At 41.5% G+C, this 54,049-nt stretch carries 52 protein-coding genes and 1 tRNA gene; 24 read left to right on the forward strand and 29 right to left on the reverse strand.

What is annotated here, in order from left to right; genetic code table 11:
* Positions 1-118: 118 nt before the first annotated feature.
* The 10 genes from OQ279_RS14475 to OQ279_RS14520 all read right to left on the reverse strand — a co-directional run bounded on the left by OQ279_RS14475 (position 119) and on the right by OQ279_RS14520 (position 10,302).
* Positions 119-2,428, reverse strand: coding sequence for a M1 family metallopeptidase (locus OQ279_RS14475; protein ID WP_266070717.1), 2,310 nt, complete (start codon positions 2,426-2,428; stop codon positions 119-121).
* 56 nt (positions 2,429-2,484) lie between these two features.
* On the reverse strand, positions 2,485-2,988 hold the full coding sequence (locus tag OQ279_RS14480; RefSeq protein ID WP_266070718.1) for a DUF6702 family protein: 504 nt from the start codon (positions 2,986-2,988) through the stop codon (positions 2,485-2,487).
* A gap of 394 nt (positions 2,989-3,382) precedes the next feature.
* Positions 3,383-3,685, reverse strand: coding sequence for a type II toxin-antitoxin system RelE/ParE family toxin (locus OQ279_RS14485; RefSeq protein ID WP_266070719.1), 303 nt, complete (start codon positions 3,683-3,685; stop codon positions 3,383-3,385).
* Positions 3,685-3,906 (reverse strand): hypothetical protein, encoded by a 222-nt coding sequence (locus tag OQ279_RS14490; protein WP_266070721.1) that lies wholly within the window; start codon positions 3,904-3,906, stop codon positions 3,685-3,687. Before OQ279_RS14490 ends, OQ279_RS14485 begins: the two co-directional genes overlap by 1 nt.
* Before the next feature lie 104 nt (positions 3,907-4,010).
* A complete protein-coding gene (locus OQ279_RS14495) occupies positions 4,011-5,174 on the reverse strand; it encodes a sigma-54-dependent transcriptional regulator (RefSeq protein ID WP_266070722.1) in 1,164 nt (387 codons plus the stop codon).
* A gap of 4 nt (positions 5,175-5,178) precedes the next feature.
* A complete protein-coding gene (locus tag OQ279_RS14500) occupies positions 5,179-6,072 on the reverse strand; it encodes a DUF6268 family outer membrane beta-barrel protein (protein ID WP_266070723.1) in 894 nt (297 codons plus the stop codon).
* Between the two features lie 63 nt (positions 6,073-6,135).
* Positions 6,136-7,428, reverse strand: a complete 1,293-nt coding sequence (locus OQ279_RS14505) for an ABC transporter permease (RefSeq protein WP_266070724.1) — start codon at positions 7,426-7,428, stop codon at positions 6,136-6,138.
* Positions 7,421-8,350, reverse strand: coding sequence for an ABC transporter ATP-binding protein (locus OQ279_RS14510; protein WP_266070726.1), 930 nt, complete (start codon positions 8,348-8,350; stop codon positions 7,421-7,423). Before OQ279_RS14510 ends, OQ279_RS14505 begins: the two co-directional genes overlap by 8 nt.
* A 220-nt stretch (positions 8,351-8,570) precedes the next feature.
* Positions 8,571-9,695, reverse strand: coding sequence for a molecular chaperone DnaJ (dnaJ, locus tag OQ279_RS14515; RefSeq protein ID WP_266070727.1), 1,125 nt, complete (start codon positions 9,693-9,695; stop codon positions 8,571-8,573).
* A gap of 28 nt (positions 9,696-9,723) precedes the next feature.
* Positions 9,724-10,302, reverse strand: coding sequence for a nucleotide exchange factor GrpE (locus tag OQ279_RS14520; protein ID WP_266070728.1), 579 nt, complete (start codon positions 10,300-10,302; stop codon positions 9,724-9,726).
* A 150-nt stretch (positions 10,303-10,452) separates the two neighbouring features.
* On the opposite strand from OQ279_RS14520, the gene OQ279_RS14525 reads away from it, so the two are divergent.
* The gene (locus OQ279_RS14525) at positions 10,453-11,133 is read left to right on the forward strand and encodes a YceI family protein (RefSeq protein WP_266070729.1); all 681 of its coding nucleotides are present in this window, start codon (positions 10,453-10,455) and stop codon (positions 11,131-11,133) included.
* A 39-nt stretch (positions 11,134-11,172) separates the two neighbouring features.
* Here the strand turns inward: OQ279_RS14525 and OQ279_RS14530 are convergent, their stop codons facing one another.
* From OQ279_RS14530 to OQ279_RS14540, 3 genes are all read right to left on the reverse strand, one after another.
* Complete coding sequence (locus tag OQ279_RS14530) at positions 11,173-12,090, reverse strand: TIGR01777 family oxidoreductase (RefSeq protein ID WP_266070730.1); 918 nt, start codon at positions 12,088-12,090, stop codon at positions 11,173-11,175.
* A gap of 64 nt (positions 12,091-12,154) precedes the next feature.
* Positions 12,155-12,829: a tRNA (5-methylaminomethyl-2-thiouridine)(34)-methyltransferase MnmC2 gene (gene mnmC2, locus OQ279_RS14535; RefSeq protein ID WP_266070731.1), complete on the reverse strand. Its 675-nt coding sequence runs from the start codon at positions 12,827-12,829 to the stop codon at positions 12,155-12,157.
* Between the two features lie 3 nt (positions 12,830-12,832).
* Positions 12,833-13,324, reverse strand: a complete 492-nt coding sequence (locus OQ279_RS14540; protein ID WP_266070732.1) for a DUF4920 domain-containing protein — start codon at positions 13,322-13,324, stop codon at positions 12,833-12,835.
* 106 nt (positions 13,325-13,430) lie between these two features.
* Between OQ279_RS14540 and OQ279_RS14545 the strand changes: the two genes are divergently transcribed.
* The gene (locus OQ279_RS14545; RefSeq protein ID WP_266070733.1) at positions 13,431-14,504 is read left to right on the forward strand and encodes a branched-chain amino acid aminotransferase; all 1,074 of its coding nucleotides are present in this window, start codon (positions 13,431-13,433) and stop codon (positions 14,502-14,504) included.
* Here the strand turns inward: OQ279_RS14545 and OQ279_RS14550 are convergent.
* Together OQ279_RS14550 and OQ279_RS14555 are read right to left on the reverse strand one after the other, a co-directional pair.
* The gene (locus OQ279_RS14550) at positions 14,501-15,520 is read right to left on the reverse strand and encodes a Gmad2 immunoglobulin-like domain-containing protein (RefSeq protein ID WP_266070734.1); all 1,020 of its coding nucleotides are present in this window, start codon (positions 15,518-15,520) and stop codon (positions 14,501-14,503) included. The two genes, OQ279_RS14545 and OQ279_RS14550, sit on opposite strands and share 4 nt — an antisense overlap.
* Before the next feature lie 164 nt (positions 15,521-15,684).
* On the reverse strand, positions 15,685-16,068 hold the full coding sequence (locus OQ279_RS14555; protein ID WP_266070735.1) for a pyrophosphohydrolase domain-containing protein: 384 nt from the start codon (positions 16,066-16,068) through the stop codon (positions 15,685-15,687).
* 50 nt (positions 16,069-16,118) lie between these two features.
* Between OQ279_RS14555 and OQ279_RS14560 the strand changes: the two genes are divergently transcribed.
* Positions 16,119-16,307: a hypothetical protein gene (locus OQ279_RS14560; RefSeq protein ID WP_266070770.1), complete on the forward strand. Its 189-nt coding sequence runs from the start codon at positions 16,119-16,121 to the stop codon at positions 16,305-16,307.
* Between the two features lie 64 nt (positions 16,308-16,371).
* On the opposite strand, the gene OQ279_RS14565 is transcribed toward OQ279_RS14560, so the two are convergent.
* Positions 16,372-18,411 (reverse strand): dipeptidyl-peptidase 3 family protein, encoded by a 2,040-nt coding sequence (locus OQ279_RS14565; RefSeq protein ID WP_266070736.1) that lies wholly within the window; start codon positions 18,409-18,411, stop codon positions 16,372-16,374.
* A gap of 163 nt (positions 18,412-18,574) precedes the next feature.
* Here OQ279_RS14565 and OQ279_RS14570 point away from each other — a divergent pair, with 163 nt between their 5' ends.
* Positions 18,575-19,603 (forward strand): SRPBCC family protein, encoded by a 1,029-nt coding sequence (locus tag OQ279_RS14570; RefSeq protein ID WP_266070737.1) that lies wholly within the window; start codon positions 18,575-18,577, stop codon positions 19,601-19,603.
* On the forward strand, positions 19,603-19,971 hold the full coding sequence (crcB, locus tag OQ279_RS14575; RefSeq protein WP_266070738.1) for a fluoride efflux transporter CrcB: 369 nt from the start codon (positions 19,603-19,605) through the stop codon (positions 19,969-19,971). Before OQ279_RS14570 ends, crcB begins: the two co-directional genes overlap by 1 nt.
* Here the strand turns inward: crcB and OQ279_RS14580 are convergent.
* The 4 genes from OQ279_RS14580 to OQ279_RS14595 all read right to left on the reverse strand — a co-directional run bounded on the left by OQ279_RS14580 (position 19,968) and on the right by OQ279_RS14595 (position 22,965).
* Positions 19,968-20,564, reverse strand: a complete 597-nt coding sequence (locus OQ279_RS14580) for a DUF1684 domain-containing protein (RefSeq protein ID WP_266070739.1) — start codon at positions 20,562-20,564, stop codon at positions 19,968-19,970. The two genes, crcB and OQ279_RS14580, sit on opposite strands and share 4 nt — an antisense overlap.
* Positions 20,561-21,973, reverse strand: a complete 1,413-nt coding sequence (locus OQ279_RS14585; protein WP_266070740.1) for a hypothetical protein — start codon at positions 21,971-21,973, stop codon at positions 20,561-20,563. The genes OQ279_RS14580 and OQ279_RS14585 overlap by 4 nt, the downstream gene beginning before the upstream one ends.
* A 110-nt stretch (positions 21,974-22,083) precedes the next feature.
* Positions 22,084-22,275 (reverse strand): cold-shock protein, encoded by a 192-nt coding sequence (locus OQ279_RS14590; RefSeq protein ID WP_029035283.1) that lies wholly within the window; start codon positions 22,273-22,275, stop codon positions 22,084-22,086.
* Between the two features lie 75 nt (positions 22,276-22,350).
* Positions 22,351-22,965 (reverse strand): MarC family protein, encoded by a 615-nt coding sequence (locus tag OQ279_RS14595; protein WP_266070741.1) that lies wholly within the window; start codon positions 22,963-22,965, stop codon positions 22,351-22,353.
* 180 nt (positions 22,966-23,145) lie between these two features.
* Between OQ279_RS14595 and OQ279_RS14600 the strand changes: the two genes are divergently transcribed.
* From OQ279_RS14600 to OQ279_RS14615, 4 genes are read left to right on the forward strand one after another with little or no spacing between them, the layout of a single operon-like run.
* On the forward strand, positions 23,146-23,742 hold the full coding sequence (locus OQ279_RS14600; protein ID WP_266070742.1) for a DNA polymerase ligase N-terminal domain-containing protein: 597 nt from the start codon (positions 23,146-23,148) through the stop codon (positions 23,740-23,742).
* Positions 23,743-24,567, forward strand: coding sequence for a non-homologous end-joining DNA ligase (gene ligD / locus OQ279_RS14605; RefSeq protein ID WP_266070743.1), 825 nt, complete (start codon positions 23,743-23,745; stop codon positions 24,565-24,567).
* A 12-nt stretch (positions 24,568-24,579) separates the two neighbouring features.
* Complete coding sequence (locus OQ279_RS17965; RefSeq protein WP_370866533.1) at positions 24,580-25,008, forward strand: YkvA family protein; 429 nt, start codon at positions 24,580-24,582, stop codon at positions 25,006-25,008.
* An 11-nt stretch (positions 25,009-25,019) separates the two neighbouring features.
* Positions 25,020-25,496 carry a hypothetical protein gene (locus tag OQ279_RS14615; RefSeq protein ID WP_266070744.1) on the forward strand — a complete coding sequence of 159 codons (477 nt, stop codon included), beginning with the start codon at positions 25,020-25,022 and terminating at the stop codon, positions 25,494-25,496.
* A 384-nt stretch (positions 25,497-25,880) separates the two neighbouring features.
* Here the strand turns inward: OQ279_RS14615 and OQ279_RS14620 are convergent, their stop codons facing one another.
* The gene (locus OQ279_RS14620; RefSeq protein ID WP_266070745.1) at positions 25,881-29,312 is read right to left on the reverse strand and encodes a methylmalonyl-CoA mutase family protein; all 3,432 of its coding nucleotides are present in this window, start codon (positions 29,310-29,312) and stop codon (positions 25,881-25,883) included.
* A 141-nt stretch (positions 29,313-29,453) separates the two neighbouring features.
* On the opposite strand from OQ279_RS14620, the gene purU reads away from it, so the two are divergent.
* From purU to OQ279_RS14635, 3 genes are all read left to right on the forward strand, one after another.
* Positions 29,454-30,305: a formyltetrahydrofolate deformylase gene (gene purU, locus OQ279_RS14625; protein WP_266070747.1), complete on the forward strand. Its 852-nt coding sequence runs from the start codon at positions 29,454-29,456 to the stop codon at positions 30,303-30,305.
* 64 nt (positions 30,306-30,369) lie between these two features.
* The gene (locus OQ279_RS14630) at positions 30,370-31,074 is read left to right on the forward strand and encodes a DUF4197 domain-containing protein (RefSeq protein WP_266070748.1); all 705 of its coding nucleotides are present in this window, start codon (positions 30,370-30,372) and stop codon (positions 31,072-31,074) included.
* A gap of 408 nt (positions 31,075-31,482) precedes the next feature.
* Entirely contained in the window at positions 31,483-31,668 is a 186-nt protein-coding gene (locus tag OQ279_RS14635) for a Lacal_2735 family protein (RefSeq protein ID WP_266070749.1), read from the forward strand.
* Here the strand turns inward: OQ279_RS14635 and OQ279_RS14640 are convergent.
* Genes OQ279_RS14640 through prfA form a run of 3 tightly spaced genes read right to left on the reverse strand, consistent with a single transcriptional unit; the run spans position 31,650 to position 34,445 of the window.
* Positions 31,650-32,447 carry an ABC transporter substrate-binding protein gene (locus tag OQ279_RS14640; protein ID WP_266070750.1) on the reverse strand — a complete coding sequence of 266 codons (798 nt, stop codon included), beginning with the start codon at positions 32,445-32,447 and terminating at the stop codon, positions 31,650-31,652. The two genes, OQ279_RS14635 and OQ279_RS14640, sit on opposite strands and share 19 nt — an antisense overlap.
* Positions 32,448-32,506: 59 nt before the next feature.
* Entirely contained in the window at positions 32,507-33,316 is an 810-nt protein-coding gene (pyrF, locus tag OQ279_RS14645) for an orotidine-5'-phosphate decarboxylase (RefSeq protein ID WP_266070751.1), read from the reverse strand.
* Positions 33,317-33,368: 52 nt separating this feature from the next.
* On the reverse strand, positions 33,369-34,445 hold the full coding sequence (prfA, locus tag OQ279_RS14650; protein ID WP_266070752.1) for a peptide chain release factor 1: 1,077 nt from the start codon (positions 34,443-34,445) through the stop codon (positions 33,369-33,371).
* A 200-nt stretch (positions 34,446-34,645) separates the two neighbouring features.
* Between prfA and OQ279_RS14655 the strand changes: the two genes are divergently transcribed.
* Complete coding sequence (locus OQ279_RS14655) at positions 34,646-35,125, forward strand: peptide-methionine (S)-S-oxide reductase (protein WP_306419793.1); 480 nt, start codon at positions 34,646-34,648, stop codon at positions 35,123-35,125.
* Between the two features lie 84 nt (positions 35,126-35,209).
* Complete coding sequence (locus OQ279_RS14660) at positions 35,210-35,581, forward strand: GxxExxY protein (RefSeq protein ID WP_266070755.1); 372 nt, start codon at positions 35,210-35,212, stop codon at positions 35,579-35,581.
* A 76-nt stretch (positions 35,582-35,657) separates the two neighbouring features.
* Here OQ279_RS14660 and OQ279_RS14665 read toward each other — a convergent pair whose 3' ends face one another.
* From OQ279_RS14665 to OQ279_RS14675, 3 genes are all read right to left on the reverse strand, one after another.
* A complete protein-coding gene (locus OQ279_RS14665; protein ID WP_266070756.1) occupies positions 35,658-36,836 on the reverse strand; it encodes an AIR synthase related protein in 1,179 nt (392 codons plus the stop codon).
* Between the two features lie 109 nt (positions 36,837-36,945).
* Complete coding sequence (locus OQ279_RS14670; RefSeq protein WP_266070757.1) at positions 36,946-39,132, reverse strand: glutamine synthetase III family protein; 2,187 nt, start codon at positions 39,130-39,132, stop codon at positions 36,946-36,948.
* A gap of 123 nt (positions 39,133-39,255) precedes the next feature.
* On the reverse strand, positions 39,256-40,203 hold the full coding sequence (locus OQ279_RS14675) for a calcium/sodium antiporter (protein ID WP_266070758.1): 948 nt from the start codon (positions 40,201-40,203) through the stop codon (positions 39,256-39,258).
* Between the two features lie 258 nt (positions 40,204-40,461).
* Between OQ279_RS14675 and OQ279_RS14680 the strand changes: the two genes are divergently transcribed.
* Positions 40,462-40,611 carry an SsrA-binding protein gene (locus OQ279_RS14680; RefSeq protein ID WP_266070759.1) on the forward strand — a complete coding sequence of 50 codons (150 nt, stop codon included), beginning with the start codon at positions 40,462-40,464 and terminating at the stop codon, positions 40,609-40,611.
* A gap of 118 nt (positions 40,612-40,729) precedes the next feature.
* Here OQ279_RS14680 and OQ279_RS14685 read toward each other — a convergent pair whose 3' ends face one another.
* Entirely contained in the window at positions 40,730-41,245 is a 516-nt protein-coding gene (locus tag OQ279_RS14685) for an adenine phosphoribosyltransferase (RefSeq protein ID WP_266070760.1), read from the reverse strand.
* Between the two features lie 156 nt (positions 41,246-41,401).
* On the opposite strand from OQ279_RS14685, the gene OQ279_RS14690 reads away from it, so the two are divergent.
* The 7 genes from OQ279_RS14690 to OQ279_RS14720 all read left to right on the forward strand — a co-directional run bounded on the left by OQ279_RS14690 (position 41,402) and on the right by OQ279_RS14720 (position 50,295).
* A complete protein-coding gene (locus OQ279_RS14690; RefSeq protein ID WP_266070761.1) occupies positions 41,402-41,887 on the forward strand; it encodes a YciE/YciF ferroxidase family protein in 486 nt (161 codons plus the stop codon).
* Between the two features lie 231 nt (positions 41,888-42,118).
* On the forward strand, positions 42,119-42,628 hold the full coding sequence (locus OQ279_RS14695; protein ID WP_266070762.1) for a DUF2383 domain-containing protein: 510 nt from the start codon (positions 42,119-42,121) through the stop codon (positions 42,626-42,628).
* Between the two features lie 115 nt (positions 42,629-42,743).
* Positions 42,744-45,107, forward strand: a complete 2,364-nt coding sequence (locus tag OQ279_RS14700; protein WP_266070763.1) for a S9 family peptidase — start codon at positions 42,744-42,746, stop codon at positions 45,105-45,107.
* A 223-nt stretch (positions 45,108-45,330) separates the two neighbouring features.
* Complete coding sequence (locus OQ279_RS14705) at positions 45,331-45,777, forward strand: universal stress protein (RefSeq protein ID WP_266070764.1); 447 nt, start codon at positions 45,331-45,333, stop codon at positions 45,775-45,777.
* Positions 45,778-45,994: 217 nt separating this feature from the next.
* Entirely contained in the window at positions 45,995-48,748 is a 2,754-nt protein-coding gene (locus OQ279_RS14710) for a PAS domain-containing protein (protein WP_266070765.1), read from the forward strand.
* Complete coding sequence (locus OQ279_RS14715; RefSeq protein ID WP_266070766.1) at positions 48,732-49,181, forward strand: response regulator; 450 nt, start codon at positions 48,732-48,734, stop codon at positions 49,179-49,181. The genes OQ279_RS14710 and OQ279_RS14715 overlap by 17 nt, the downstream gene beginning before the upstream one ends.
* Before the next feature lie 67 nt (positions 49,182-49,248).
* Positions 49,249-50,295, forward strand: a complete 1,047-nt coding sequence (locus tag OQ279_RS14720; protein ID WP_266070767.1) for a Gfo/Idh/MocA family oxidoreductase — start codon at positions 49,249-49,251, stop codon at positions 50,293-50,295.
* On the opposite strand, the gene OQ279_RS14725 is transcribed toward OQ279_RS14720, so the two are convergent.
* Positions 50,282-51,676, reverse strand: coding sequence for an alanine/glycine:cation symporter family protein (locus OQ279_RS14725; protein ID WP_266070768.1), 1,395 nt, complete (start codon positions 51,674-51,676; stop codon positions 50,282-50,284). The two genes, OQ279_RS14720 and OQ279_RS14725, sit on opposite strands and share 14 nt — an antisense overlap.
* A 233-nt stretch (positions 51,677-51,909) precedes the next feature.
* Here OQ279_RS14725 and OQ279_RS14730 point away from each other — a divergent pair.
* Positions 51,910-51,983, forward strand: a tRNA-Arg gene (locus OQ279_RS14730).
* 233 nt (positions 51,984-52,216) lie between these two features.
* Positions 52,217-53,476, forward strand: a complete 1,260-nt coding sequence (locus OQ279_RS14735) for a site-specific integrase (RefSeq protein ID WP_266070769.1) — start codon at positions 52,217-52,219, stop codon at positions 53,474-53,476.
* Positions 53,477-54,049: the final 573 nt, after the last annotated feature.

Here is a 54,049-nt window from a genome sequence, read left to right on the forward strand (position 1 = left end):
TTTCTGCTCATAGCCTAAAAATAAGCAGCTATAACTTTTTATACAAAAAAGAGGCTGCCTTTTCAGACAGCCTCTTTCGCAATTGATTTTGGAACAGGATTTCTTCGGAAAGACCAGGTTAACCTTGTGTTCTCTCCTTAAATTCCTGAAATTTATCTACCTCTGCCTCCTGTGGCCATGAATTGTTATTCACATTTACATCGGCAGTTTCAAGATCGGGGTCAACTACAATTTTAGTAATCTCTTTATCGGTAGCCAGCGCCCTGCTGACTTCCTGATCGTTCTTTCTCCAGATTTGTGCCGGATAAGTCACTTTTTCGGAAGTACCATCAGCATAAGTATACTCAACTATAATAGGCATTACCAATCCGCCCGGTTTATTGAAAGTCACCTGATAAAAATATTTCGGCATTTTCATCTCTGCTCTTTGCTGCGGCGTAAAGTTGTCCATTAAATACTCATTCAAAGTTGTTGAATTTTCCGCAGGTGATTTTCCTTTTAAAGACGCCTCAAATTCTTCACTGTCTTCTTCAACCACATAAAGAATATCCATACTAGAAGGGTCTTCTACCCCATAACGTTGTAGCAAAGCTGTTCCCTCTTTGGTAGGTTGATCTGTAACATAATATTTCTTTACTTCTGAAACCCCTATGTCCACATTATCTGTAGTATAGAACCAGCCTCTCCAAAACCAGTCAAGATCTACAGCCGATGCATCTTCCATTGTTCTGAAAAAATCTTCGGGGGTTGGGTGCTTAAACATCCATCTTTGGGCATAGGTTTTAAAAGCATAATCAAAAAGCTCTTTCCCCATTACAGTCTCCCGCAGAATATTTAGTGCAGTTGCCGGTTTCCCATAGGCATTATTTCCTAACTGATAAACATTTTCGGGGTTCGACATAATAGGAGAGATGTATTTCTGATCTCCCTTCATATAATCTACAATCTTTGAAGGCTCTCCCCTTCTTGAAGGATATTTGGTATGCGGTTCAATATCACTCGGAAATTTTTCACCGTATTCCTGTTCGGCCACATACTGCATAAAGGTGTCAAGCCCTTCATCCATCCAGCCCCACTGGCGCTCATCAGAATTTACTATCATAGGGAAGAAGTTGTGACCTACTTCGTGGATAATCACACTCATCATTCCATATTTCACACGGTCACTGTACGTACCATCTTCGTTAGGCCTCCCATAGTTCCAGCAAATCATGGGATATTCCATTCCCTGGTTTTTGGCATGTACCGAGATAGCCTTTGGGTAAGGATAAGCAAAAGTGTGATCTGAATATGATTTTAAGGTATGTGCAACAACTTTGGTAGAATAATCTTCCCAAAGCGGGTTTCCTTCTTTTGGGTACAGAGATACGGCCATCACATCTTTCTCTCCAAGATCTACAGCCATCATGTCCCATATAAATTTTCGGGAGGTAGCAAAAGCAAAATCCCTTACCATCTCCGCTTTAAGCTTCCAGGTTTTCTTTTTGTCAGAAAAACCTTTTTCGGCTGCTTCAGCTTCTTCCTGAGTCACGATCATCACAGGCTTATCATAAGACTTCTTAGCCTGCTCATAGCGACGCATCATTTCTTTTGAAAAAACCTCTTTTCGGTTTACCAGCTCTCCGGTCCCGTCAAGAATATGATCTGCAGGTACAGTAATATTTACCTCGTAGTCTCCAAAAGGAAGCGCGAACTCACCATTTCCCCAAAACTGGTAATTCTGCCATCCTTCTACATCATTATAAACTGCCATACGGGGAAAAAACTGTGCTATCACATAACTGTTGTTCCCATCTTCCGGAAAATGTTCAAATCCAGAACGGCCCCTGTCTTCAAGATGATTGTTAATATTGTACCACCAGGCAATGTCAAAAGTGAATTTTTCTCCTGCCTTTAATGGCTGCGGAAGATCTACCCGCATCATAGTATTGTTGATAACTGTTTTTAAAGGCTTGCCATCTGCACTTACTTCAGTGATATTAAAACCTCCATCAAAAGGTTCCTGCATATATTCTGAAACAAAATTCCCCGGCTGCGCCACCGGTGCTATGCCATTCCCATCTTTTAATTTGGCTACAGATTCTTTAGATCGAATATTTTGATCAAGTTGTACCCAAAGGTATTCAAGTACATCGGGAGAATTATTGTGGTAAGTGATGGTCTCGTGCCCCGTTAACTTTTGATTTTTATCATCGAGCTCAATGTCCATTTTATAATCGGCTTCATTCTGATAATAAGCAGGACCGGGTGCACCACTACCGGTGCGATATTGGTTTGGCGTTGAAAATTCCTGGTACAACTGCCGGAATTTATTCTCATTGAGGTGGCCTCCCTCCTTTTGCTCTGCTTGTTGCTCTGCCTCCTGCGCATAAAGGCCGGCCGACATTAAAATAAAAAAAGCCACAAAGGCAGTTTTAATAGATTTCATATGTAGTTTCTGAGTTTAGATTGCTAAAAATAACTGAATTTATAAGTTTCACAATTTTAATTGCTGAATTTTAACGTGCCACCCGGCGAATCACGCATGAGTAAGAGACTTTTTATCTTCCCACCGTACTCTACTTTTATTACATTTTTTTGCTCCGGAAAAAGATCTGTCAAAATGCTATTTTCGACACCTATGCTTTTTATAGGTTCCACGTCTTCCACTTCCAGGTACACCAGTAGCTGGTCTTTATCATATTCTTTACCTATGTAGTTCACAGCACGTTGCCCGCCATTTACAGTGATACGGAATTTATCCCCAAAATATTTCTGAATAAATTCATCGGCCGCAGGGTGTTCATTTCCTTTGATAAGCGTTAAACTCTCGCTGTAACGGGTTTGCAGAAGATCTTCTAAATCATCAGCAAAAATGTGGGAGATAATCTGGAGGGAACGCTGTTTTTCGTTGTATTCTATGTTTGTCGCACTAACATAGAATTTATGCACAGTAGTAAAAGCCAGTAAAGGCAGGGCAACTAAAAAAAGTAAAATTGTTCTTTTCATGGATTCTTCTATACCTGAAGTTGTCTTCTGTGTAACAAAGACCATTCCACAGCAGGTGTGGTAAATGAGACTGAAGCAAACCGAAAAGGTTTAAAGCCAGTAAGAAATTGTGGTTTGGATATGGGAGATTTCTTAAAAATGCCTGGTCATTTGGCTAGAACGCAGCAGAACTCAGTATCTTTTCTGAAAAGAAAATCTTCTAAAGATGCTCTTTCCTTAGGAGAGGAGGAAAAAAAGGAAGAAAAAAATGACATTTTTGACACCCACTCCAGGTTGTAAGCCTCAAATCATTCAGCTCAAATTTATCCGTTAATAAGCTGATTTTAAAAGTAGTTCAAAATGCCATTTTTGAGAGGAATTCTGTAAATTGTGTTAGCTTGTTATGCTGAGTCTTTTAAAAATCTTTCTTTAGCTTTTCAGGATCCTGTCGCGTATCAAAAAAAGTCAACAGGTGAACTTCAATATCATTAAATTGATAATATAAAGTAGTTTGTTTAGTAATTACACACTTTCTCAAACCACTTTCCTCATCTGATTCCGGAAAAACATCTGGCTGATCTTTAATGATTTGAATGTTCTTATCCAGCTCTTTTATAAAGTCCGATTTTACTTTAAAAGACCATTCTTCCATTAAATATTCAAAAAGAGATTCTAATCTTTTTTCCGCTATTTCTGAAATTATAATCTTTCTACTCATTATCTATGTTTGCTCATAAATGACTCATAGTCTGACGATTTTTCTTCCTTTATCTGTTTTTTTGCAGCTTTAATTTCTTTCTTTTGATCAGAAGTGAGTTCTTCCCAAAAATCAGCAGTTTTTTCTTTTTTGAAGATCTGTTTGATAGATTGAATAATCTTTGGATTGTTAGTGTTTAATAACAATTTTGCCAATTCTATCTTCTCAGCTTGAATATCCATCTTTACGTCCTTTATTACAAATAATAATATTTTTTGTTTCAAATTAAATTCTTCTTCGGTTGGTCTTCAATGCAGCATAACTCCTCAATACTCACTACTAATTACTATTTGCTCGCAAACAACCTGACATCTTCTTCGCTGACTTCCTGCCCCCCTAGAATAATGAGCCGTTCTACCACATTTCGCAGTTCCCGGATGTTCCCTGTCCAATTATATTCTTTTAACAAATTAAGTGCGTCTTCAGTAAAGGTCTTTTTATTCACTCCCTGTTCTTCAGAAATTTTTTCTGAGAAAAAATTCACGAGTAACGGGATGTCATCCCTCCTTTCGTTGAGCCCGGGAACTTTGATGAGGATTACCGCCAACCTGTGATAAAGGTCTTCCCGAAAGTTGTTCTCTTCAATCTCTTTTTTGAGGTCTTTATTGGTAGCTGCAATTACGCGAACGTTTACCTTGATGTCTTTGTCGCTCCCTACTCTTGAAATCTTGCTCTCCTGCAGTGCACGTAAGACCTTAGCCTGCGCTGAGAGGCTCATATCCCCTACCTCATCAAGAAAAATAGTACCACCATTAGCGGCTTCAAATTTCCCGGCCCGGTCTTTATTTGCCGAAGTAAATGCCCCTTTCACGTGCCCAAAAAGTTCACTTTCAATCAATTCGGAAGGAATAGCAGCGCAATTCACTTCAATCATAGGTCCGGCTGAACGATCACTTTTTTGATGCAGCCAGTGGGCCACCAGTTCTTTACCCGTCCCGTTGGGACCGGTAACAAGCACTCTTGCATCTGTAGGAGCTACCTTCTCAATAATATCCTTGATCCTGGTAATGGCTTCAGATTCACCAATCATCTCGTAATTTTTCCCAACTTTTTTCTTAAGACGGGTATTTTCAACCATCAGCTCTTTCCTGTCGAGGGCGTTGCGTACCGTGTTGAGTAACCTGTTAAGATCGGGCGGCTTAGAGATATAATCAAAGGCCCCGAGCCGCATGGTGTTCACTGCAGTGTCTAGATCGCCATGACCAGAGATCATGACTATAGGAATTTCAGGTTTTAGTTTTTTAGCTGCTTCCAGTACCTCTACCCCATCCATTTTTGGCATCTTGATATCGCACAGGACAAGATCGTAGTCCTGGTCTTTTATTTTTTCAACCCCCTCAAGGCCATCGGCAGCCTCGTCGACCTCATAAGTAGCATTTTCTTCAGTAAGTATTTTTATCAAAACCCTTCTAATAGCGGCTTCGTCTTCAATCAATAGTATTTTTGGCATGCTTCTAAATTTTAAATTTTATTCCGCTTCGGCCATAAAAAGTGTTGGTTTTGTTGATCTCATAAACATCATCCTTATCCCCATCTCTAAGCCTTATATCGTTCATAATAGTATGACCGGCGTAGAGGTAATATACTAAATGTTTGATAAAGTTATACTCATAACCAATCCCTCCCAGCACTATGGTCATCGAAATATTCTCTGCAACCTGCCCGGTGGTTGACATCACCCTGTTGTTCTGGATATTAGCAAAAAAGCCATCTAAGGTAGCAAAGAGTTGCAGGTGATGTTTTTCATTAAAAGAGTACTTAAGATTTGACTTTGGAACCCCTGCCGAGTAAGACCAGTTGGGTGAAATTTCCCGATAATAGTTCACCACCGGTAACGGGAAAGGCATTCCTGAAGTTGTGGAATAATGCAGCCCCAGTATCAACCTCCAGGGCTTAAGGGTTTCTTCGCCGTTCTCATCTTTAATAAAGAATACTGAACCTGTATAAAGGAGGTCGTCATTTAGCGCCTCTCCTAATTCAAAGTTAGAGGCCAGCATTACTCCTGCTGTGGCCGCAAATCTCCAGTTCTTCTGCATTTTAAAGGTATAGCCCAGGCTGGCAGTAAAGGACTGGTACCTGTCTAAGTCCTCTCTTCCGGTAACCGGAGCCTTATCTTCATATTTGAAGTTTATGTTCTCGTACTCTATTCCCGGAAACAGGTAACTGCCTTCTTTCTTCAGTTTTATGGGAAAGTTGGCAAAGGTCCTGAACCTCCTGAAAGAGTTGTCTGAATCTGACTGTGGAAAGTATGTATATTCAATTCTGGCAAGATCTGTATTTTGCCCCTGCATGTTGTAAATTCCAGAAACGAGCAGGGCAATAATGAGATAAAAGGTTAAATTTTTCATTTTTTGTTTGGGTTGCTAGTGTAAAGTAACACAAGCTTCATGGGGAACCCTCTCAAAAAAATCTTAATATTTCAGCCATTTATATAAATCCTTATATCCGGGTTTTTTACCGTACATCAAAATCCCGACTCTGTAGATCTTTGCAGCTACCCATACCACACCTGCTATAGTAAGGAAAAGAATAGCTATAGAAATAGCTATTTCCCACCATGCTACCCCAAATGGTATGCGCATAAGCATCACGATTGGCGAAGTAAGCGGGATCATTGAAAATACTGTGGAAACCACCCCATGCGGATTTTCAATTACAGCAAAGAAGCCTACGTAGATCCCCAGCATTAAAGGCAGTATTACCGGAAGCATGAACTGCTGCGTATCGGTTTCATTATCTACAGCGGCACCAATCGCCGCATATATGGCGCTGTATAAAAAGTAACCTCCAATAAAATAGACCAAAAAACTCACGAGTAGCAATAACATAGGTAAATTTGCAATGTCTATAACCAGTTGCTGAAGTTCATTATCGCTAATCTGTTCCATTGCCTGCTGCTGCGGGCCGTGGAGTTCGGCCATGCTCATCCCAGAAATTGCAGTAATTACAGTAAGCATTACTCCTCCCAGGATCACCCAGATAAGAAACTGAGTAATTCCGGCAAGAGAAGTGCCCAGTATTTTACCCAGCATAAGATGTATAGGTTTTACAGAAGAAATTATGATCTCAATAATGCGGTTGGTCTTTTCTTCAATCACACTGCGCATTACCATGTTTCCGTAGATAATAATGAACATCATCAACAGGTAACCGGCTGCCCCGCCAAAGAACATCTTTACGTAAGTTGACATTTTTGAAGTCTTTTCACCCGAAAAATTCTGGATACCAATATCCACCTTTGCCCTCGAAGACGCAATAACTTCCAGGTCAATTCCGCGGGCCAGCAGCTGCCTGTTGGTAAGTTTTTCGGCAATGGTCTTCTCTATCTCGCTCAAAAACCCAAAGGCCGGGGCTTCTTTGGCAAAGAACTCAATCTCGGGAACCTTGTTCTCCTGCAGTTGCGGGATATGCAGCAATCCGTAATATTCTTTTTCTTTTACAATGGTCTTAGCTGCTTCAAGTTCAATATTTGATAGGTCAATAAACTTAACATCTTTAGAACTGTCAAAATCCTCTACAAAGATCCCGCTTTCATCATTGACTCCAATTACGTGCTGCTCTTCGGAATTTAGGTTTACCAGGTAAGCAATAAGCACGATCATCCCCACGAGGATAAGAGGGCTCAAAAATGTCATTACGATGAAGGCTTTATTTTTGACCCTTGCCAGGTATTCCCTCCTGATAATTAGTTTTAGGTTACGCATTGGTGGTAACGGTTTTTATGAATATATCATTTACTGAAGGAATCACTTCCACAAAATGGTTTACCTCTGCCCGGGAGGTGAGAAAAGTAAGGAGTTCGTTTGGTGAAGCATCGCCTTCAATCTGAATCTGCAGCTTAAGATCGTCATTGATGCTTTTAAACTCGGTGTCAGAAATGCGGAATTTCTCCTCCAGTTCCTTCCTTAGATTTTCGGGCCGGGCAGCCATTAGCCCCACTTCATAGGTATTCGATTTGTACTGCCTTTTTATCTCGTTCACTTCGCCGTCAAGCAATTTGTTTCCCCGATGTATCAACGCCATATAGTCACACATCTCTTCCACGCTTTCCATTCTATGGGTAGAGAACAGGATCGTGGCACCATCGCGCCGCAACTGCAAAATTTCGTCTTTGATCAAATTTGCATTCACAGGGTCAAAACCACTAAAGGGTTCATCAAAGATCAGCAATTTTGGGCGATGCAAAACCGTGACCACAAACTGCACTTTTTGGGCCATCCCTTTTGAAAGCTCCTGAATCTTTTTACCCCACCAGTCTTCAATATTCAGTCTCTTAAACCAATACTGAAGCCGCTCTTTGGCTTCAGCTTTTGAAAGGCCTTTGAGCTGTGCAAGGTACAGGGCCTGCTCTCCCACTTTCATAGATTTATAAAGCCCCCGCTCTTCCGGAAGGTAACCTATATGCTGAATATCGTTTGGTTGTAGCGCCCGCCCGTCAAGTAACATCCTGCCACTGTCGGGCAGGGTTATTTGATTGATGATCCTTATAAAAGTAGTCTTCCCTGCTCCATTAGGCCCCAAAAGGCCAAAGATGCTTCCTCTTGGAATTTCCAGAGAAATATTGTTGAGTGCTGTGAAGTTACCAAACTGTTTTGAAACATTTTCGGCTACCAAAAGGTTATTCATATACGGGCTTTGTGTAAAGATAGAGTTTTGAAAAAAGCTTTATCGCCATTAGGAAGAATTTAAGATTCTCGAAAATGCGAAAAACGTTATCCCATTAAATGCAAAACCCACCCTTAATAGACTTAAGGATGGGAAAAAAATTGCTATGAAAAAGAAAAATTTACCACTAACCTGAATTAGTGATGCTCAAATATATGCAAAAATTTTTAACAAATGCAAATTATGTAAACATATCTTTAACTTTTTCAAAAAATGATTTATCAGATTTTTCGGGCTTCGGCTGGAAGTGTTCATCATTTGCCATACGCTCAAAAAAGTCTTTTTGTTCCTTGTTAAGCGTTTTTGGAGTCCACACATTTACGTGCACTAAAAGATCGCCTTTTCCGTAGCCATTTATGTTCGGGATACCTTTGCCCCTAAGGCGCAAAATCTTTCCAGATTGTACACCTTCATCTATTTTAATACGCACCTTTCCCGATACTGTATCAATTTCTCTTGAGGTTCCCAACACGGCTTCAGAAAGGCTGATGTAAAGGTCATAATGGAGATTATCTCCTTCCCGTTGCAATACAGGATGCTCTTTTTCTTCAATGGCTACCAGGAGGTCTCCGGGAACACCATTGCCGGGTGCTTCGTTACCTTTCCCTGAAACTTTGAGCTGCATCCCTTCTACTACCCCTGCAGGAATTTTAATAGCAACGGTCTCTTCGTTTACTACAAGCCCCTGAGCATCGGCATCGGCAGGACGATTATTGATCATTTGCCCGCTTCCTCCACAAGTAGTACAGGGGGTAGCGGTTTGCATACGCCCTAAAATAGTATTTGTCACACGGGTCACCTGGCCTGTACCGTTACATGTTGAACATGTTTTATAGGTAGTACCCGGAGCCTGGACTTTTCTTTTAACCTTTATCTTTTTCTCGGTACCATTGGCAATTTCTTCGAGGGTGAGGGCTACGCGAATTCGCAGGTTACTACCTTTAGCCCTTCGCTGGCCGCCAAAGCCGCCACCAAAGCCCGAGAAACCTCCGCCGCCGCCAAAAGCACCGCCAAAAATATCTCCAAACTGGCTAAAAATATCATCCATATTCATTCCGCCACCACCGCCACCAAAGCCGCCATTCTCGAATGCCTGGTGACCAAAGCGATCATATCGTGCCCGCTTATCTTCATTGCTTAGAACTTCATATGCCTCGGCAGCTTTTTTAAACATTTCCTCTGCCTTAGAGTCTCCCGGATTTTTGTCGGGATGAAATTCTATAGCTTTCTTGCGGTACGCCTTTTTGATTTCGGCTGTGGTCGCGTTCTTGCTTAATCCTAATATTTCGTAATAGTCCTCTTTCATGATATTTTTAAAGTTCTCAGATTAAAAGTTACTTACCGGTCACCACTTTTGGATAACGAATAATGCGGTCGCCCAGTTTGTATCCTTTTTCAACCACGTCAACAATCTTGCCTTTTAATTTATCTTTGGGGGCAGGAATTTGAGTGATAGCTTCATGGATCTCAGAGTCAAAAGTATCTCCCTCTTTTACCTCCATTTGCTCAAGGCCCTTAGCTCGTAAGGTCTCCCTGAATTTATTGCTAATAAGCTCTACGCCTTTCAATAATTCCTTGTCTTTTGCTTTGTTGATCTCATTAATGGCTCGATCAAAATCGTCAAGCACGGGCAACATTGCCACAATGACGTCCTGGCTGGCAGTCTTGAACAGTTCTACCCGCTCTTTACTGGTACGTCGCTTGTAATTTTCAAATTCGGCAAAGAGCCTCAGGAATTTATCTTTTTCTTTCTCAAGTTCGTTTTTGAGGGTTTCTTTTTCTGAAACCTCCTCATCCTTACTGTCTTCCTGAGTATCGGCTTTTTCTATGGCCTCGTCAAGTATGTCCTCTACCTGATCTTTTATAACTTCTTCTTCTGAAATATTTTCCTCTTTATGTTCTTTCTCGCTCATGTGATACGTATTTTATTCCGTGACACAATTGGCAAAAGTTCTGCCAAGAAATTTGAAATGCCAAAATGTCACAGGAAAGTTTTAATATACTTTTAGGATAAAGGCCCGGTGAAAAAACTAATTTTGCCGGTCAAACAATTAAATATCCAGATGAAAAAAAGATTTTTAAATTTCGTACTTGTTGCAGGAGTTGCCATGGGAACCGTGGCCTGTAAAAACAATAATGAAAATAAAGTTGAACCGGGCGAAGCCCAGGAAGCAGCTGTTGCGACAGAAGAAGCGATGACTTACGAGATAGATACTACTGCATCTACTATAGAGTGGAGAGGTACAAAACCTACCGGTGAGCACGTGGGAACCATCAACATTGAAGACGGAACCCTCATGGCTACGACTGAAGAAATTACCAGCGGACGTGTTGTTATCGACATGAATTCTATCACCGTGACCGATGAAGGTATGGAAGAGAAAGACAAAAGAAGTCTTGAAGACCACCTTAAAGGAACTGTTGAAGGCAAAGAAACTGACTTTTTTAATGTGAATAAATACCCAACAGCTACTTTTGAAATTACCGGAGTGACCGAGGAAAACGGACAAAAAGTACTTCAGGGAAATCTTACCCTTAAAGAGGAAACTAAAAACATCCAGTTCCCCGTAAATACTGAAATTAATGGTGAAACAATTACTCTTAAGAGTGAGACTTTCATTATTGACAGAACTAATTGGGGAGTGAACTACGGTTCAAAATCTGTTTTTGATAACCTTGGAGACAAGTTTATTAGTGACGAAATGGAGCTAACAGTTAATGTTACCGCTCGCAAAACAAACTAAGATCCTCTTCAAATAGGAACTAAGAAAAGCCGGCTTCATTTAGCCGGCTTTTTTATTGATCAAATCTTTAATGGTAGGCCTTAAATTTACAAAGGAAAACTCAAAGCCTTTTTCCTGGATTTTTGAGCTGCTCACCAGCTGGCTCCCCAACACCACGCCAGACATTTCTCCCATCACTGCTTTTAATGCCAGCCCCGGAACTTTGGGAAGCCACAATTTCTTATCGAGAGCATTTGCTATTTCTTTTGTGAGCTCTTCATTGGTAGCAGGATTTGGCGCTACCCCATTATACACACCCTGTAAACCATTAGTGATTATAAAGAGGAAGATACTGGCGAGATCCTTTATGTGAATCCACGATTGCCACTGCTTCCCTGAACCCAAAGGTGCTCCCAGGTTCAACTTCACTGGCTTCATAATTTGAGGTAGTGCGCCGCCCTCGGCCGAGAGCACAATACCTATCCTCACTTTGGCAACCCGCAGGCTAAGATCCTGGAATTTATCAGCGGCTGCTTCCCACTGCTGCGTCACCTCTCCTAAAAAGTCATTGGCCACCACAGTATCCTTTTCCTCGTACATCTTGCTTCTTGAGCTGGGGTAGATACCAATAGCACTCGCAGAAACCAGCTGCCCTACCTGGTGAGAATTCTGTTCAAGGGTTTTATTCAGTAGATTTAAAGAATCCAGCCTGCTGTTAAGAATTTTCTCCTTGTTAGATTTCGTCCAGGGTTGGAAGACACTTGCCCCGGCAAGATTGATAATTGCACCCACGCCATCCAGGCATTTGGCATCTATCTCTTCGGTTGAGGGGTTCCAGTAGTAGCCACGGTAGGCCTCACTCTTTTCAATTTTCCCCTTGCTCGTGGTTAGAAAATTGACATTGATGCCCTTTTCACGACACAATCGGGTAATTTCGGAACCTACCAGGCCGGTGGCTCCGGTAATAAGAATTCGCATTTTTATTTTGAATTTACGGCATTATCCTCAAACAGCCCCGCTGTTTATTAAAGGTTTAACAGCGCTATTTTTTGACAGCACGTAGCATCTCCCGCTTTCCCGGTGGCCCAGGTAAACGTGACACTTCAAAACCTGCCGCCTGCATAGCCCGCCGCACATCACCTTTGGCAGAGTAGGTTACCAAAACACCGTTGGTTTTTAAGGCCGCATACATGTTCCTGAATACCTCTTCACTCCATAGATCAGGCTGCACCCGCGGACCAAAGGCATCAAAATAAATTAGATCAAATTCCTGCACTGCAGATATTTCGCTGAAGAATTTCTTTTCCTTCTGAAGTCTGAAAAATGGCGAAATTTCAACAGACTTTTCCCAGGGAGTTTCATGTACCTTTTGAAAAACTTCTGAAGCCACTTCTTCCCCTACAACTTCCGAATAATCTAATACCTGAAGTTCTTCTGCCTCCACGGGATATGCTTCAACGCCTGTATAATTTACGTGTATCCTATCTTTTTCAGCTTCAATTAAAGTGAGGAGCGCGTTAAGGCCTGTTCCAAATCCTATTTCAAGAATTGAAAGTTGTGTGGGCTCATGGCTTGAAAGGTAGAATTGATAACCACTTTTGATAAAGACATGCAATGCCTCCTGCAAGGCACCGTGTTTGGAGTGGTAATGCTCGTTCCAGTCGGGCAGAAAAATGGTGGAAGAACCATCACCGGTTTTTATAATCTCACGTTTCAAGACCTAGTTTTTAATTTTAACTCCATCGGCAACAAATGAGAGTGTAAGCTCGGGAGTGGTTATAGCTTTGACTTCAGCAGGGGTTTTTCCTGCGTCTTCGGCATAATGCTGCCGGTCTTCAACAGATATTTCAGTCACAAAAGCCTTTCCTTGGACTATTACTTCCTTATCCTCAATATCTTTAGGAACAAAAAAGGCATAATCTTTAAATTTTACCATAACTTCACGATCATCCTCGAGAGCTACTTTCATCCAGCAACCCTTGCTTTTACAAACCGAAGCCACATTTCCCCTGAAAGCTACATTGACGGTATCGCCGGGTTTGAGGGTATTATAGTGCTCCTGCATACGCTGTGCAGAAAGTGCCGAAACCAGCTCAAACTCCTCTCCTACAGAAACATAACCTCCCGCTTCACCCAATTTCTTATCCTGTGCAAAACAGGATATTGTCATCATTAAAGAAGATAACAGCAGCAATAAATTAATTTTCTTCATTGTGTTCCTGTTAAAGGTTTGTAAATTTCAAATTAAAATAAAATTAGTTAAAACACATCTTTAGAACCTGTATTTATTTCGGTAAATTTGCTTCAAATAGATATCCATGAAAAATACACCTCTCGCAATCGATGTAATTGAAACTAAAACTTCAAATATCGATTCGGTTGATTTTGATAACCTGGTCTTCGGAAATGTATTTGCAGATCATATGATGGAATGCGATTATCACGACGGTCAATGGCAAAATCCCACGATAAAACCTTATGGTCCCATTCAGCTGGATCCTTCAGCTAAAGTCTTCCATTACGGGCAGGCTATTTTTGAGGGAATGAAAGCCTTTAAAGATGATGACGACCAGGTGTGGCTATTTCGTCCTGTCGCCAATATTGAGCGTTTTAATAAATCTTCGCAAAGACTTGCGATCCCAGAATTTCCACAAGATGTCTTTCTTGAAGGTCTTGAAGCCCTTCTAAATTTAGATCGTGACTGGATCAAAAAAGGCTTCGGAAATTCCCTTTATATAAGGCCTTTCGTAATTGCTACTGAAAAAGGGGTTTCGGCCTCTCCTTCAAAATCTTATAAATTCATGATCATCTGTTCTCCTGCCAAGTCTTATTACAGCGGGGAAGTAAGGGTGTTCTTTGCAGATAAATTTAGCCGTGCTGCCGATGGTGGTGTGGGATATGCCAAAGCGGCCGGAAATTACGGAGCGCAATTTTATCCTACCAATCTTGCCAAAGAGGAAGGCTACCAGCAAATCGTATGGACCGATGCCAATTCTCACGAATATTTGGAAGAAGCCGGTACCATGAACATTTTCTTCAGGGTTGGAGACAAACTTATTACGGCTCCTACAAGTGATCGTATCCTTGACGGGGTAACCCGAAAAAGTGTGCTCACCCTTGCCGAAGAGTTAGGAATTGAAGCAGAAGTAAGACGTATTAAAGTTTCTGAAATTGTAGAAGCTGCCGAAAAAGGTGAACTCAAGGAGATCTTTGGATCGGGTACCGCCGCAACCATTAACCCCGTAAGAGGTTTTGGAAACAAAGGCAAAAAATATGAACTGCCACAATTGGAAGATTCTTATGCTTCACTTTTAAAACAGAAGTTAATGGAAATACAGTACAACAAAGCCGAAGATAAATTTGGCTGGAGATATGCTGTCAAAAAGAATTAATTAAATACTACCGGAATCCGAAGCATCCTGTCATGCTCCGGTTTTCCTGAAGCATTCGCGCGGCTAAAGATCAAATAGCCGCGCTTTTCTTTTGTCTTAAATTCAAACTGCCCGCTAAACGGCACCCAATCTTCGGTCATCCAGTCCCCTTTTGCTTCAAGATAACTTTCGGCCAGTACTTTCCCGCTTTCGGTCACCAGTTTTACCGGCGCATTCGCTTCAAAAAACCAGGTGCCTCTTGCCCTACCTTCTATTTGCAGCGGCGAAGTCACAGTAGCGTTTCTTTCGGGTACTTCAGGCTTAATTAAATTCCCAATCTCTTCGCGTTCCCGGTTGGGATCAATAAAATGTAAACTCTCTAAAATGGTATTTAAGGCTGCCCTTTTTTCTTCGGAAACCTTTCCGTAGAACTTCATGGCATCCCCTCCTAAAGGATCACATTGATCCATAGTTATTTTTTCACCGGTGTTACTGCTGAAGCATTCTGCTCTAAAATCATTTACCTCATAAAAAACATAGATGGTTCCATACTCATTCCAGCCCGGTGGTGGCGAATTAAAGCTGATACTTATTGCCCACGGCTCCCCACTTTCCAGCAAATAGGCGTAGGAATCGTTTTTATTGATGTTGAACGACAAAGGCAGGTTCCCTTCCCAAACTTTTAATGATTTACGCGGCCCACCAGGTGCATCGACACCAAAACCCTGCGGTAACAAGATTATATAGGCCATAGAGGCATCATTATGAATACCAAACGGCGGTTCCTTCTCAATTTCGCCATCGTAGAGATTAATTACAGGCGACTCCCCCGGAAGTTGCCCTTCAAAAACCTCAAATCCCTGCGGAATTTCTGCTGAAAAATGCCATTTTTGGGAGGTGTAGGTTTGCTGCTTCGGGTTTTGCTCCTCCTGTACAGTTTCCTCTCCTGACGTAGACGCCTGCACCTCTTCACCTCCCCCGGAATTACGACAGGACATAAAGACAAGGCTTATAAAAATGAAATATATTGCTCTCATTTTTATAAGATACTAAAATTTCAAAATATGAAAAAGGATGGCAAGTTACCTGTTGCCGGCTCTCGTTTTTCTTCTGCCTTTTTTAATATTACGATCTACCTGATCAACTGGGGAAATTACTGGTCGAAGCGAGGTGTCAAAAATGGCATATTAGACCTACAATTCTAACCCAGAATTTTCTCAAAGTTCGGCCTGAAATAATTTGGTCCTTTAAGCACCTTTCCGTCTTCTCTGTAAATCGGTTTCCCATCTTCGCCAAGTTTGCTCATATTGCTGCGCTGTATCTCATCAAAAACTTCAGAAATTTTGTGCTGCAGGCCGTGCTCTAAAATCGTACCGCACAAAATGTACAACATATCGCCCAGGGCATCTGCAATTTCTGGCAGGTCACCATTTTTTGCTGCTTCCAGGTATTCCTCGTTCTCCTCCTTCATCAATTCGTATCGCAACTGTGTTTTTCCGTCTTCGAGCCTGGCTATGGGCTGTTGTTTCACTCCCAAACCAAAAGCTTCATGAAACTCCTGTACTGCTTTTAAGCTTTTTTTCATCCTAATACTTTAAATTCGCATAAAATTAGAAAAATTAAGGCCCTATGGAAATGTTTAGCACAGGACAATGGATTTTTGCCGCATTGTTCTTTGTGGCCTTTGTGGGAGTGATCATCTTCAGCTATCGAAAAGACATCAAACTGCACCGCAAATACTATAAAGGCACAATCTTCATCTTACTTGGGTTTATTGCTTTTATCCTGCTCCTGTTTGTTCTTAAAAGCTTTTTAAAAGGATAAAATTCAGCATAAAAAAACCGCCACTCTTTGCAGAATGGCGGCTTATATTAATTTGGTGCTCTAACTAGTTTTCCAGAGGAAGTACATCAAATTCTTCTGAATACTTAAGCATTTGCTCTTCAAAAGAAGTTGGCTGTACCACTTTAATAGCTGTAATCTCACCATTATCATCTGTCTCAGGAACAAGAATAGGATTCACAAATCCGCTATAAGCAGCAGATTTGAACTGTGCATTTCTTTCAAGAACTTCGGTGTGAATATCCTGATCTACTTTTACACCGTAGTTCTCTACAAGGTCTTTTGCCGCCTGGTAATCTCCTTCAGATTTAATTCTTTGGGTCTCTTTTAGCAGTTGACCGAAAAGATCACGAAGTGCAGCGTAATCTGTAATGTTGAAATAGGTTTTTCCATCTCTGGTTACCTTCTCAATAATGCCTTTTTCCTGGCCTTTTTCAAACACCCATGCACTCACCCACTGGCGGTTTCTCATGTGTGCTTCTTCAATATCGGCTCCCGGCTCCAGGCGGATAAGCTGTGTCATTAATCCGTTTCTAATGTACCCGTCGTAAGCAGCTTTCCCTACTTTTTCATAATCATCAACCAAACCGAATTCTTCCAGTTTTGGATCCATAAGGTAGTAAAGACCTACAAGGTCGGCACGTCCTTCTTCCAAAGTAGAAGCATAGCTCTTTAAGGTTTCTTTGGTTTCTCCAACTCCAGGATTAAGTTGCCCTGAAGCATGACCTACCACTTCGTGAAGTGCGGTATGAAGCTTATCGGCAAGTTGCCCGTATTCTTTTTCAAGAGCGATCTCTTCCTCGTCGTGAGCAAATTCTTCAAGCCTGCCAGTGCTGCCGGCATTGTTGTAGGAGTTGATGATATTTCCAAGAGAGACAGATTTACTACCGTGCTCTTTTCTTATCCAGTTAGAGTTAGGAAGGTTTACACCAATAGGAGTAGCCGGCGAAGCATCTCCTGCCTCTCCTGCAACGATCACTGTTTTGTAAGTAACTCCTACCACAGAATCTTTCTTGTGCTCTTCCATCAAAGGTGCATTGTCTTCAAACCACTGCACGTTTTCTTCAAGCACCTGCATCTTCTTGCTCATATCAAAATCTTTGATCTGCACAATAGTTTCATAAGAACCTGTGTAACCAAGCGGGTCGTTATAAACTTCGATAAAACTGTTGATGTAGTCAATATTTCCTTCGGTAGCTTCAACCCAGGCGATATTGTAGTCATCCCAGGTTTGAAGATCTCCGGTTGTGTAATACTTTATTAACAGCCCAAGTGCATCTGCTTGCTGCTGATTTTCGGCAACTCCTTTTGCCTTTTCCAACCAGAAGATGATCTTGTCTATTGCAGGGCCATACATGCCGCCACTCTTGTAAACTTTTTCAACGATTTGCCCGTTTTCCTTTACAAGTTTTGAATTAAGACCAAACGCCAAAGGTCTGTTTGGGTTTGGGGATTTTTTGTTGGCATAGAACTGCTCAACATCTTTTGCAGTGATGCCTTCACCATAAAAGTTAACCGCAGAACCTTCAACCAAACCTTTAGATTCATCAAGGTTCACCTTTTTAGCGTCTTTATCATTAAAGATCACTTCATACGCCTCTCCTGTAAGCTGAGTGTTGGTCTCGCTAAGAAGGGTATCAAAATATTCTTTGCTGAATTCAGGTTTCAGCTTGTCCATTGAGTAATGGTGGTGAATCCCATTAGAGAACCACACCCTCTTAAGGTAGGTTTCAAAATTCTTCCAGTCATCGGTAGTTTTATCTCCTTCGTAACTGGCGTAGATATTTTCAAGGGCTTCCCTTATTTTAAGATTGTGTTTATAGTTCTGGTCCCAAATAATATCTCTTCCGCTAAGACCGGCCTGTACAAGGTAATACACCAGTTTTTGCTCCTTTAGGCTAAGATCTTCCCAGCCGGGAATCTGGTACCGCAAGATCTTGATATCTGCAAATTCATCTACCTGATAATCAAAATCATCGGTTTGATCAACTTCTCCCACAGCTGCAGGATTTTCCATCTTGGAATCTGCGCAGGAAAAAAGAATTGTTGCCGCAAAAAACAGCATCAAATAAGCTTTAATTTTCATTTTTAAGAGTTTAATTATTAAAAGTGTCGGAGAAACTTTCAGGAAGGAAAGCAGTATAAATTTCCAACCTGCAAGACTTTCACCATTAGTTAACAAATGTAAGAATTAACATTTTCAAATTATTTATATTAGCATAATAAATACTATAAACCCGCCTCACATCATGAAGATCTTAAAGTACCTTCTTTTCCTGCTGTTAATCCTCTTTATCGCAGGCTCCATATACATTGCCACTCAAGATGGCCAATACAAAGTTGAGACCAGCAAGCTCATTAATGCGCCTGCGCCAATGCTATTTCGCGAGGTAGCCGATTTTTCGAACTGGAAATCCTGGGAAGCCTGGACCCAAATTGAAGGAATGGATCTCAATGTTGCCGGAGCGACTTCTGAAAAAGACACAGTTATTTCATGGCAGGCAGAGGCCATAAGAGATGGACGTATAGTAACGACAGCAGCAATCCCCTATTCAAATATTGAACAAATACTGAAGACTCAAACCATAATTGGTGAAGCCGAAGGTAAAATCACCTGGACCTTCACTCCCGAAGATGAAGGCACACGGGTCACCTGGAAGCTGGAAGGCAATCAAAGCTTTAAGGAAAAACTGGCTTTTACCGTGCAGGATGAAGAACTCGCCGAAGTTTTTCTTCCCATCTTTGAACAGAGTATTGAGAACCTGGAACAGCACGTCACCAGAAAGATGGAGGCCTATTCCATTAATGTAGACGGGGTGACCGAACATGGTGGAGGATATTATATGTACACCACTACCGCCTCACGCATGGGTGAGGTTAATACCCGTGCAGCCAGTATGATTGAACAGGTGAAACTGTACATGAACCAGAACAACATTTCAATAAGCGGGCAGCCTCTTATTATTTATAATCAGCGGGATGACCGCAATGGAACTACGATATTTTCTGCCGGCGTTCCTACCCCAAGCCAGGTGATTACTCCTGCCGGAAGTGAGATCCTCAATGGCTATCTCGAGCCTCAAAAAGTGGTTAAAACCACTCTTAATGGGCATCACAAGAATGCTTCCGAAGCCTGGGAGCGCACTTACCGTTATATTGAAGAAAACGGTTTAATTGTAAATGCACAAGGCCAACCTTTTGAGATGCTGATTACCGACCCTACTAAAATTGACAATCCGGCGCTCTGGGTCACAGAAATTTATATTCCGGTAGAATAATGAAACAGGTGCTACTGGTTTTTCTTGGCGGGGGATTTGGCAGTGCCCTTCGATTTCTAATTTCAAAAAACCTCAACTCAGTTTCTTCCATCCCGCTGGGCACGCTGCTGGTTAATTTCTTCGGAAGTCTTTTGATAGGGTTCATATTAGGATTGGGAATGAAACAGGAGGCCATTTCCCCTAACACAACTTTGCTGCTCGCCACCGGATTCTGTGGCGGGTTCACCACCTTTTCGGCATTTAGCTTTGAAAACCAGGCTTTGCTGAAAGCAGGAGATTACATCAACTTTGGGATATATTCTGCCGGAAGTATCTTCCTGGGAATTGCTGCCGTTTTAATCGGAATCTGGTTATCTAAACTGAGCTAGTGCTCCTTGTACTTCTTCACCCCTGCGGTTACAGGTATTCCCAGCTTGTTTTCGGCTGGCGGAATGGGACAGGAATAGCCACCGCTATAAGCACAATACGGATTGTAAGCTTTATTGAAATCCAGCTGAACCACCTTGGTGGCAGGGATCGTTAAATCAAGATACCTTCCTCCTCCATAAGTAGTCACTCCGTTAGTAGGATCTGTAAAAGGCAAAAACAGGTAGTCTTTGTATTCTTCAGTTTGTGAGAGTGCCAGGCTCTGGTAAACATTCAGTTTAAATTCTTTTCCTTTAAGAGTAAAATACAATTCGCCATACTTCACATACATCTTCTTTTTTTCAGAAGTAGTGGGCATAGCAAAAGGAACTTCCTGAGAAGTTCTCAAAAATTCAGCTTCAACCCTGAAGTCGGGATCAAACGGAAAAAAATCCAGAGCTTCAAAACTTTCCCGATCCTTTTCTGACAAAGGAGAAGTAGCCGCATCTTTAAATTCTGAATTGATCTCTTCCTGAAATGCAATAAATGCAGAGTCCTGCTGCCCAATGGCCACACCCGGGAACAACAGAAACAGAAAAATGCCTAAAAACCTCATTTTTGAGACTCTTCTTTAGAATCATAAAATTTCGAGGCGCCCAGGTAATTTTCAATGATCTGATTGTATTCAGGGGTTAGGCGTAAGCCCAAAGTTCCTTCAATGTTGTATAATCCCTGCATGTCTTTATAACCGTGCTTCAGCATTTCTTCAAGGTAGAAGTAGGCTGTGGAGAAATCATTGTCCTGCGCGCTTAGAGAAATGATATTTTTATAGGCGCCAAAGGCTTTGGGATCAAAAATGGTCTGAATCATATTCGTTATGAGTTCACTCTCCAGAGGCACACGAGAATTATTCATGTCCTGGCGTTTAAGATGAATATATTCTTTTATAAAATCTTTTAACCGAAGTGCCATTTTTGCCTCCCCATCTTTTCTTTGGGCGAGGGAATCCAACTGATTTTTCTGATAATTCCACCAGCCAAGATTTTCAAAATTTGCGGTGCGAATATCATCTTCCAGGTAATAAACAAAATCATCCAGCAGTCTCGATTCTTTTTGAAGAATGCTTACTTGCTGGCGTTTTTGCTGGTCGTAATTCCGGGAACGCAACAACTGGTCCTGTTTTGACCTTATTTCGGCCATATTCACCAGCTTATCGTACTTTTCTTCCATCACCTCCAGAAGAACTTCGGCATTTATAAGTTGATTTTGGCTCATTAGCCTGTTTACGCGGGAAAGATCGTTACGGTACAACTGTTCAATGAGCTGATTATCTAAAGGGCGATTCCCTTCGCGCATAGCTTCAAGCGTAAGAGAGCCCACCGCACTGGAAATGATCTCTGGAACAGGCCAGTCTTCCCCTCCGGAATAAGTATAGATCTGTGTGGGAAACCTGAGTTGGGAAAGAGCAGCTGCAGTGCTATTCATTGCCCGACCCGAAAATTGTTCATCTCCTACTATTCCAATAAAGAGGAAATTCTTTTTATTATCAAGCAGGTTAAAATTCACCCAGTGGTCTCCAACTGCCACAACACCAAGAAAATTATCAAAAATAAGAGGCAGCGAACTTGCCACCTTACCGCCGGTCATAGAACCTGCAGCGGCTATTTGCCGGGAATCTAAAGGTAAAATATTCGCGGCTCGTTGTAACAACCTCGCGGCAATAACGGCATTTTCCTTTAATTCATTTTGTTCACTTATATTATTTGAAGAGACAAGGATGTACCCCTGCTCCTCGGCAGTAGACTGGAATAATTGTGCAGCAGCCTTCCCTCTGCCCTCTCCGTCAAACAAGAAAAGTACCGGCCATAATTTGTTATTTTGATACGTTGTGGGAAGATAAAGGGCATAACTTTCCTGGAGGGTGTCAGAGACCTTGAAGTCATCTACGACAATTCCTTTTTTTATCATCAATTCCTGGGCGGATACCTGCAGGCTCAGGAACAAAAAAAAGATAATTCTTTTCATGGAATTAAGGTAATAAAAATTCCAGCATCCACAGATGTATTTTCGGGTAAGGCATAAAAAAAGCCTTACTAAATAGCAAGGCTTAAGAATATAAATATCAAAAATTGAGACTAAGCTTGTCTCACGTTTACTGCATTTACACCTTTTCTACCTTCTTCAAGGTCGAAAGTTACTTCGTCATCCTGTCTAATCTCATCTACAAGACCATTAGCATGTACGAAATACTCATCATTTGACTCTTCGTCCTTAATAAATCCGTAACCTTTTGATTCGTTAAAGAACTTAACTGTACCTTTATTCATTATATAAATTTAAATTGGAGGCGAAGGTACAACTATAAAACCGATAACCTACTAAAAACCAATTTATTATTTATTTTATTCCATAAAGGCGATGTGAATCCCTTCTATCAGCATGTTAACGCCAATAATTGCAATGATAAGACCCATAATTTTCTCTACCACCACAATTTTATTGGCTCCAATATAGCGCACAAGGTATTCACTTGAGAGAAATGCCAGGTGATTTAGCCACATTACCAGCGCAAACATCACCAGGATTATGCCCAATTGCAGGTAGGTGGCGGTAGTAGTAAAGTTCATTGCTGTTACAATAGTACCGGGACCGGCAAGGATAGGAATCCCAAGCGGTGAAATAGATATTTCTTCGTTGAAGTTTATTTCTGTCTGGTTGTCAATACTTGATACCTGCGCGCGAATCATTTCAAAACCTACAAAAAATACCAGGATGCCCCCGGTAATCTTAAAGGCAGGAATGGTAAGCCCGAAAAAATCGAAGATATATTTACCCAGGATTATAAATCCAGAGACAATAACAAAGGCTGTAAAAGTGGCCTTTTTAGAAATTTTCTTTTTGGTAGGCCTATCGGCCTGGCGGGTAAGGCTAAGGAAAATAGGCACATTTCCTACAGGATTATTGATAGCAATAAACCCTGTAAACACCGCAATGGCAAATACCCAAATTCCTTCCATTTAATTAGTTTGGTGCTAAAGATTACACGCGACAAAAGTATCTAAAATAAACTTCATGCAAAAACAACCTTCCATCCATATTCATTTTATTTCAGAATAAGTTTTGAGACTTCTTTAACGAAGGTGCAGAAGCATTTTTTGTACATTTTCCAACCTGCGGGATGTGCAAAAATGAATAGCATGAAAAGTTATAATGAAAAAAGGGATTTCAGCAAGACCGGTGAGCCGCGGGATGTGCCATCTAAGAAGAAAAATGAGCAACCCATATTTGTAATTCAGAAGCACGATGCCACCAACCTTCATTACGACTTTAGGCTGGAAATTGACAACACCCTTAAATCATGGTCGGTACCCAAAGGCCCAAGCACAGATCCTTCAGTAAAGAGAATGGCGATCCCCACCGAAGATCATCCAATTGCCTATGCCGATTTTGAGGGAGTAATCCCAAAAGGAGAATATGGCGGGGGTACGGTAATGATTTGGGACACCGGCACCATTGAGAGCAATAAAAAAGATGAAGATGGTAAGCTTATTTCCCTGGAAGAAAGTTTTAATGCAGGCAGTATTGAGGTCACCCTTCACGGAAAAAAGCTTAAAGGCGGATATAATCTTGTAGAAATGAAAAGCGGAAAGATGAAGGGAAACTGGCTGCTTATGAAGCAGGATGATGCCGAAGCCGATGCCCGCCGCAACCCTGTAAGCACTCAGTCTAAAAGCGTCACTTCAGGAAGGACACTGAAGCAAATAGCACAAGAAGAATCTAAAAATCTGCAGTAAATGACAGTGGCCGGGGTAGAGATTTCAAATTATGACAAGATCATTTTTCCGAAGAAAAAGATCACCAAGGGAGACATGGTGACTTATTATAAAAAAGTGGCCCCTCTCATGCTTCCTTATCTAAAGGACAGGCCATTTACCCTGCACCGATTTCCAAACGGGATTGACAACAACGGATTCTATCAAAAAAGCATTTCAGATTATTTTCCTGGTTTTATAAAGACTATAGAAATTGAAACCGAAGAAGGATCAAACACACAAATTCTTTGCAATGACACCAAAACGCTTGTGTACCTCGCCAACCAGGGCACCGTGGCATTTCATATATGGTTGAGCAAAAAGGACAAATTGCGGCAGCCCGATAAAGTCATCTTTGACCTGGATCCTTCCGATGATGATTTTGAAAAAATAAAGAAAGGGGCTAAGGCACTGCGGGAATTATTAAATGTGAAAGACATAGACCCTTCCCTTATGACCAGCGGGAAAAGCGGCTTACATTTATACTACAAGATAAGAAGAGGAAAAGATTTTGACCAGGTAAAAGCAACTGCCCGCGAAATAGCAGAAGAAGCAGAAAAGCGCCATCCCGAATTATTCACTACGGAAATAAGAAAAGAAAAGCGCGGATCAAAAATTTTTGTAGATTATCTGCGGAATGCATATGCCCAAACCGCTGTATGCCCTTACTCTTTAAGAGCCACTGAAGATGCAGGTGTTGCGACACCAATTGAATGGCGGGAGCTCTCAAAGATTAAAAGTGCTGCGGAATATACCATTGACAATATATTAAGAAGAACCGGACAACTAAACCAAAATAAAAATTAAGATCAAACAATTATGAAAGACATTAGCCCCGAAGAGGCAAATCGCGCTCTTAATGAACAGGCAGAGAAGGTAGAACAAAAGGACCTTAAAAAGGTACTTGCAAAAGAGCAAAAAATTGAAGACAAATTCCGTAACAATGAATCGATGAGCGGATACCTGGCCAAGGCAAAAAGTATGTTTAGCCTTGTTCGGGATTACTGGAACGGCAATTACAGGGAAGTGCCCTGGAAAACTATTGCTGCAGTTGTGGGAGCTTTGCTCTACGTACTCATGCCCCTGGACCTCATCCCCGATTTTATTCCCGTCGCCGGTTTTCTTGATGACGCAGGAGTAATTGCGGCCTGCCTTGCACTGGTAAGTGATGATCTTGTAGACTACGAGAAGTGGAAACTTCACCAGGACAATTCCGCCAGTAACATTGAAGACGAGTCTCCAGCCTAACGCCCTGCGTTGTGAATAAAGACAAACTGGAGCGTATGCCATTGTACCGTAAGGCAATGGAAATTCTTGAAATTGTAGAGCGCATAATACAACTGGTGCCCGAAGAAGACGAATTCACTACTGCGGTAGCCCATAATATGTATACCGATGCTCTACAGCTCGCGCCTAAAATAGCCGGAGCAGAAGGTGTCGACCTCTATGACATAAAGATGGAGAATGCAGCGATCATTCGAAAATGCGCCCGCGAAATATACGTGGGTTGTAATGGGTTTGTCATGGAAGGTTTTAAGGAAGTTGAATATCTGGAAATGCTAAGAGGAGAGGTTGAAGAATTCCGGGTGCTTTTCGCAGAATGGGTAAAGAATTTTGACCAATGGAATTACATAATTGACCGCTGGGGATTATTTAATCCGCCGGGAGTGAATTATGATGATGTAGACCCAGATGACAATATTCCTTTCGATAACCCATTTGACGACGAAGAATAGCGCAAATTTTATTTCTGAAGATTTAAAGAATTATGGAAAGGGGTCTCAAAAATGCCATTTTTGAGACCCCTTTTCAAATCAATCATATCAGGTGAATAACTACTTCTCCTAAAGTTTATCTTGTTATATATCTGCCTACAGAAGTATGGTCTGGAGGACTGGAATTCCTATTATCTAAGGACCATATGAATCCTTCTCCTGTAAAACATACATGGTCCAAAAGAGACCTTGCAGGTTTGGCTGGAAAAAGGGAAGGCAGTTATTGTAGCCCTTTAAAAATAAAAAACTTCTCACAAAAAACCTCACAGGTTTTTAAAACCTGTGAGGTTTGAATATAAATTTTCAAGAGGTTCCCGACGTCGCTGTCGCACATCGGCTCTCTGCTTACATATTTCTCCTGTACTGCCCTCCTACTTCAAATAAAGCTGTAGTGATCTGTCCTAATGAACAAACCTTTGTAGCTTCCATAAGCACCTCAAAAATATTCTCATTCTGAATGGCAGCATTTTTCACCTTTTCAAGGGTTGCATGTTCCAGTTCCTTCTTCGCCTCATGCAGGTCCTGCAATGTTTGGATCTGACTCTGTTTTTCCTCCTCGGTGGCACGGATTACTTCTCCGGGAGTCACAGTTGGGGAACCTGTAGAGCTAAGGAAAGTATTTACTCCAATGATCGGGAAATCTCCATTGTGTTTTAGGGTTTCGTAGTAAAGACTCTCCTCCTGAATTTTACTCCGCTGGTACATGGTTTCCATTGCACCAAGAACGCCGCCTCTTTCGGTGATGCGGTCAAATTCCTGAAGTACTGCTTCTTCCACAAGATCGGTAAGCTCTTCTATTATAAATGCTCCCTGGATTGGATTCTCATTCTTTGTTAACCCCAATTCTTTATTGATGATCAACTGTATAGCCATCGCTCTTCTTACTGAAGCCTCTGTAGGCGTAGTAATAGCTTCATCGTAAGCATTGGTGTGCAAAGAATTACAGTTGTCATAAATAGCATAAAGCGCCTGAAGTGTGGTTCTTATGTCATTAAAATCAATTTCCTGTGCATGCAGTGATCTTCCGGAAGTCTGGATGTGGTACTTCAGCATCTGCGCCCGCGGATTCGCACCGTACTTATACTTCAGGGCTTTTGCCCAGATCTTTCTCGCTACCCTTCCAATCACCGCATATTCGGGATCAACCCCGTTAGAGAAAAAGAACGATAAATTCGGCCCGAATTTATTAATGTCCATTCCCCTGCTCAGGTAATATTCTACATAGGTGAATCCATTGGCAAGCGTTAGGGCGAGCTGCGTAATTGGGTTAGCCCCGGCTTCAGCGATGTGATAACCTGAAATAGAAACTGAATAGAAATTCCGTACATTTTCCTGAATGAAATATTCCTGTACGTCACCCATCAACCTCAAAGCGAATTCTGTTGAAAAGATACAGGTGTTCTGCGCCTGATCTTCCTTCAGGATATCTGCCTGTACAGTTCCCCGCACCTGGCTAAGGGTCCTTTTTTTAATATCTTCATAAACATCTGCCGGCAACACCTGATCTCCGGTAACACCCAATAATATGAGTCCGAGTCCGTCATTTCCTTCCGGGAGTTCGCCTCTGTATTTTGGCTGCCCCATTCCTTTTTCAGCATAGATCTTATCGATCTTTTCCTGCACCTCTTTCTCAAGACCGTTCTCTTTGATGTATTTCTCACACTGCTGATCTATAGCAGCGTTCATAAAGAACCCAAGCAACATTGGCGCAGGACCGTTAATGGTCATACTTACGGAAGTCATAGGGTCGGCAAGATCAAAACCAGAATATAACTTCTTCGCATCATCGAGACAGCAGATTGACACTCCGGCATTCCCTATCTTTCCATAGATATCAGGGCGATGATCAGGATCGTTTCCGTAAAGCGTGACCGAATCAAATGCCGTAGAAAGTCGCTTTGCCGGTAAGCCCATACTCACGTAATGGAAACGGCGGTTGGTACGTTCCGGCGAACCTTCTCCCGCAAACATCCTGGTAGGATCTTCCCCCTGTCTTTTAAAAGGATACAATCCGGCAGTATAAGGGAATTCTCCCGGCACATTTTCCTGCAGGCACCATCTTAAAATGTCACCCCAGGCCTGGTATTTTGGTAATGCAACCTTCGGGATCTGGGTATGGGAAAGGGATTCGGTATGGGTTTCAATTTTAATCTCCTTATCGCGCACCTTAAAGGAGTAGATAGGATCTTTATATTTATTCACTTTTTCATCCCACCCGGTAACGATCTCCCAGTTGTAAGGATCGAGGTCCATTTTAACTTTATCAAACTCTTTCTTCAGTAGGTTTACCAGCTCCTCATTTTCTGAAGTTGTGGCATCCTTCAGCTCATCTTCTTCGAATCCGTATTGATTTAGACCGACCTTAGTTCCGGTTACCGATTCAATGGTTTTATATATTCCGTAGAGCTTTTGAGCAACTTCAGCCTGTGAGGCCGTTTTTTCATCATAGCTGCGGTTATTTTCTGAAATTTCAGAAAGATATCGCGTCCTGTTTGGCGGGATCACAAAGATCTTTTCACTCATTTCCTTTGAGATGTTGAAAGTAGAACTAAACTTACTTCCAACTTTCTCATCGATCCTGTCCATGATCTGCTTGTAAAGCGTGTTCATACCGGGATCGTTGAATTGAGAAGCAATAGTTCCAAAAACAGGAAGACTATCAGGGTTTTCATGCCACAACCCGTGGTTGCGCTGATATTGTTTTTTCACATCGCGAAGGGCGTCTAGAGCACCACGTTTATCGAATTTGTTGATCGCTACAAGATCGGCAAAGTCGAGCATATCGATCTTTTCCAGCTGAGTAGCTGCCCCAAATTCGGGCGTCATCACATAAAGTGAAACATCAGAATGCTCCAGGATCTCTGTATCACTTTGCCCAATTCCCGAAGTTTCCAGAACAATAAGGTCATAACTCGCGGCTTTTAGCACCTCAATGGCTTCAGCAACATATTTTGACAGGGCAAGATTAGATTGACGGGTAGCCAAAGACCTCATATAAACCCGTGGATTGTTGATCGCATTCATCCTGATACGATCTCCTAAAAGGGCTCCGCCAGTCTTCCTTTTTGAAGGGTCTACAGAAATAATCCCAATAGTTTTTTCAGGAAAATCCATAAGGTAGCGCCGCACAAGCTCATCTACCAAAGAAGATTTTCCGGCACCTCCTGTTCCGGTAATTCCCAGCACGGGGATCTCTTTTTCTTTATTTTCAGAATGGATCCTATCAAGAGTTTCTTTGGCAACTTCAGGAAAATTCTCGGCAGCCGAAATCACCCTCGCAATAGCTCCCGGGGTTTTCTTCTCCAACTCTTCTACCTCCCCGTTGAGGCTGTCCCCCAGCGGGTAATCAGATTTTTTCACCAGGTCGTTGATCATTCCCTGCAGCCCAAGTTCGCGGCCATCATCGGGAGAATAGATCCTGGTAATTCCGTATTCTTCAAGCTCTTTGATCTCTTCAGGCAGAATTACACCGCCACCGCCGCCAAAGATCTTGATGTGCCCGGCCCCTTTTTCTTTAAGCAGATCGTGCATATATTTAAAGTATTCGGTATGCCCACCCTGGTAGGAGGTCATGGCAATGGCATTGGCATCTTCCTGGATTGCACAATTCACCACCTCCTCCACACTGCGGTCATGCCCCAGGTGAATTACCTCTACTCCCGTAGACTGGATGATACGGCGCATAATATTTATGGCGGCATCATGCCCGTCAAAGAGCGAAGCTGCGGTTACAATTCTTACTTTATTATTAGGTTTATAAGGAGCTTGTTGTTCCATGTTCAATTTTATGATCTATTTAAGCATGCAATTTACGAAAATTGAAATAGTTGGTAACTAGATTTACAAATAGCACAAAGTCTACCTCGTATTAGTGCAAATGCTATGATTTATCTACTTTTAAAGGCCCAAATATAAGCCATGTCAAGTTTCATACTCTTAATTCATTGCCCCGATAAAGCCGGAATTATTTCAAAGGTCACCTCCTTCATTTTTAATCGTAAAGGAAACATAGTATACATTGATCAATATGTAGATGTAGAAAATTCAATATTTGTAATGAGGCTGGAATGTGAATTTTTAGACGCTACAAATATTGACTCGCTTAAGCAAGCATTTTCTGAAGAACTGGCAGTGCCATATCAAATGTTTTGGCGAATATATTCAGCAGAAGCTAAATTGAGAATGGGCATTTTTGTATCAAAATATGACCATTGCCTTTATGACCTTTTGGGAAGACACAAAGCCGGGGAACTTCCCGTAGATATTCCTTTGATCATTAGCAACCACGAATACTTGCGTTCTACAGCCGAAAAATTTGATATTCCTTTTTATCATGTCCCCATTACCAAAAACAATAAACCCGAAGCTGAAAAAAGACATTTAGAATTGCTGCGACAGGAAAAAATAGACTTTTTTGTTCTGGCCAGATATATGCAAATTATTCCCGATGGGCTTATTGAAGCATATCCAAATCGCATTATCAATATCCACCACTCTTTCCTGCCGGCTTTTGCAGGGGCCAAACCTTATCATTCTGCTTATAAACGCGGAGTAAAAATCATTGGTGCTACTTCACATTACGTCACCGCCCAGTTAGATGAGGGGCCAATTATTGAACAGGATATTACCCGAATTTCTCACACCCATTCTATAAAAGATCTTATCCTCAAAGGCAGGGACCTGGAAAAAGTAGTTCTGGCAAGGGCGATAAAATTACATATTGACCGAAAAACGCTCGTGTACAATAACAAGACCATAGTATTTATATAATTAAGAGTAAAATTCGCCCGGCAAATAGCGGGAATTTTAATAACTATCTTTGAAAAAAATTATCATGAAAAAATTTGTAACCCTTATATTTCTCCCGCTTTTTTTCGGCTGTGCCGAATTACAACAAATAGCCGATTCGCTTCCGCAGGAAGGAACAGGGATTTCTAATGCCGAAGTAGCTGCAGGCCTGCGACAGGCGCTCAATTTTGGGATAGACAAGCAGGTGACCAAACTAACACAGGAAGATGGTTTCTTTAAGAATGAACTGGTGCGCATTGGGCTTCCTCCCGAATTACAAAAAGTAGATCAAACCCTACGCGACATTGGGTTGAGTTCTCTGGCCGATGAAGGTTTACGTGTGCTCAACCGGGCCGCTGAAGATGCGGTACAGGAAGCTACACCTATTTTTGTAGATGCCGTAAAGCAAATCACCTTTACCGATGCTAAAAATATTTTACTGGGAGACGACATTGCTGCAACAACTTACCTGGCCAATAAAACCACAGAGCCTCTCTATTCAAAATTCAACCCTGTGATCACCAATTCCCTTGAAAAAGTGGGAGCCACCCAGGTATGGACAAAAATTATTGAAAGATACAACGCCATTCCGCTTACCAATAACGTCAATCCCGATCTTGCCGATTATGTGACACAACAAGCTCTTCAAGGGGTTTACACCATGATCGCAGTTGAAGAAAAGGAAATAAGGAACGACTTTTCTGCCCGTACCACCAATCTGCTGAAGCGCGTTTTTGCTTTGCAGGACTAGAAAAGACTAAGGTTTAAGGATTAAAGTTTAATCCATTTTAGCTGTACAAAAAGTCTCGATTCTGTTGAAGCATTGCTGTTGCGAGTTGTGGGTTTTTCCTGTTGCAGGTTGCGCGCTGAAAATCTTTAATTACCTAAAGGTTAGAAAGAGGTTCCAAAAATGGCATTTTAAGGAGGAACAGTAATTTAAAATTTACTCCCTATACCTTAAGCATTACTCATTGAAAAATGGGGTTATGAACAGTGAATAATTCCTTTAAACCCTTGTAGAACCTCAACTCTATGAGTCTGCCTTATAACTTTTTAACAAGAGAGACCAGGGTTCAACACAGTTTTACCATTAAGTTAACTTTCAGTTATGAATTCTTCGAAAAACTGCAGGATATCTTTGCAGTATTAATATAAGTATATGTTTCGATTATTTGAACCCAGATCTACGTTGGAAAGGCTTCGTGAGAAGTACTGTTTTCTCATGCGCCGTTCTTTTGAGCTCGCTTTAGTGGATAAGCTGCGAAGTGACATGCTCAATGATAAGGCGTGCAAGATCTTAAAAGAGATCCGTCGTATGGAGCAGAGTCAGGATAAAACAGCCTGAACTTTCCTGAAGTAGGTAAAAGCAGCCTTAAGGCGCGACCCATACCAGCTAAAGTATTCCCCGTCCACAACCTGGATGCAGCCCAACTTCACTTCTTTTTTCAAAGCTTCTACATCTTTCTCTTTAAAAGGAAATGGTTCTGTAGAAAGCAGTACCACCTCCACCTCTCTTTCATCGAGCTGTGCCAGGGATATTTCGGGGTAACGGGAGTCCTCTTCTAAAAAGGCATTTTTGAAGCGGTTAAGTTCCAGCAGGTGATCTATAAAAGTATCTTTCCCTGCCACCATCCACGGATTTTTCCAGATAAAGTACGCCACTTTTCGCTCCGGAAAATCTTTGACGTATTCCTGAAAATCTGCTTTTTCTAGCTCTATCTTTTCAATTATTTCTGAAGCTTTGTCGATCACTTGAAAGATTTCGCCGTATTGCCTGATGAGTTCGAGGGAATCATCTATAGTGTAGATATCTGAAACATGAACGGGAGCGATCTTTTCAAGCTCCGTAACCATTTCTTGGGTGTTTTCTTCCTTATTACAGAGGATGATATCGGGTTGCAGTGCTGCTATGCGGTCAAAATGCACCTGTTTGGTACCCCCAACCACCTTTTTCTGCTTCCTGAGGTCTTCGGGATGCACACAGAATTTTGTTATTCCCAAAATTTGCTGCTCAAGCCCAAGATCAACCAGCAATTCCGTCTGGCTGGGCACCAGGCTCACAATTCGTTGCGGAGTTTCCTTCAGCTCAATTTTTCGGTTTAACTGGTCGTAGAAGGTGTTCATGATCAAAAAATATGAGGTGCCAAAAATGCCATTTTTGACAGGTCTTTCCGAAGAAATTCCTATAAAAATGTTGCCATTTCCTGCTGTAGCTTTTCTGCTTCTGCCGCAGCTGCTTCAGCAAAATCCATTCCTTCCGAAGCATAGATAATAGCACGGGACGCATTTACGAGCAGGCCTACATTACGGTTCATCCCGAATTTACATACTTCTTCCAAACTTCCGCCCTGGGCACCAACTCCCGGCACCAGGAGGAAACTTTCAGGAATAATTTTTCGAATATCCTTTAAAAATTCTGCTTTTGTAGCACCAACCACGTACATGAGATTTTGCCCATTATTCCATTTTTTAGAGGTTTTGATCACTTCTTTATAAAGTTCCTCTCCATTTATGGTTTGTGTCTGAAAATCATAAGCCCCGGCGTTAGAAGTCAGGGCCAGTAAAATGGTGTGTTTATCTTCATAGGCCAAAAATGGCTCTACGGAATCTTTTCCCATGTAAGGGGCCACGGTGACCGAATCAAACTGCAAATCTTCAAAAAAGGCCTTTGCATACATGCCCGAAGTATTGCCAATATCCCCCCTTTTTGCATCGGCAATGGTAAAGATATCGGGGTGATTTTCGTTCAGGTAATTAATGGTTTTTTCCAGTGCTTTCCAGCCCTTTATTCCATGTGCTTCGTAAAAAGCCAGGTTGGGCTTGTAAGCCACAGCCAGGTGATGGGTGGCATCAATAATGGCCTTGTTAAAAGCGAAAACAGGATCTTCTTCTTTTAAAAGATGTTGAGGAATCTTCTCAAGGTCTACATCAAGCCCCACGCATAAAAAGGACTTTTTGAGGCGTATTTGTTCGGTAAGCTGGGAAGTGGTCATTGGCTGGAAATAAAAAAAGCTGCCGGAGTGCGGCAGCTTTTGGAATTATGTTCTAAAAAACGTCGGAATTCTCTTTCAGTTTTTCTGTGTTTTCTACTAGTTGTAATTCGTCGAGGATCTTCTGGATATCTCCGTTGATGATGTTCCCAAGATCGTAAAGGGTAAGACCAATTCGGTGATCGGTTACACGGCCCTGTGCATAATTGTAAGTTCGGATCTTTGCACTCCTGTCTCCGCTGGAAACCATAGAGTTTCTCTTGGCTGCATCGGCTTCCATTTTCTTGGCCAGCTCCTGCTCATAAAGCCTTGACCTCAACACGCGGAATGCCTTTTCCTTGTTCTTATGCTGGGATTTTTGATCCTGGCACTGCGCCACCAATCCTGTAGGGATGTGAGTTAAACGCACCGCGGAATAAGTGGTGTTCACCGACTGCCCACCTGGTCCTGAAGAACAGAAATAGTCAATTCGCACCTCTTTTGGATCGATCTCCACATCAAATTCTTCGGCTTCTGGTAATACCATAACCGTAGCGGCAGAGGTATGTACCCGCCCCTGGGTTTCAGTTTGCGGTACCCGTTGCACACGGTGTACCCCGGCTTCAAATTTTAATGTTCCGTAGACATCTTCGCCGGTCACGTCAAAAATGATTTCTTTGAATCCGCCGCTGGTACCCTCGCTAAAATCAACAATCTGGTGTTTCCAGCCTTTGCTTTCAATATATTTGGTGTACATGCGATAAAGGTCTCCTGCAAAAATACTGGCCTCGTCCCCACCTGTACCGGCACGAATCTCCATCACCACGTTCTTGGCGTCTTCGGGATCTTTTGGCACAAGCATCATCCTTATCTTCTCCTCCATTCCGGGAATCTGCTCTTTGGCTTCTTCGAGTTGAAGTTTGGCCATATCTGTCATCTCGGGATCACTGCCATCGGCGATGATCTCTTCGGCCTCTTTTTTATTCTCGATAAGGCTCACGTACTCGGCGCGAACGTCCATCAATTTCTTTAACTCCTTGTACTCTTTATTTAGCTCTATATAGCGCTTTTGATCGGCAATCACGTCGGGCTGAATGATCAGGTCATTCACCTCGTCAAAACGCTGCTTCACAATATTCAATTTCTCGATCATAACATCTCCTTAAAGCAGCAAATTTACGATAAATCTGTCGGATTTCTGAAAAGGATTTGTGCTGGAGATAAAAATTATTCAGCAAGGACATGTTCGATATTGCGAAGATATTTCTCGCAGAGTCTGCAAAGGAAAAAGCGCATAGATCGCAAAGTAATTCTAAATGATGCTTCTTTTGTATCTTTAGAACAATGAGTAAAATGAACAAAATAGGCCTGGGCGGAGGTTGTCACTGGTGTACCGAAGCAGTTTTCCAGTCGGTGGAAGGCGTGCTGAAGGTGGAGCAGGGATATATTGCTTCTGAAGCTCCAGCCGATACATTCTCTGAAGCTGTCATTGTGCATTACCTTCCAAAAATGACAAATTTGGAGCGGCTTTTAGAGGTGCATCTTCATACGCACAATTCCACTTCAAATCATTCGTTTCGGGATAAATATCGTAGTGCTGTTTACTTTTTCTCTTCGGAAGATGAAGTGGAAATTAGAAAGATCCTGAAAAAACTTCAGCAGCAATTTAAGGAACTCCTGGTGACGCAGGTATTGGCGTTCAATGAATTTAAGGCTTCGAGGGAGCAGATACAGGATTACTACCGAAAAAATCCGGATGCTCCTTTTTGTAGGAGATATATTGAACCGAAGTTGGAGGTTCTGGACAAAATTTCTCGCAAAGGGCGCAATTAAAATTTTCACACGAAGAGCACGAAGCAAAATAAATGAAGATCACAAAGAAAGGCAGTTAAGAAGAAACTGTTGTACTTTAGAATAATGAAGGAACAGGATTTATCATACCGGATCATTGGAATTGCACTTGAGCTTCACAAAATTTTGGGGCCGGGCCTGTTAGAATCGACTTATGAAAATGCTTTAGCTTATGACTTACGTGCTGCCGGTTTGGAAGTGAAACAACAACATCCCATGCCATTTTTCTATAAAGAAATTAAAATGGATGTAGGCTACAGAATTGACCTACTGGTTGAGAGTAAAATAATCATTGAAGTAAAATCTCTAGAAAATCTTGCTCCTGTACATTTTGCACAATTACTCACTTATTTAAAATTTTCGGAATTAAAAGTGGGTCTACTAATAAATTTCAATACAAAAATGCTCAAAGATGGCATTCACCGAATAGTTAATTGAAAAAATCAATTTTTCCTTCAATTTCTCTGTGCCCTTATTTAATCTTATTTTGCTTCGTGTGAAAATTGAAAACCTATTAGTATTCAAACTCCCCAAACTCACTTCTAATTGTCAATTTTTTCTCTTCTGAAGCTTCTACCCTACCCACTATTTTGGCATCTACGTTGAATGATTTTGAAATTTCAATAATATCTTCAGCTACTTTTTCATCAACATATAATTCCATTCTATGTCCCATATTGAACACCTGGTACATCTCCTTCCACTCGGTTTTGCTTTCCTGCTGAATGAGTTTGAATAAAGGCGGAACTTCAAATAGATTGTCTTTGACTACATGAACGTTATCTACAAAATGCAGGACTTTGGTTTGTGCGCCCCCGCTGCAATGAACTATGCCAAAAATGTCATTTTTAGAGTACTTTTCCAGGATCTTCTTAATTACCGGAGCATATGTTCTTGTAGGAGAAAGCACAAGTTTACCAGCATCCAGCGGACTGCCCTCAACTGCATCGGTGAGGTCTTTTGAGCCGCTGTAGATCAATTCAGCGGGAATTGAAGCATCAAAACTTTCAGGATATTTTTGAGCTAAACTCTTTCCGAAGACATCGTGACGTGCAGAGGTGAGTCCGTTACTGCCCATGCCACCGTTGTACTCTTTTTCGTAAGTTGCCTGTCCAAAAGAAGCCAGTCCAACGATCACATTTCCCGGTTTAATGTTTGCATTGTCTATCACATCACTCCGCTTCATGCGTGCAGTCACGGTAGAATCTACAATAATGGTGCGTACAAGATCACCAACATCGGCAGTTTCGCCGCCGGTAGAATGGATTTTTATTCCGAAGCCTTTGAGATCATGGAGCAATTCTTCGGTACCATTGATAATGGCAGAGATCACTTCACCCGGCACCAGGTTCTTGTTACGACCAATTGTAGAAGAAAGCATGATGTTATCTACCGCACCAACGCACAGCAGGTCATCAATATTCATGATCAATGCATCTTGGGCTATTCCTTTCCACACCTCAAGATCCCCTGTTTCTTTCCAGTACATATAGGCCAGGGAAGACTTTGTACCAGCGCCATCGGCGTGCATGATGAGGCAATAATCTTCATCACCTGTGAGATGATCGGGCACAATTTTGCAAAATGCTTTTGGAAAAAGCCCTTTATTGACATTCTTAATGGCATTGTGCACGTCTTCTTTCCCGGCAGAAACTCCGCGGCCGGCATATCTTTTACTTATTTCCTGGCTCATGTAGATAGATTTACGGTCAAAGATAATTAGTTTAGTTTTTTTGATCGTAGATTTATATAATAAAAAAGGCACTCCCATTGGAAGTGCCTATAAGTCTATTGAATACAAATTATCGGGTAAACAATAATTCCCTGTACTTGGTTAAGGTCCAGATCTCATCGTCTATTACCAGCTCGAGCTTATCGCAATGGTAGCGAATGGTCTCAAAGAATGGCTTCACATCATTACAGTATGCAAAGGCTTTTTCTTCGGCATCCTCCAGTTTGTTAGCTTTCTTACGGGCTTCGATCATTTCGGTAATGCCAGAATTGATCTTCTCGATACGTTCGGAGATTTCTTTAATGATCTCGAGTTGCTCTTTGGAGTGTTCTTTGAAATCATCAGCAAAGATCTCTTTAAGTCCGCGTACGTTTTTGATCAAAATGTTTTGGTACCTAATCGCGGTTGGGATCACGTGGTTGCGGGCAATATCACCAAGGATACGGCTCTCAATTTGCACTTTCATGATGTATTCCTCTAACTGAATTTCATGACGGGCTTCAATTTCCACATTATTCATGATCTCCAGCTCCTTATACATATCCATCGTCTTCTTGCTAACAAGAGCTTTAAGAGCTTCAGGAGTATTTCGATTGTTACTTAGACCTCTTTTTGCGGCTTCTTTTTCCCATTCTTCGGAATAACCATCACCTTCAAAACGAATATTCTTAGAGTCTTTGATGTATTCTCTCAGAACATTGAAGATGGCGTCATCCTTCTTCATCTTCTTATTCTTGATAAGACCATCAACCTTTTTCTTGAAATCTATCAGCTGCTTGGCAACAATTGCATTTAGAGCGGTCATGGGCTCTGCACAGTTTGCAGTGGAGCCTACTGCACGGAATTCAAATTTATTCCCGGTAAAAGCGAAGGATGAAGTTCTGTTCCTGTCGGTATTATCCAGAAGGATCTCAGGGATCTTTCCAACCACATTAAGTTTAAGTTCGGTCTTTTCTGCCGGAGAAAGTTTCCCATCGGTAACTTTTTCGAGTTCGTCAAGCACCTGGGTCAATTGAGAACCAATAAAAGTAGAGATGATAGCCGGCGGAGCCTCATTAGCACCTAACCTGAAGTCATTTGAAGCGCTGGCAATTGTAGCCCTTAACAGCTCCTCATTTTCATTTACAGCTTTTATGGTATTGATGAAAAAAGTCAAAAACTGAAGATTTTTCATCGGTGTAGAACCGGGTCCTAAAAGATTTACACCTGTATCTGTACTTAAAGACCAGTTGTTATGCTTCCCACTTCCGTTAATGCCTGCAAATGGCTTTTCATGGAACAACACGGTGAAGTTATGGCGCTCTGCTACTTTATGCATTACATCCATCAAAAGGGAGTTGTGATCTACTGCCAGGTTGGCTTCTTCAAAGATTGGAGCAAGTTCAAACTGGTTTGGTGCCACCTCGTTGTGCCTGGTTTTAACAGGTACTCCAAGAAGCATACATTCTTTTTCAAGATCGCGCATATAAGAAAGTACCCGCGAAGGAATAGAACCAAAATAATGATCGTCTAACTGCTGACCTTTAGCCGGAGAGTGCCCCAGCAAAGTTCTTCCAGCCAGCTGAATATCGGGCCTTGATGCTGCCAAAGCCGAATCTATAAGAAAATATTCCTGCTCCCATCCAAGAGTAGCCTGAACTTTACTTACATTTTTGTCGAAATATTTTGCCACATCGGTAGCAGCCTGGTCAACAGCCTGCAACGCTCTTAAAAGTGGCGTTTTATAATCCAGTGCATCTCCTGTGTAAGAAACGAATACACTGGGAATACACAAAGTAGTTCCATATATAAATGCGGGAGAAGTAGGATCCCATGCGGTATAGCCACGGGCTTCAAACGTATTTCTTATCCCCCCGTTCGGGAAACTTGAAGCATCGGGTTCTTGTTGTACAAGTTGCCCGCCTCCAAATTTTTCAATTGCAAGGCCATCACCAATAGTTTCAAAGAAAGCATCATGTTTTTCGGCAGTGCTTCCGGTAAGGGGTTGAAACCAGTGTGTATAGTGGGTGGCCCCTTTAGAAATGGCCCATTCCTTCATTCCGGTAGAGATATGATCGGCAATAGTACGGTCAATCTTTTTACCGGTGGCATTTGCTTCCTTTACACTCTGGTATGCTTCTTTAGTTAGAAATTGTCGCATTACGCTTTCGCTGAAAACATTGCGGCCAAAAAGTTCTGAACGCCGTTCGTTTTCTTCAATTTCTACAGGTTTGCGGTTCAAAGTCTCCTTGAGTGCCTGGAATCTTAAAGTTGCCATTTATTAATTGGTTTTATGGGTTAACAGCAACAAATATATTTAATAATTGTTTACACCCCCTAAAAAATTGGGGGATGTTTACAAAAATTTTATATTTTCTTAAGAAGACCCCTCAGGCAAAGCCTATCCTACAAAGGCAAGGCTTACAAACACAGCATAACCGGCAAAAAGCAGAAAACCTTTCCACCTGTTTAATGAATAACGCTTCGGAAGAAAAGCCAACGGAACCAGAATAAAAGCAATACCAATCATCCATAGAATATCGCTGCTTAATATCTCTGCTGAACTTACTACCACAGGCTGAATTAAGGCAGTAATACCCAGCACCGAGGCTATGTTGAAAATGTTAGAACCAATCAGGTTTCCAAGGGAAATGGCTTTTTCCTGTTTCATAGCTGCAATGACCGATGCTGCCAGCTCGGGCACACTCGTTCCTACGGCGATCATAGTAACCGAGATCACCCTCTCACTCACTCCCAAAGCCGATGCCAGGTCTACCGCACCCGAAACCAAAAATTCTGATCCAAAGTAAAGAGCAGCACCTCCAATGACCAACCAAAGAACAGTCTTAAAATTTGAAGCCACTTTTAAATCGGGATCTACTTCATCGGGCTGAAGTTCCGGTTTCCGGCGGGCGCGACGAATCAATAAAACAAGGTAAAGCACAATAGCCCCTACCAAAACAACACCTTCTAAGCGCGATAATATATGTTCTGTAGAAAGAAAATAAAACAGCCCCAGGGAAAAAAGCATCATTATTGGCCAGTTGAACCTGTAGAATTCCCGGTCAATGATTAAAGGCGAGATCATGGCCGTAATACCAAGAACCAAACCTATGTTAGCAATATTAGAGCCGATGACATTACCCAGGGAAATATCTGAAAATCCTTCAAGGGCGGCCTGCAGACTCACCAGTAGCTCTGGCGCCGAGGTTGCAAAGGACACCACTGTAAGGCCAATTACCATTCGGGAAAGTTTCAGTTTCAAAGAAATCGCTACAGACGATCTCACGAGGAATTCACCTCCAACTACTAACAGAATAAAACCAAGGATAATAAATAGAATGCTCATCAATTTTTTTTGCGAAGATATGAGATTCTCAACGAATAGGCTTGTTTGAACCGTTTTGCAGAGCTTCACCTACACCAAAACCAGGACTTTAAGAGAGAATAAACCAGAGATTCGTTATTGGCGGTATTGAATGATCTCCCAAAAATGCCATTTTTGACACACCTTCCGGGAAGACCTTCGGAAGGCGATTTTGCTCCTATACCTTTCAAAAAGGGGAAATTGGGAACTAATTTCTATCTTTGATAGAAACCAACCGACATGAAAAAGACATTTTTCAAGACACTTTCGAAGATCAACAAAAAGGTTCTTCCCAGCTATTCAAAGCGACAGCTGGACCTGGCTAAAGCAACTAAATTTCAGAAAGCCCTTATCGGCTGGAAAACCTGGGTCACAAAGAACTCACTCTAAAGGTTCAAGGTTCAAGGTTTAAGGTTTAAGGTTTAAGGTAAAAAAGGAAAACTTTACTACAACTATTAACCATTAACTATTAACTATTAACTGTTAACTGTTAACTGTTAACTACGAACTAATAGCTAACCAGCGAAACCACCTTATATGAATCCAGTTTTTCCTTTCCTTTTAAGAAGCTGAGATCCATTAAGAAACTGCACTGTACAATTTCCCCTCCCATTTTCTCGACCAGTTTACACGCAGCCGCAGCAGTACCTCCCGTTGCCAGCACATCATCGTGCACAAGGATCTTTTCACCTTTTTGTATTGCATCGCTATGCACCTCAAGTGTATCTTCCCCATATTCTAATGAATAGCTCTCCCGGTATGTATCGTAGGGCAATTTACCCGGCTTTCTAATGGGCACAAAACCTGCATTTAACTCCTGCGCCAAAAGTGTCGCAAAAAAGAAGCCGCGTGATTCTATTCCTACAACTTTATCTATTTTCTCACCTTCCAAAAATGACAAAAAAGCAGCCACTGTTTCTCTAGTAGCAGTGGCATCCTGCAGCAGGGGTGTTATATCCTTATAAACGATCCCTTTTTTGGGAAAATCATGTATATCTCTAATGTAAGCTTCAATATTAAACATATGCGCGGTTTCCTGCGAAGATAATAAGAAAAAAGCGTCTCTTCCCATTACCTCCATTACTCCTTTAGTAAAAATTCAACAAAGATTTATTACTCATTTAACTGGCACAAGTCTCTTCCATATATATTTTAGACTGAACCAAAAAAAGCCTGAAAAATGAAAAACTTAAAAGATCTATTCGAACATCAGCTAAAGGATTTGTACAGCGCCGAGACCCAACTGGTAGACGCTCTCCCAAAGTTGCAGAAAAATGCCAATGATGATAAACTTAAAAAAGCTTTTGAGAAGCACCTCAAAGAAACCGAGGGGCATGTAAAGCGCCTCGAGGAAATTTGTGACAAACTGGGCATTAAACCTACGGGAGAAACCTGTAAGGCTATGCAGGGTCTTGTGAAAGAAGCTGAATCTTTTCTGAAAGAAGACACCGAAAAAGATGTGCAGGATGCAGGACTAATTGCCGAGGCCCAGAGAGTAGAACACTACGAGATCTCGGGATATGGTACGGCTGTACGTTATGCTAAAGAACTGGGACATGACGACATTGCTGCAAAACTTCAAAAAACTCTTGATGAAGAATACAAAGCCGACAATCTTCTCACCGACATGGCCGAAGATCGCCTGAACAGAAAGGCTAAATCCTAATTTGGAACCAGAAATCTTAAAAACCGCCTGCACTTTCGCAGGCGGTTTTGTTTTTTCATCCTAATAAATGCCTCAAAAAACATCTTTTTAAGAAAGTTTTTGTCGTCTTCTTCTTCAACTGTCAAAACGGAGTTAACCATCCAATTTTACGAAAACGATTGAGCAAATTTGCTTAAATTAAAGTGTTAGTAAAAGAGTTGGAAAAGAGACAGAAATATAGATCAAGAAATCATGAATAACGGGAAAATTAGAGAACTTACTTTGCGGCGTCTTTTAGACGATAACTTCGCAGGTTCGAAACTTTTTCGGGATTTGGCAGAATCCCTGGATGATGCTTCTTTAAAAAATTATTTTCAAAGCCTTGCTTCCCGGCGTACCCAATTCGCCATTGAACTTGGTGAGGAAATTCTATACTACACCGGGAAAAAAGCTCCAGCTTCTTCTTCTTCTTCTTCTTCTTCTTCTTCTTCTTCTTCTTCTTATACAGTGAGAAAACGCACCGGGTTATACGGGGAAAGCAGGAACAAATGCATAAAAAATGCTTTGCGGGCTAAAAAACTAAGCCTTCAGAAATACCAGGAAGCCTTATGCAGAATTTATGAAGGCAGCTGTCGCGAGGTCTTAATCAGGCACAAAGCCTATCTTGAGAACTGTGTTTTCGAGTTAAAAGCTCTAAAGAGCCTGCTTAAATACAGGGATCAAATAGAAGATCAACAAAATGAAATGAGCAGTCACCTTTAAAAACTGCTAATAAAATGTACGTGTAAAAAGCACCTTCGGTCCATCAGGGGGTGCTTTTACTTTTAAAACTATCCTCGGGTTTTTTTATATTGCCAATCCAATTTCAATCTTACCTATGAACAAAAAATACTTCCTCTACATTCTGGCATTTTTGAGCCTGCAGGCAGCCTATGCCCAAACGTCTGATCTCACTGTAGAAAAGATCATGCAGGATCCTTCCTGGATGGGTACTTTTCCTTCAAACGTGCAGTGGGGCCCGCACAGCGAATACATTTATTTTAATTACAACCCCGATAACAGTCCTGCCGATTCCCTCTACAGGATATCCAGAAAAGACCTGAACAAGATAGAAAAGGTTTCATGGCAGGATGAGCAAAAACTCCTTCCGCAGAGAGGGGATTTTAACCAGGCGCGCAATAAAAAGGTGTACACCCGCGATGGAGATCTCTTCCTGTACGACCTGCGTAAAAAAAAGGAGGAAAAGTTACTGGAACTCAGCGGGAGCCTATCAGACCCTCAGTTTTTGTACAATGAAAATAAAATTAGTTTCGTCTTTGACAATAACGCATTCGTTTATGATCTAAGTACGGGAAAGATCACTCAACTCACCAATATCCAGACGGGTAGCCAAAAAGAGCAAAAAGACAAAGAGCTTTCTGCACAAGATCAATGGCTGCAAGATGAAAACCTGCAACTGCTCGAAGAAGTAAGAAAGCGGAAAGAAAACAAAGAAGCACAAAAAACTTACCGTGACATGACTGCAAAGCCGGAAGTGTTTACCTTTTACACCGGCGACAAGCACCTGCGAAACCTACAGGTATCCCCCAATGGCGAATATGTGACTTTTCAGCTTATCACTACCGCCGAAGCAAAAGATACTGATGTTCCCGATTACACCAATCTTACAGGTTACACAGTGAATCTTCCTGCCCGTAGCAAAGTAGGCAGCGAGCAGGCAAAACTGGAAGCCATGGTGTACAACCTGGAAAAGGACACTGTTTTCAAAGTAGATACAGAAAATCTTCCCGGAATTAAAGATCTGCCCGATTTTGTAAAAGATTATCCCGATAAAGAATGGGAAGAAGAAGTAAGGGAAGTGTACCCCAACGGCGCCTGGTTCTCGAATGATGGAAATAAGGCTGTGATGGTAATTCGCTCCAAAGACAATAAAGATCGATGGATTGCCGCATTAGACCCTAAAACAGGAAGCTTGAAATCCCTGGACAGGCAGAGAGATGAAGCCTGGATCTCCGGCCCCGGAATAGGCTATTCCTGGAGTGGTGGTAATATTGGCTGGCTAAACGACAATAAGACCATTTATTTTCAAAGTGAAGAAACTGGGTATTCACACCTCTATCTTCTCGATGTTAATTCGGGCAAAAAAACACAGTTGACCAAAGGTGATTTTGAAGTTTTTGACCCCATTCTTTCCAATGACGGAAAAAGCTGGTATCTCACTACTTCGGAAGTTAATGCCGGCCAGAGACATTTTTACAAAATGCCGGTAAGTGGGGGTAAAATGCAGCAACTTACTACACTTACCGGAAATAATGAAGTCTCCCTGTCGCCAGATGAAGATTATATGGCAATACGATATTCGTACTCCAATAAGCCCTGGGAACTTTATTTGAAGAAAACTTCTGCTTCAGCCGAAGCTAAACAGGTGACCACAGGCCAGTCTGAAGAATTTCAGCAGTATAACTGGAGAGAACCGGAGCTTGTAAAGTTCGAAGCCACAGATGGTGCCATGGTTCCTGCCCGGTTGTACAAACCTTCAGCCAAGGCAAAGAATGGTGCTGCGGTGGTATTTGTTCATGGTGCCGGTTACTTACAAAACGCACATAGCTGGTGGTCCAGCTACTTCAGGGAATATATGTTCCACAACCTGCTGGCCGATCTTGGCTACACGGTTCTCGACATAGATTACCGCGGAAGTGCAGGTTATGGCCGTGACTGGCGCACCGGCATTTACAGGCATATGGGCGGTAAAGACCTTAGCGACCAGGTAGACGGTGTAAAATATTTAATTGCTGAACATGGCGTAAACCCAGAGAAAGTCGGAATTTACGGCGGCAGTTACGGTGGGTTCATCACTCTCATGGCTATGTTTACTGAAGCCGAAACATTTGAATCTGGCGCTGCTTTGCGTTCAGTGACAGACTGGGCTCACTACAACCATGGCTATACCTCAAACATACTCAACGAGCCGGTAAATGACCCTATTGCCTACAGGCGCTCTTCCCCTATTTATTTTGCTGAAGGTCTTGAAGGGAACCTGCTAATAGCACACGGTATGATAGATGTTAATGTGCATTTTCAGGATGTAGTGAGATTAGCCCAGAGGCTCATCGAACTTAAAAAAGAGAATTGGGAAATGGCCGTGTATCCGGTAGAAGATCACGGTTTTACCGAACCAAGCAGCTGGACCGATGAATACAGGAGAATCCTGAAGTTATTTAATGAAACCCTGTTAGATTAACCTGCCAAAAAGGGCAAAAAGAGGCTGTCTTTAAAGCTGTAAAATGTCATTCTGAATTTATTCAGAAGCATACTTCACTCACCTTCAGAAGCATACAATATCTGAGACGTTTAAAGGAGCACAAAACAGAGCTTTAAGGGCAGCCTCTTTGCATTCGCCCCAGCCTTTCGCTTCCAGATTTACAGTATTTTTCCTACCTTTAATAATCTAATTTACTTCTACCATGAAAAAGATCCTCGTAGCGATCAACATTGAGAAAAATGCCGATCGTTTAATAGCCAAAGCCGAAGAAATTGCTCAGGCTTTCGGATCCAAGATTTGGATCCTTCACGTAAGCGAACCCGACCCCGACGATTACCTTGGGCTGGAAGCCGGACCACAATACGCTCAGGACAAAAGAGTGGAAAACCGGAAAAAAGAAGGCGAACTTGTTAAGCGCATGGCCGAAAACCTGCGCCAAAAGAACATTGAAGCCGAAGCTGTACAACTTAAAGGGTCAACGGTAAAAATGATCAAAAAAGAAGTGCAGAATATCAATGCCGACCTGCTTATTGCCGGACACCACAAAAAGAACTTTTTCTACGATATGTTTGTAGGAAGCATAAAACAGGAACTAATTGACGATCTGGATGTTCCCGTTCTACTGGTGCCTGTAAAACATAGATCTTAATCTGTTTGAAGAAAGGACTACAATGAATTTCCAGCTAATTTGTAGGAATTTTCTTCATTTATTTATTACCCTACAGGTCAAAGAGGACTTTTTTGTCGCCTAACGACCCAACTTCGTAGTTTTCAATAGGTCGAGGGAATATATTTTGTTTATATTTGTTTCGCCTTTAACAAAAAATTAGGAGCAAAGGCAGGTTTTATACTTGTGTCCCCCTGCGATGAGAGAAAACTGCTGGAAAGAAATTTTTGAAGCCATTCCCTTTGCCTGTTTGGTTTTAGAACCTCAAGAGTGCAGTGCATTCATGATGGTAGAGGCTAATACGGCCTATCTTGAATTATTGGGTAGATCCCGGGAAGATCTATTAGGCAAAGACAGCAGGGAAATCTTCTCTTCCAATCCCAACCTCAGCGAATATGGACCTGACTCTTTCTTTGCAACTTTAGAAAAAGTTATAAGGTTAGGAGAAAAAGAAGAGGTAAACGACCTCCGGTACGACGTAGAAAATAAAGTTACGGGAGAACTTGAAGAACGCTATTTCAGTTCTCAGAATTTCCCAATAAAGAACGAAGCCGGAAAAGTGGAAGTGATCCTGCACTGCGCCCGGGAAGTTACGGCAGAGAATAAACGCAAGAAACGCGATAAAGAAATTGAAGAAGAGCTCAGTTTAAGCCGCCAACAATTCAAGAACTTTATAAGGAGTAACCCTGACGGGCTTTACAGGCTTGACATGCAGGGAAATTTTCTACATGTCAATGAGAGCCTTGCCATGATGGCCGGCTTACCTGCAGAAGAGTTAATCAAAAGTAACTTTATAAATTTTTGCACCCCTCATGACCAGGACCTCGTTATTGAACATTTTGAAAGGTCCCGTCAAGGAAAAGTAACCTCATTTGAAGCCGAATTCCTAGCGGCTACAGGCAACCTGGTTGCTCTTAAGATCCTGCTAATGCCTATGTTTTTAGAGGGCAGTGTAGCCGAGGTTCATGGAATTGCTAAAGATATCACTCAGCTAAAGCACAGCGAAAAGGTGATTATGGAGAAAAGCCGTTTTCTTGAAGTGAACGCAGCTTTTGTAAGTTCCCTCCTTGAAAAAGAAATTAATCAGGAAGCACTTCAACAAACTTTTGGAGTCATAGCCGAAACCGTTGAAGTCGACAGGATGTACTATTTTGAGGCAAACTCCGACCCTGAAACCGGTGAAATATTGATAAGTCAAAAGGTAGAATGGTGCAGCGAAAAAACCATTCCTCAAATTGATAATAAGGAGCTGCAGAATATGCCAATAAAGAAGGTACAGGAAATTACTGGTCCCCTTGTAAAAAACCTTCCATTTACTGCTATTTTAGACGAACTTGCTCCTGGTGAGCTAAGAGAAATTTTTATTGAGCAGCAAATAAAATCTATGTTGTTACTGCCAGTTTTCGTAGGAGATTCACTTACCGGCTTTGTGGGGTTTGACGACTGTACGTATCAGCGCATCTGGAAAGAAGAAGAAATTACCTTTTTAAAGGGTCTTACCCAAAACCTGACTAATGCTTTTGAACGTAATGCCGCTCTTAAGAAAGCCAAACAAAGCGAGGAAGAACTTAAATTGAGTGAACAAAAATTTCGGGCTCTGGTTCAGGAAGGTGCCGATCTTATTGGGATTTTAGATATTTATGGATGCTATTCTTTTGTAAGTGAGAACTACAAGAAGATTCTTGGTTTAGATCCGCAGGAGCTCATAGGGAAGAATGCACAATATTTCATTCATCCTGAAGACTGGCCCAGGGTAAACCAACAGTTCTACCAGTTAAAGAATCAAAAACAGGTGAAAATCTCACCTTTTAGATTTAAGAATAAAAATGGTGAATATCGGTGGGTACAGACCACCGCTACCAATCTATTAAACGATTCTGCCGTTAAAGGAATTGTAGCCAATTCTCTTGATATTACCATGGTGATTGAGCAGGCCAGGGAAATTGAGCATATTAACGAACGCTATCAATTGGCAGCAACGGCCACGCAAGATCTTATTTACGATTGGGATCTTGTGAAAAACAAAGTCACCCGTTTCCACAGAGGACCACAGGAGTTGTTTGGCTATTCTGCGGAAGCAGTAGATCAATATGATTTCTGGAGAAATAATGTGCACCCCGAAGATAAACAGGCTGAAAAGAAAAAACTGGCAATTGTAATTTCCAATCCAAACGAAAATTTTATAAAAACAGAATACCGCTTTAGGAAAGCCGACGGCACTTATGCCCGGGTGGTAGATCGCGGTTACATCATTAGAGATTATACCGGTAAGGCACTACGGCTTATTGGTGCCACCAGCGATATTTCAGAAATAATCACAAAAAGGGAGGCCTTAAAGGTCGCCAACAAACGTTTTAAGATGGCCATGAAAGCCACCAATGAAATGATTTGGGACTGGGAGATAGATACCGATTCGGTAACACGAAGTAAAGGCTATAAGAAGATCTTTGGTTATGACACCAACGAAGCCACAACAGTACACGCCTTTTGGCTCAGGAAAGTGGTTGACGAAGACAGGGGTAAGGTACAACGCTCTCTTGCCGATGCCATAAACAATACCGGGGTCAAAAAATGGAAACTGGAATACAGGTTTGTAAAAGCCGATGGCATGATTGCCCACATCATAGATCGCGGTTATATTTTACGGGACAGCAACGGCAAAGCAACGAGAATGGTGGGCGCGGTGCTCGATGTAACGAACTCCAGAAGGCTTTTGCAGAAAGTTCAAAAACAAAATAAGGTGCTAAAGGAAATTGCCTGGGAACAGTCTCACGTGGTAAGAGCCCCACTGGCACGCATAAAAGGCCTTTTACACCTGCTGGAAGAAGAGTTGTTTGAGGAAATGTCAAAAAAAGAGATCCTATTTCACATGAAAGAATCGGCTAACGAGCTCGATGATATTATTCGGAATATTGTAGAAAAAACTGAAAAGATTAATGTTGAAGCCAGATAATTCAGGTCGTTTGGAAATTCTGGTAGTAGATGACGATAAAGTAGTGACTTTATTGCACAAGAGCAGTCTGAAATCTTCCAGAATTGAACATTCTCCGGTACTTTGCTACAACGGTAAGGAAGCGCTTGACTATCTTAGGAAGCACGACAAACCCGGAAAACACTTCCTGGTTTTGCTCGACCTCAACATGCCCGTACTTGACGGCTGGAAGGTGTTGAAAAGACTCAAAAAAGAACCTATGCAGGCCCAGGTATTCGTAGTGGTGGTGACATCTTCAATCAACCATCAGGATGCTGTAAAAGCCCAAAAGTTTGAGCACGTAATTCATTTTTGCCGCAAACCTTTAACAGTGGCGTGCACTCTTAAGATCAAAAATCTGGAGCCTCTTCGAAAATTCTTCTTTCAGAACGTGGAGGAAAATCAGAAAAAATAAAGAAGGGTGTCAAAAATGGCATTTTAAGAGCCCAATATTCTTCAGAAATTTTTATCTTGAAACAAAAATGAAGCAGGTAAATACTGCCTTTGCAGGTTATGGCTCCGGCGGGAGCATCTATAATGCCCCAATCCTATCGAGCGTTGATGGATTTACAGTAAAAAAGATCCTCACCTCCAACCCTACCAATGTTGAAGCCGCAAAAAAAGACTTTCCGGAGGTTGAGATCGTAGGAGAGTATTCAGAAATACTGGAAGATCCCGAAATTGATCTCATCATTTTAGTATTACCCAACCATCTCCATTATACTTTTGCTGAAAAAGCCTTAAAAGCAAGGAAAAATGTACTGGTTGAAAAACCCTTTACTCCCAATGTACGAGAAGCAAATGAACTTATAAAACTGGCACATCAACAAAATTTACTGCTCACCGTGCACCACAACCGGCGTTGGGACAGTGATTTTTTAACTGTAAAAAAGGTAGTTGAAAATGGCCTTTTAGGAAGGGTGGTTGAATATGAAGCCCATTTTGATCGCTTTAGAAACAAAGTAAAAACCGGCTGGAAAGAGGATAAAGAGAACCCCGGAAGCGGAATTCTCTATGATTTGGGAAGTCATCTAATTGATCAGGCGCTTTGTCTCTTCGGACTTCCTCATGAAGTATTTGCCGATATTAGGACCCAGCGGGACAACGCCACGGTACCCGATGCTTTTGAACTTCTCCTCTTCTACCCTAACCTGAAAGTTACTTTAAAAGCAGGAATGCTTGTAAAGGAAAAAGGCCCCACTTACCAGCTCTCTGGTACGAAGGGAAGTTTTGTGAAATATGGTGTTGACCCCCAGGAAGAATATCTTAAAAAAGGTGCTAAACCACAAAACACTTCAGAATGGGGTGTGGAACCCAAAGATATTTGGGGCAGGCTAAATACTGTTGAAGAAGAAAAGTTTTTAGAAAGTGAGCGCGGCAATTACCCTTTCCTGTACCAAAACCTGTATAACGCCCTTACCCAGGCAGAAGCTCTTGCAGTGTCACCTCAACAGGCCAGAGACGTCATAAAGGTCATAGAAGCGGCGCAACAAAGTCATGATGAGCGTAGGGTGATTACCTTTGGTTAAGAGGTTTTCCCGACTCCTTCAGTTTTAAAAAATATCTTTTTGCCTCCTTCAGTACCCGAGGTGCCATGATTAGTGTGGCTGTCATTGTAGGAATAGCCATTAAAGCAAAAAATCCGTCGATGAGGTTTATCATCATACTTAGGGATGTTGTTGCCCCCAGGAGTATACTCAGAATATAGAAGTAGTTGTAGTAATGCTTGTTTTTGGCCCCAATTAAGAAGGAAAGACATTTGCTTCCGTAGTAAGAATAAGAAAACAGGGAAGATATACTAAAGATGGCGATACAAATGAGCAGCAGATAATTTCCGTAGAAAGGTATAGATGCATCAAAGGCGGCAGCGGTTAAACTCACCCCATTCACATCGTGGGTTTGCCAAACCCCGGTGACAAGAATCGCCATTCCGGTTAAGGAGCACACAACGAGCGTATCTATTGCCGGCCCCAGCATAGCGACCAGGCCTTCGCGTACTGGCTCGGCGGTTTTAGCAGCTCCGTGTGCCATGGGAGCGGTTCCAATCCCGGCTTCATTTGAAAAAGCACCACGCCGTATACCCAGAATTATGAGTCCGCCAAGCATACCTCCCAAAAATGGCTCTCCGGCGTAATTTTCTGCTGCAAATGCATCAGTAAAAATAAGTTTGAAGTAGTATGGCACCTGCTCAAGATTTACGAACAAAATAATAAGCACGGCCACAAAATAAAGCCCCACCATAACCGGAACCATTCTTGAAACCGTATTACTTATTCTATTAAGACCCCCGTAAATCACCACTGCAGTAATTATGGCCAGAATCACTCCAATGATAAGGTTGGATGTTAGCGTGACTTCAACCCCATTAGGTGTTAAAAGAATATAATTTATAGCCTGGGTAAGTTGGTTGACATTAAAGACCGGTAAAGCCCCCACAAGGCCTGCTACACTGAAAAAAGCTGCCATGATCCACCATTTTTTCCCGAGTCCTTCGGTAATAAAATACATGGGGCCACCCTGTAGCTTCCCTTCAGAATCTTTTCCGCGGTACATGACGGCCAGGGTATTGGTGAAAAATTTGGTAGCCATACCTATAATGGCACTTATCCACAACCAGAACATGGCACCCGGACCTCCAATAGCGATAGCCACTGCAACGCCGGCAATATTCCCCATCCCAATGGTAGAAGAAAGTGCCGTAGAAAGCGCCTTGAAATGATTGATCTCGCCGGGATCGTTTGGATCATCATACTTTCCCCGAAGTACCTCTATGGAATGCCCCAGGTAACGAAAGGGAAGAAATTTTGAAAGAATAAGAAGGTATAATCCTCCACCGGTAAGTAAGATTAAAAGCGGAAGGCCCCATACGAAGGAGGCGAATTGAGCAATGAACTCATCTAGTGTTGCCATATAGCAAATATAGTATTTGCAGGGTACTATACAAGCCCAGCAGGCTTATCACCAGATCATTTCTTTAATTTTCACAACTTTAGCGCTTCAGACTTTTCTTTTAGTACCCCCACTAACAAGAGATTATATCTCAGTGAGAACAGCAACAGAAACGCGGTAGACAAAAAATACTTTATTTTGCACAAAAATATTTTCGTTTTTTATAAAATAGCCTATATTTGCACCCGCAAAACGGCCTCGTGGCGCAACTGAATAGCGCATCTGATTACGGCTCAGAAGGTTACAGGTTTGAATCCTGTCGAGGTCACTATATCCACTTCAACAAACCCTGTAACTCACTGATTTACAGGGTTTTTTATTTTTTTTGATGTTAATTAATGTTAAAAAATATTGATTAATATCGAATTACGAGGTCAACAAATCGGTCAACAAAAATAGTTTTAAGAAATTTGTTGACCGCTTTGTTAAAATTATTAACTTTCTTATATAGTTGATTTGACTTTCGTCTTTACTGATTATTCACCTTTAAGACGAACAACTATGACTTCAAAACAAACATTTTCTATCTTGTTCTGGGTTAACTCCTCCAGAGCTAAAGACAATATGGCCGAAATTTATGCCCGAATTGTCGTCAACCGGAAAAGAGTTAATATCAGTTTAAAAACAAAAGTTGACATAAAAAAATGGGATAAAAACAAAGGACGATTAAAATCCAAAGATCCAGGTTCACTCCAGATAAATCGGTTCATCGAACAAACAAGGACGCAAATTTTTCAGTCTTACATGGACCTCCAAGCCAACAATGAGGCAGTTAGCGCTACATCCGTAAAATCTCGTTTTTTAGGAGAAGATGAGAATCATACCTCAATAAAGGAATTAATAGCATATCATAATGAAAAGATGCAACACGTTCTGAATCCTGCTACTATGCGCCACTTCAAGACGAGTCAAAACTATATTATGGAGTACATTCAAAAAGAGTATAAATCTAAAGACTACCTACTTAAAAATCTTGATTATGGTTTTATAATTGGTTTCGAAAGCTTTTTGCGCTCCTATAAGCCGAAACATTATCAAGCACAAATTGGCAACAACACCATCATGAAACATATTCAGAGATTGAGAAAGATGGTAACCATGGCCTTTCATATGGAATGGATTACAAAAGATCCATTTGTAAAATTCAAACCTAAAATAATCAAGAAAGAAAGAGATTTCCTTACACAAAACGAACTGGAAAGATTAGAAAAACTATCCTGCTCAGTGGAAAGGTTAACTCAGGTTAAGGATCTATTTGTTTTTAGCTGCTATACCGGAATCTCCTTTGGGGATATTATGTTACTAACCAAGAAAAACATTGTAGAAGGAGAGGACGGAAATCTTTGGATTATAACCAGTCGTCAAAAGACTTCTACCTCTGTAAAAGTTCCTCTACTACCTCAGGCTCTTGAGGTAATAGAAAAGTATCAAAAATGTCGTCGAACATCAATTACTGGAACGCTATTGCCCACATTATCGAACCAAAAGGTAAATTCATACTTAAAAGAAATAGCCTATCTATGTCAAATAAAGAAAAATCTCACTTTTCATATGGCACGACATACCTTTGCAACCACAGTTACTTTAACAAATGGGGTGCCGTTGGAAACAGTCTCTAAGCTTCTAGGTCACAATAAGTTATCCACCACACAAATTTACGCTAGGGTTATTGAAAAAAAGGTTAGCGAAGACATGCAAAATCTCAAAATGAAAATGGCCAGGAAAACAACAGACGAGTGTTCAGACAAGAAGAATCAGTGATATCAGGAGGCTCTTAATGAGAAAAATATAATTCTCGTAATTCAGGTTGTTAAACTGCCAATACTCCTATTGATCCAATGGTTCTTCTTCTGAATTTTGACTGTGAAAGTCAAATCCACTAAAATTTAGAATAATACAACCAGAGAAATTTTATTGTTATGCAATACTTTTTGCGATTTCAATCTCAATTTAATTATGACGTTATTCTAAATTATTGAAAGATAAATTTCGAAATATGAGAATAGGATAAGGAGAAATAAGGGACATTTTGTTTATGCATAAAATGATTGTTTACACCCTAAAGCACTTTTACTTGATATAGAAAAACATCTTATTCTTGACTTGAAAAAGCCCCTTCTACAGGTTCCTATAGATTATTATGTTTACACCTTGCATTTAAGGAATAAGCACGTATCCAAATTCAATTTGAATACATCATTTGTAGGATTATAACTTCATTAACTTTTTTTTAGGGTTTTTTTTGCGGATCTGTTTTGCTCATTTCTTTCCGAAAAATGTCCCAAAAATTTTAATAATGAAGAACAACTACATCTTGAAATTTATATTATTTTC

The sequence above is a fragment of the Salinimicrobium profundisediminis genome, assembly GCF_026241755.1.
In the GTDB taxonomy this organism is placed as follows: Bacteria; Bacteroidota; Bacteroidia; order Flavobacteriales; family Flavobacteriaceae; genus Salinimicrobium; species Salinimicrobium profundisediminis.

What these genes read in the sequence shown, in the direction of transcription:
- OQ279_RS14545 (WP_266070733.1), top strand. Translation starts at nt 13,431, where the DNA reads ATGAAAAATACACCTCTCGCAATCGATGTAATTGAAACTAAAACTTCA.
- OQ279_RS14520 (WP_266070728.1), bottom strand. Translation starts at nt 10,302, where the DNA reads ATGAGCGAGAAAGAACATAAAGAGGAAAATATTTCAGAAGAAGAAGTT.
- OQ279_RS14670 (WP_266070757.1), bottom strand. Translation starts at nt 39,132, where the DNA reads ATGGCAACTTTAAGATTCCAGGCACTCAAGGAGACTTTGAACCGCAAA.
- OQ279_RS14715 (WP_266070766.1), top strand. Translation starts at nt 48,732, where the DNA reads ATGTTGAAGCCAGATAATTCAGGTCGTTTGGAAATTCTGGTAGTAGAT.
- OQ279_RS14640 (WP_266070750.1), bottom strand. Translation starts at nt 32,447, where the DNA reads ATGAACACCTTCTACGACCAGTTAAACCGAAAAATTGAGCTGAAGGAA.
- OQ279_RS14665 (WP_266070756.1), bottom strand. Translation starts at nt 36,836, where the DNA reads ATGAGCCAGGAAATAAGTAAAAGATATGCCGGCCGCGGAGTTTCTGCC.
- OQ279_RS14710 (WP_266070765.1), top strand. Translation starts at nt 45,995, where the DNA reads ATGAGAGAAAACTGCTGGAAAGAAATTTTTGAAGCCATTCCCTTTGCC.
- OQ279_RS14475 (WP_266070717.1), bottom strand. Translation starts at nt 2,428, where the DNA reads ATGAAATCTATTAAAACTGCCTTTGTGGCTTTTTTTATTTTAATGTCG.
- purU (WP_266070747.1), top strand. Translation starts at nt 29,454, where the DNA reads ATGTCAAGTTTCATACTCTTAATTCATTGCCCCGATAAAGCCGGAATT.
- OQ279_RS14695 (WP_266070762.1), top strand. Translation starts at nt 42,119, where the DNA reads ATGAATAACGGGAAAATTAGAGAACTTACTTTGCGGCGTCTTTTAGAC.
- OQ279_RS14580 (WP_266070739.1), bottom strand. Translation starts at nt 20,564, where the DNA reads ATGAGGTTTTTAGGCATTTTTCTGTTTCTGTTGTTCCCGGGTGTGGCC.
- OQ279_RS14685 (WP_266070760.1), bottom strand. Translation starts at nt 41,245, where the DNA reads ATGTTTAATATTGAAGCTTACATTAGAGATATACATGATTTTCCCAAA.
- OQ279_RS14595 (WP_266070741.1), bottom strand. Translation starts at nt 22,965, where the DNA reads ATGGAAGGAATTTGGGTATTTGCCATTGCGGTGTTTACAGGGTTTATT.
- OQ279_RS14505 (WP_266070724.1), bottom strand. Translation starts at nt 7,428, where the DNA reads ATGCGTAACCTAAAACTAATTATCAGGAGGGAATACCTGGCAAGGGTC.
- OQ279_RS14720 (WP_266070767.1), top strand. Translation starts at nt 49,249, where the DNA reads ATGAAGCAGGTAAATACTGCCTTTGCAGGTTATGGCTCCGGCGGGAGC.
- OQ279_RS14675 (WP_266070758.1), bottom strand. Translation starts at nt 40,203, where the DNA reads ATGAGCATTCTATTTATTATCCTTGGTTTTATTCTGTTAGTAGTTGGA.
- OQ279_RS14660 (WP_266070755.1), top strand. Translation starts at nt 35,210, where the DNA reads ATGAAGGAACAGGATTTATCATACCGGATCATTGGAATTGCACTTGAG.
- OQ279_RS14620 (WP_266070745.1), bottom strand. Translation starts at nt 29,312, where the DNA reads ATGGAACAACAAGCTCCTTATAAACCTAATAATAAAGTAAGAATTGTA.
- OQ279_RS17965 (WP_370866533.1), top strand. Translation starts at nt 24,580, where the DNA reads ATGAAAGACATTAGCCCCGAAGAGGCAAATCGCGCTCTTAATGAACAG.
- prfA (WP_266070752.1), bottom strand. Translation starts at nt 34,445, where the DNA reads ATGATCGAGAAATTGAATATTGTGAAGCAGCGTTTTGACGAGGTGAAT.
- OQ279_RS14655 (WP_306419793.1), top strand. Translation starts at nt 34,646, where the DNA reads ATGAACAAAATAGGCCTGGGCGGAGGTTGTCACTGGTGTACCGAAGCA.
- OQ279_RS14525 (WP_266070729.1), top strand. Translation starts at nt 10,453, where the DNA reads ATGAAAAAAAGATTTTTAAATTTCGTACTTGTTGCAGGAGTTGCCATG.
- OQ279_RS14480 (WP_266070718.1), bottom strand. Translation starts at nt 2,988, where the DNA reads ATGAAAAGAACAATTTTACTTTTTTTAGTTGCCCTGCCTTTACTGGCT.
- OQ279_RS14540 (WP_266070732.1), bottom strand. Translation starts at nt 13,324, where the DNA reads ATGAAGAAAATTAATTTATTGCTGCTGTTATCTTCTTTAATGATGACA.
- OQ279_RS14570 (WP_266070737.1), top strand. Translation starts at nt 18,575, where the DNA reads ATGAAGATCTTAAAGTACCTTCTTTTCCTGCTGTTAATCCTCTTTATC.
- OQ279_RS14735 (WP_266070769.1), top strand. Translation starts at nt 52,217, where the DNA reads ATGACTTCAAAACAAACATTTTCTATCTTGTTCTGGGTTAACTCCTCC.
- OQ279_RS14680 (WP_266070759.1), top strand. Translation starts at nt 40,462, where the DNA reads ATGAAAAAGACATTTTTCAAGACACTTTCGAAGATCAACAAAAAGGTT.
- OQ279_RS14495 (WP_266070722.1), bottom strand. Translation starts at nt 5,174, where the DNA reads ATGCCAAAAATACTATTGATTGAAGACGAAGCCGCTATTAGAAGGGTT.
- OQ279_RS14630 (WP_266070748.1), top strand. Translation starts at nt 30,370, where the DNA reads ATGAAAAAATTTGTAACCCTTATATTTCTCCCGCTTTTTTTCGGCTGT.
- OQ279_RS14555 (WP_266070735.1), bottom strand. Translation starts at nt 16,068, where the DNA reads ATGAAAAAAAGCTTAAAAGCAGTACAGGAGTTTCATGAAGCTTTTGGT.
- OQ279_RS14485 (WP_266070719.1), bottom strand. Translation starts at nt 3,685, where the DNA reads ATGAGTAGAAAGATTATAATTTCAGAAATAGCGGAAAAAAGATTAGAA.
- OQ279_RS14590 (WP_029035283.1), bottom strand. Translation starts at nt 22,275, where the DNA reads ATGAATAAAGGTACAGTTAAGTTCTTTAACGAATCAAAAGGTTACGGA.
- OQ279_RS14690 (WP_266070761.1), top strand. Translation starts at nt 41,402, where the DNA reads ATGAAAAACTTAAAAGATCTATTCGAACATCAGCTAAAGGATTTGTAC.
- OQ279_RS14500 (WP_266070723.1), bottom strand. Translation starts at nt 6,072, where the DNA reads ATGAAAAATTTAACCTTTTATCTCATTATTGCCCTGCTCGTTTCTGGA.
- OQ279_RS14705 (WP_266070764.1), top strand. Translation starts at nt 45,331, where the DNA reads ATGAAAAAGATCCTCGTAGCGATCAACATTGAGAAAAATGCCGATCGT.
- OQ279_RS14510 (WP_266070726.1), bottom strand. Translation starts at nt 8,350, where the DNA reads ATGAATAACCTTTTGGTAGCCGAAAATGTTTCAAAACAGTTTGGTAAC.
- OQ279_RS14530 (WP_266070730.1), bottom strand. Translation starts at nt 12,090, where the DNA reads ATGCGAATTCTTATTACCGGAGCCACCGGCCTGGTAGGTTCCGAAATT.
- OQ279_RS14635 (WP_266070749.1), top strand. Translation starts at nt 31,483, where the DNA reads ATGTTTCGATTATTTGAACCCAGATCTACGTTGGAAAGGCTTCGTGAG.
- OQ279_RS14560 (WP_266070770.1), top strand. Translation starts at nt 16,119, where the DNA reads ATGTTTAGCACAGGACAATGGATTTTTGCCGCATTGTTCTTTGTGGCC.
- OQ279_RS14550 (WP_266070734.1), bottom strand. Translation starts at nt 15,520, where the DNA reads ATGAGAGCAATATATTTCATTTTTATAAGCCTTGTCTTTATGTCCTGT.
- OQ279_RS14585 (WP_266070740.1), bottom strand. Translation starts at nt 21,973, where the DNA reads ATGAAAAGAATTATCTTTTTTTTGTTCCTGAGCCTGCAGGTATCCGCC.
- OQ279_RS14725 (WP_266070768.1), bottom strand. Translation starts at nt 51,676, where the DNA reads ATGGCAACACTAGATGAGTTCATTGCTCAATTCGCCTCCTTCGTATGG.
- OQ279_RS14700 (WP_266070763.1), top strand. Translation starts at nt 42,744, where the DNA reads ATGAACAAAAAATACTTCCTCTACATTCTGGCATTTTTGAGCCTGCAG.
- dnaJ (WP_266070727.1), bottom strand. Translation starts at nt 9,695, where the DNA reads ATGAAAGAGGACTATTACGAAATATTAGGATTAAGCAAGAACGCGACC.
- OQ279_RS14600 (WP_266070742.1), top strand. Translation starts at nt 23,146, where the DNA reads ATGAAAAGTTATAATGAAAAAAGGGATTTCAGCAAGACCGGTGAGCCG.
- pyrF (WP_266070751.1), bottom strand. Translation starts at nt 33,316, where the DNA reads ATGACCACTTCCCAGCTTACCGAACAAATACGCCTCAAAAAGTCCTTT.
- OQ279_RS14565 (WP_266070736.1), bottom strand. Translation starts at nt 18,411, where the DNA reads ATGAAAATTAAAGCTTATTTGATGCTGTTTTTTGCGGCAACAATTCTT.
- OQ279_RS14490 (WP_266070721.1), bottom strand. Translation starts at nt 3,906, where the DNA reads ATGGATATTCAAGCTGAGAAGATAGAATTGGCAAAATTGTTATTAAAC.
- crcB (WP_266070738.1), top strand. Translation starts at nt 19,603, where the DNA reads ATGAAACAGGTGCTACTGGTTTTTCTTGGCGGGGGATTTGGCAGTGCC.
- ligD (WP_266070743.1), top strand. Translation starts at nt 23,743, where the DNA reads ATGACAGTGGCCGGGGTAGAGATTTCAAATTATGACAAGATCATTTTT.